Source organism: Phocaeicola plebeius, assembly GCF_003437535.1.
In the GTDB taxonomy this organism is placed as follows: Bacteria; Bacteroidota; Bacteroidia; order Bacteroidales; family Bacteroidaceae; genus Phocaeicola; species Phocaeicola plebeius_A.
Map to the genome: position 1 here is coordinate 57,672 of NZ_QSQT01000004.1, position 57,671 is coordinate 115,342.

The window sequence follows — 57,671 nt, forward strand, 5'->3', positions numbered from 1 at the left end:
GAAACAAATGAAGAAAAATATATTGTGTACGGTATTGTCTGGATTGGCTGTTTTTGCGTTTGTGGGGGAAGCAGTAGCACAACCTCAGATTAATCGTTCTGCCTACTTTTTGGGAGGTGCTACCTATCGTCATGAACTGAACCCTGCATTTATGGGAGAGAGAGGATATGTGAGCATGCCCGGGTTGGGTAATTTGTCGGTAGGAGCTCAAGGAACTGCAGGTGTAGGCGACTTTCTGTTTGTAAAGTCCAATGGTGACTTGATGACCTTCATGCATGAGGAAGTGAGTAGAAAAGACTTCCTGAATGGTTTGCCTAACCGGTTGAAAATGGGATTTAATGTCAATGAGAATATCTTGTCTACCGGATTTTATGCATGGGGAGGTTTTAATACGATAGGACTTTCTATTAAAAGTAACACCAATCTGTCGGCTCCTGACCAACTGTTTAAGTTTATGAAGAATGGAGTGGATGCCCCGGAAGGAACGCGTTACACAGTTAACGATTTGAGCATTCTTTCGACGAATTATGCAGAACTGGCATTGGGACATGCACGTCAGATAAACGATCAGTGGACAGTAGGTGCTAAAATGAAGTTCCTGGTGGGACTTGCTAAGGCTACTGTAAAGATTGACCGACTGGATATTGAAGCGACTCCGGATGCTTGGAAAATCACTCCGTCGGGTGCGCAAGCCTATCTGTCTGCCAAAGGCTTGATAGTGCCGACTCGTGGAGAAACAGGCAATTATGATGAAAGTGATTATGAACTGGATGCCAATGGCAATCGCACCGATAAACTGAAACCTGGTTCTGAGCAGTTAATTTCGTATGATGATGTGGATTTTGATGATAACAATATCGGTCCTACAGGATTTGGTATGGCGTTTGATTTCGGTGCGACTTATCGTCTGAATGATGAATGGACATTCTCTGCTGCATTGCTTGATTTGGGATTCATCTGTTGGAAGAATACGGTCAAAGCTACCATGAACAATAGCTTTGAATTTGATGGATTTAATGAAATTCCGGTGAAATCAGACTTGGGAGATAATGACCCTAATTCAATTGATAACCAGAGCGACCGTATTGTAGATGACCTGGAACAGATGTCTAAGTTTACAAAAGAGGGAGAGGGACTGAAACGTACTACAGCGTTGGCGGCTACGTTAAACCTCGGTGCGGAATATACATTGCCTGCTTATGACCGCTTGAAGTTTGGTTTCTTGTCTTCTTCTCGTTTCCAGGGACGTCACTCTTGGACGGAAGCACGTGTCTCTGCCAATGTGTCTCCTCTGACCTGGTTTGAGGCTTCAGTGAACTATGCCCTTTCTAACTTTGGTTCTACGGGAGGATTGATGTTGAATTTTCACCCGAGAGGTTTCAACTTCTTTGTGGCAGCAGATGTGCCGTTGTGTAAATATACAAAGCCGAGTCTTAGTTTGCCGCTTAATCGTTTCTCTGCCAATATTAATTTAGGAATCAACTTTACTTTCGGTCCGAAGTATAAGACAAAACACCGTTGTGTAGAAGTTCAGTCATTATAATTTTTAAACAAGTAAATATGAGAAAAATAGCATATATATTGTCGTTTGTCATGTTGCCGCTGGTTGCCATGGCAGGTGATATAAAGTATACACGTCCGGTATTGACGTTAAAAAACGACACGCTGATTGTTGAGTTTTCCATGAGTGTGGAAGATGTGCGTGTGAATAGTGAGCAGACGTATGCCTTTACTCCTGTATTGCGTGAAGGAAAAAACTATTACGCCATGCCTCCGGTAGTAGTAACCGGAAAGAACGGTGATTACAAAATGCGCCGTCAGGAGCGGAAAATGGCTCGTCGTTTCGGGTTTGATAATCCTTTTGTTGTGATTCACGGACGTCAGGAAAATCGGGAGGATGTGGTTCGCTATCAGGCTTCTGTTCCTTATCAGGCATGGATGGACCATGCTTCCATGATTCTGTTGCAGGAAGGAAAAGAATGCTGTGAGGTGGATTTGCTGGATATTACGGTGATTGAACCGGATGTGGCTGTGGAAACTCCGGCTCTGCCTGTAGAATTTGAGGTGTGTGATCCTTGCAAGGAAATGGTTTCTTTCCTGACTCCGAAAGAAGAACCGTTGAAGGTACGTTCTGAGCAAAGTACGTTATATATTGAATTTCCGGTAGGGAAAACGGCCTTTGATGCGAATTATAAAAATAATCGTAGCGAATTGCAGAAGATGAAAGAGATTTTGGATCCGTTGGAAGATGGAGATTTGGTGACGTTTAAGTCAATCAATGTGTGCGGATATTCTTCACCGGATGGTTCGGTTCGTACGAATGACCGGGTGGCCACGCAACGTGCGGAATCGTTTGCGCTGAACCTGAAAGGCGGATATAATTTCCCGAAGGAAGTGTTGCATGTGACTTCTGCGGGTGAGGATTGGGAGACTTTGGTAAAAATGCTGGAAGAAGATCAACCTGCTTATGCGGAAAAGGCTTTGGCTGTAATTCAGAAATATGACAATCTGGATGTACGTGAAGCTCGATTGAAATCTACACTGGGCATGGCTACTTATCGTACGATGATGAACCAGTATTATCCTCGTTTGCGTCGTTTGAGTGTATCGGTAGATTACGAAGTGAGAGAAGTCTTGAACTCAGAAGCTGCCCGCCTGATTTATACCAATCCGAAATTGTTGAGCTTGCAGGAAATGTATCGTGTGGCAGGTATGTATCAGCCTGGAACAAAGGAATATAAAGAAGTGTATGAGATTGCAGCCAACACTTATCCGGAAGATGTGACTGCTAACATTAATGCGGCTTCTGCCAATATTATCAGCGGTGACTTTAAAAAGGCAGCATCTTATATGGATAAGGTGAAAGATGATTCACGTGCCTTCAATAACTTGGGTGTATTGGCTTGGTTGTCTGGAAATACGGAAGCAGCTAAAGAATGGTTCCAGAAAGCTGCAAGCGTAGAACCTGAAAAGGCAAATGCAAACTTGAAAAAAATGGTTCCTTATGAAAATGCCGTTCAGAAATAACGGATATTGAGATAGGATACTGAATAAAAAACGCCTGTGCGCATGGAAAATACTTCAAAGCGCACAGGCGTTTTTTTATGGTGTGAAGAGGGTCATCCGAATAATTCCCGGAAAGCCTCTTCCACTTTCCTTACGGGGATGAGCTCGATTTTTATTTTCTTCCGGTCAATGCCGGACAGATTGTGTTTGGGAATCAGCATCCGTTGGAATCCAAGCTTTTCGGCCTCACTGATACGTTGTTCGATACGGTTGACCGGACGGATTTCTCCGCTCAGGCCTACTTCTCCTGCCATGCATACGCCTGCTTCAATTTCTGCATCCATGTTGCTGGATAAAATGGCACTGATAACTGCCAAATCTATGGCGGGGTCATTGACTTTCAGCCCTCCGGCAATGTTCAGGAACACATCTTTTTGAGCCAGCTTGAATCCGACACGTTTTTCAAGTACAGCCAGCAGCATGTTCATACGGCGCAGGTCGAATCCGGTGGCGGAACGCTGTGGCATTCCGTATGCGGCTGTGCTGACCAATGCCTGTACTTCTATCAGGAAGGGGCGTACACCTTCCACGGCACCGGCGATGGCGACACCGCTCATGCCTTCGTGGTCTTGGGTAAGCAACAGTTCGGAAGGGTTGCTCACCTGCCGTAGTCCGTCCTGGCGCATTTCGTAGATTCCCAGTTCAGCCGTACTACCGAATCGGTTCTTGATGCTGCGCAAGATGCGGTACATGTAGTGCTGGTCTCCTTCGAATTGCAATACGGTATCGACGATGTGTTCCAATACCTTCGGTCCGGCGATGCTTCCTTCCTTGTTGATATGTCCGATGAGGATAACCGGTGTGCCGGTTTCTTTGGCAAACTTTAAAAGAGAAGCGGTACATTCTCTTACCTGCACGATGCTGCCGGGAGAAGAATCAATATTCTCGGTAGAAATTGTCTGAATGGAGTCGATAATGACCAAATCGGGAGCCGCATTCTTTATATGGGTAAAAATCTGTTCCAACGAGGTTTCACAGGCTATCAGCAGATTGTCATTTCCCGGGTGCGGAATGCGTACGGCCCGAAGTTTGAGCTGGCGGGCACTTTCTTCACCAGATACGTAGAGGATTCTTTTGTGGGTAAGCCGCAATACCGTCTGGAGTATCAGAGTCGATTTTCCGATGCCCGGTTCTCCTCCAATCAGGGTGAGTGAACCTTGCACCAGTCCCCCTCCCAATACACGGTTTAGCTCTTCGTCGAGCATGTCCATGCGTTGCTCTTCATTTGATTCTATTTCGGTCAGACGTTGAGGTTTGGAGCGCACGGATTCGATTCCGTGTGCCACGTGCTTGGCTACAGGAGCTTCCTTGCGCACCACTTCTTCCACAAATGTATTCCATTGTCCGCAGGAGGGACATTTTCCTGCCCATTTAGGAGATTCTTGTCCGCAGTTTGTGCAGACATAGACCGTTTTTTCTTTTGCCATATTTGTTACACTAATTCTTTACAAAGGTACGAAATCTTATGCTTATTCTCTATACTGGCAAAAAAATATCATTTATTTATTTGTTTGTAGAAAAATGTTGCTATATTTGCCAACGGAAAAACAATAATCTATGACTGTACACTGTCTTCATATCATCTTGTTGAACGGGCATGGGTATATGCCTTTCATTACATCTACCACAGGGATGACCCCTAGGGGGTGAGGATAGTATGTTTGGTGTTTCTACGTGATACACGTCTGCGGATGCAGACATTTCAATTATTTTATTCAATCAAGATTTATTTTAATTCATTGTTTCTGTTTGTGCCGTAGTGTAAGGCCTTACGGAGATATACCGGGACCATTGGGTTTCGGACTAAAAATTAATGGTAACCTATGAAAGTATTGAAATTCGGCGGAACATCCGTAGGTTCTGTCAATAGCATGTTAAGTGTCAAGCGTATAGTAGAGGGTATAGATGACAAAGTAATTGTAGTCGTTTCCGCATTAGGGGGAATTACCGATAAACTGATTTGTACTTCTAAAATGGCCGCTTCGGGCGATGATGCTTATGAGAAGGAAATGAAGGAAATCGTGAACCGTCACATTGAAATGGTGTACACTGTGATTCCGGCAGGGCGGGGAAGAGAGTTGCTTCTGGATCTGGTAAACGAACTGCTGAGCGAATTGAAGGATATTTTTCAGGGTATTTATTTGATTCGTGACCTTTCTCCGAAAACTTCTGCTACGATTGTGAGCTATGGGGAACGTCTTTCTTCCATCATTGTGGCTACGCTTATTGAGGGGGCAGTGTGGTTCGATTCTCGTACTTTCATTAAGACTGAAAAGAAACATAATAAGCATATTCTTGATTCAGAGCTGACGAACCGGCTGGTGCGTGAGACTTTCAGTGAAATACCGAAGGTTTCTCTGGTGCCGGGATTTATTTCTACCGATAAGAATACGGGAGAAGTAACCAACTTGGGAAGAGGTGGATCTGATTATACAGCGTCTATTATTGCGGCAGCTTTGGATGCGGATATTCTGGAAATTTGGACGGATGTGGATGGCTTCATGACAGCTGACCCGCGTGTCATCAGCACGGCTTATCCTATTACGGAGTTGAGTTATGTGGAGGCTATGGAGCTGTGTAACTTTGGTGCGAAAGTGGTGTATCCGCCTACGATTTATCCGGTATGTCATAAGAATATTCCGATTCTGATAAAGAATACGTTCAATCCGGAGGCTCCGGGTACTATTGTGAAGCAGGAAGCTGACCATTCTTCGAAACCTATCAAGGGTATTTCGTCTATTAATGATACCTGCTTGATTACTATGACCGGTTTGGGCATGGTGGGTGTCATTGGCGTGAACCATCGTATCTTCAAGACGTTGGCCGAAAATGGCATCAGTGTCTTTTTGGTTTCGCAGGCTTCTTCTGAGAACTCAACCTCTATCGGTGTGAGAAATGAGGATGCGGAACTGGCATGTGAGGTGCTGAATGAGGAGTTTGCCAAAGAAATTGAAATGGGCGAAATCTCACCGATGAAAGCGGAAGGTGGGTTGGCTACTGTGGCGATTGTGGGTGAGAATATGAAGCATACTCCTGGTATTGCCGGAAAATTGTTTGGTACGCTCGGACGTAACGGTATCAATGTCATCGCTTGTGCGCAGGGTGCTTCTGAGACAAATATCTCTTTCGTCGTGGAAGGTGCTTCCTTGCGTAAGACACTGAATGTGATTCATGATTCATTCTTCTTGTCAGAATATCAGGTATTGAACCTGTTTATCTGTGGTACGGGAACAGTGGGTGCCAGCTTGATTGAACAGATTCATGGCCAGCAGGAAAAACTGAAGCAGGAACGCGGGTTGAAACTGCATGTGGTGGGTATTGCCAACGGCCATAAAGCCTTGTTTACGCGTGCCGGAATTGATTTGGAACATTTCAGAGAAGAATTGGATGAAAAAGGCATTCCTTCTTGTCCTCAGACTCTTCGTGATGAGATTGTGGGAATGAATATCTTCAATTCGGTGTTTGTGGATTGTACAGCCAGTCCCGATATTGCGGCACTGTATAAAGATTTGCTGAGTCACAATGTTTCGGTGGTCGCAGCAAACAAGATTGCCGCTTCTTCTGAATACGACATCTATGCGGAACTGAAAAGAATTGCTCGCCAGCGTGGAGTGAAGTATTTGTTTGAGACGAACGTAGGAGCTGGTCTTCCGGTAATCAATACCATCAATGACCTGATAAACAGTGGTGACAAGATTCTGAAGATTGAAGCAGTGGTGAGCGGCACGTTGAATTATATTTTCAACCGTATCAGTGCGACAACTCCTCTGAGTGAAACTATCCGTCAGGCGAAGGAAGAAGGTTATTCGGAACCGGACCCGAGAATTGACCTGAGCGGAAAGGATGTAATTCGGAAACTGGTGATTCTGGCTCGTGAGGCAGGTTACCGTTTGAATCAGGAAGATGTGGAAGCAGACTTGTTTATTCCTGACAGCTATTTTGAAGGTACATTGGATGATTTCTGGAGAAGGATTCCACAATTAGATAAAGAATTTGAAGAACGTCGCAAGAGACTGGAAAGCGAGGAAAAACGCTGGCGTTTTGTGGCAAGCCTGGAAGATGGACACGGCAAGGTGTCTTTGCAGGAAGTAGACCGCAATCATCCGTTCTATAACCTGGCTGGCAGCAACAATATTATCTTGCTGACCACAGAGCGCTACAATGAATATCCGATGCTGATTCAGGGATACGGTGCCGGTGCAAGTGTGACTGCTGCCGGTGTATTTGCGGATATAATGAGTATTGCCAATATTTAAACCAAACAAAAATGAAACATGTAATTATCTTAGGTGACGGTATGGCCGATTGGGCTGTACCTTCCTTAGGCGACAAAACTTTACTGCAGTATGCACATACGCCATATATGGATAAGCTGGCAAGTATGGGGCGTACGGGCGTATTGAAGACGGTGGCCGACGGCTTCCATCCAGGAAGTGAGGTGGCCAATATGTCTGTGATGGGCTATGATTTACCTAAGGTGTATGAAGGGCGTGGAGTACTGGAAGCTGCCAGTATTGGCGTAGACCTTCAGGATGGGGACATGGCTATGCGTTGTAACATTGTCTGTGTGGAAGGAGAAACGTTGAAAAACCATTCTGCCGGGCATATTTCTACGGAAGAGGCTGATGAACTGATTCGCTTTTTGGATGAAAAATTGGGTTCCGACCGCATTCATTTTTACACAGGAGTGCAATATCGTCATTTATTGGTGATTAAGGGAGGAGATAAGCGCTTGGCTTGTGTGCCTCCGCATGACATCCCTTTGCAGCCTTTCCGTCCTAATCTGGTGAAGGCACTCTGTCCTGAGGCACAAGAAACAGCCGATTTGTTGAATGCACTGATTCTGAAATCACAAGAGTTGCTGGCTACGCATCCTGTCAACTTGAAACGAGTGGCGGAAGGGAAAGACCCGGCCAATAGTATCTGGCCCTGGAGTCCGGGATACCGCCCGCAGATGGAACCTTTGTCAGAGAAATATCCGTCCATCCGAAAAGGAGCCGTGATTACGGCTGTCGATTTGATTCGGGGTATCGGCCGTTATGCAGGTTTGCGCTGTATTGATGTGGAAGGGGCTACCGGATTGTATAACACCAACTATGAAGGGAAGGCTCAGGCTGCCATTGAAGCACTGAAAACAGATGATTTTGTGTATCTGCATGTGGAAGCCAGCGATGAGGCGGGTCATGAAGGAGATGTTCCGTTGAAACTGAAAACCATTGAGGACTTGGATAGCCGTATTGTCGGTCCGGTCTATGAAGCAGTAAAACAATGGGACGAGCCGGTGGCCATTGCGGTATTGCCCGACCATCCTACTCCTTGTGAGTTGAGAACGCATACCAATGAACCGATTCCCTTCCTGATATATTATCCGGGTATTGAGCCGGATGCCGTGCAGACTTATGATGAAATCAGTTGCAAGGAAGGAGGATATGGCCTGATGGAGAAAGATGAGTTTATGAACCTATTTATGAATATTCAGTAACAGATAGCAATATGAAGTATTACAGTACAAACGGAAAAGCATTAGACGCGACATTGGAAGAAGCTGTGGTAAGAGGACTGGCTTCAGATAAGGGTTTATATATGCCCCGTCAGATTAAACCCTTGCCACAATCGTTCTATGACGAGATTGAGACATTTTCTTTTCCAGAAATAGCTTATAAAGTAGCAGATGCTTTTTTTGGAGAAGATGTACCGGCAGAAACATTGAAACAGATTGTGTATGACACATTGAACTTTGATGTACCGGCAGTAAAAGTAAAAGACAATATTTATTCTTTGGAGCTGTTCCACGGACCTACATTGGCTTTTAAAGATGTAGGTGGTCGTTTTATGGCCCGCCTGTTGGGATACTTTATCCGTAAGGAAGGAAAGAAGCAGGTCAATGTGCTGGTAGCTACATCCGGGGATACGGGAAGTGCGGTGGCAAATGGTTTCCTTGGAGTGGAAGGCATTCATGTGTATGTGCTTTATCCGAAAGGAAAGGTCAGTGAAATTCAGGAAAAACAATTCACGACCTTAGGACGTAATATCACAGCGGTCGAAGTGGACGGTACGTTCGATGACTGCCAGGCGTTGGTGAAAAATGCGTTCATGGATAAAGAATTGAACGAGCACATGCAGTTGACATCTGCCAACTCTATCAATGTGGCCCGTTTCCTGCCGCAGGCCTTTTATTATTTCTATGCCTATGCGCAGATGAAAAAAATCGGTAAGGCCGATAACCTGGTGGTTTGTGTGCCGAGCGGTAACTTCGGAAATATTACAGCCGGATTGTTTGGCAAGCGTATGGGACTTCCGGTGAAACGCTTTATTGCCGCTAATAATCGTAACGATATATTCTATCAATACCTAAAGACAGGAGAGTATTGTCCGCGTCCGTCGGTGGCTACTATTGCCAATGCTATGGATGTAGGCGACCCCAGTAATTTTGCCCGGGTACTGGATTTGTACGAAGGTAGTCACGATGCCATTGCTTCTGAAATCAGCGGCGAAACCTATACCGATGAGCAGATACGTGAAACGGTGCAGAAGGTTTATGAAGAAACAGGTTATCTGCTCGATCCTCACGGTGCATGCGGATACCGTGCGTTGGCAGAAGAACTGAAAGAAGGGGAAGTCGGTTTGTTCCTGGAAACAGCTCATCCGGCAAAATTCCTTCAAACAGTGGAAAGCATCATTGGAGTGGAAGTAAAAATACCGGAAAAGCTTCAGGCATTCATGAAAGGTACCAAACAGAGTGTACCGATGTCGAAAGACTTTGCGGCATTTAAAGCTTACTTGATGAAACAATAGTCCTTCTCAGATACACGAGTACAAAGTGTCTACTGTTCCAGTTTATAAAAAGAAAAAACGTCTAGTTGTATCAGGAAAAGTCAAAGTTCTCAGTACTTCTTAGGCAGTACTATAATACTTCTTAGAAAGTACTGCAGTACTTTCAGGGGAGTACTCCAGTACTGCCTAAGAAGTACTGGATTTTTATAAAAGTCAGATTCCGAATGGCTTGTTTCGTATAAAAATAGAGAGGCTGCTCAATCTCAGTTGAACAGCCTCTCTATTTTTTATGTCTTTATCTTTTCTTACAGATGAAGTTTCAGCTTGACAAAATTCTTGATGAATTCCACGGTACCATCAATACCTAATACAGAAGAATCGATACATAGATGATAGGTAGCAGCTGCTCCCCATGTCTTGTAGCTGTAGTAGTTGTAATAGGAAGAACGTTTCTTGTCCGCTTTTTCCATCAAGTCTTCTGCATCTTCCGCGCTGATGTGGTGCAGTTTCATCAGTCGCTCAATACGGGCTTCCGGTGAGGCTGACACAAAGACGTTGGCACATCTGGGATGGTCGCGCAAAATGTAGTCAGCACATCTTCCCACGAAAAGGCACGATTGCTTTTCTGCCAGATGACGGATGACATCACTCTGAATTTTGAACAGAGAATCGTTGCTGAGATAGGAGTTGTACGGATAGGCTCCTTCTGTAATAAACGGGAAACGGGTTCCGAATAATCCTCCTAAAATGGTTTGAGAAGCTTTCTCATCAGCTTTTTCGAAAAATTCCTTGCAAAGTCCGCTCTCTTCAGAAGCTAAGTTGATAAGCTCTTTATCGTAAAAGGCAATGCCTAAGTCATTCGCTAATTTTTCACCTATTTCTTTTCCGCCGCTGCCCAGCTGGCGTCCGAGATTGATAACATAGTGTCCGTCCATAGTGTAACTCTTTAGTTGATACACAACAAATATAATTCTTTCTGCGGAAAAATGTCACTTTTTTGTCTTTTATTTTATTTCGATTCCGGTTTCGGCAGCGTGTCGTTTGAATTTCTGGAACTGACTGTAGAGCATGCTTCCGGCAATGATGCTGGCGGTTATGTCAGAAATCGGCATACTGTACCACACTCCGTCTACTCCCCAGAAAAGTGGAAGGATAAGCAGACAGGGAATCAGAATCAGTACCTGACGGCTTAAAGAAAGTATGATGGCTTTCTTGGCCATTCCGATACTTTGGAAGAAGTTGGAAGTAACCATCTGAAAGCCGATGATAGGGAAGAACATGACCACTACCCTTAGGCCTTTGGCACTTAGCTGGATGAGCTGTGAATCGGTGGTGAAGGCGGCTACGGCCAGTTCCGGCATCAGTTCGCCCACTAAGAAGCCACTGGTGGTAACGATGGTGGCAGCGATGACGGTATATTTCATTACCTGATTCACACGGTGATAATTCTGTGCACCAAAGTTGTAGCCGGCAATGGGCTGCATTCCTTGGTTGAGCCCCATCACAATCATGACGAATAAGAATACAATGCGGTTGACGATTCCAAATGCACCGATGGCCAAATCTCCATCGTATAGTTTTAACCCTTTGTTTATCAGAATGACGATAAAACAGGAGGCCAGGTTCATGAAAAACGGAGCCAGTCCGATACCGATGATATTTTCTACTAGTATTCTTTTTAGGCGATAAATGCCTCTCCGGAAGTGAAGCAATTCATTTTTGTTGCAGAAAATCCAGATAAGCCAGCAGAGTGAAATCACCTGAGCCAGGACAGTTGCCACGGCGGCTCCCTTTATTCCCATGTGGAAGGTGTAGATGAACAAGGGATCCAGCAAAGTGTTGATAATAACAGTCAGTATGGTGGCGGCCATGGCCTTTTGAGGATGTCCGGCTGAGCGCAACACCGAGTTGAGTCCTAAATACATGTGGGTGATTACATTTCCTAATAAGATGGTCACCATGTAATCCTTGGCGTAGGGCAGTGTAGCCTCACTGGCGCCAAAGAAATACAGGATGGGGTCCAAAAACAAGAGGCAGACAATGGTAAACAGCACCCCGATAATCAGGTTTAATGATACGACGTTTCCTAAAATCTGCTGTGCGGTAGTATAATCCTTCTGACCTAATTTAACGGAGATGAGGGTAGAGGCACCGACTCCCACCAGTGAACCGAAGGCAGCAGCCAGGTTCATCAGCGGAAAGGTGATGGCCAGTCCCGATATGGCTAGAGGACCTACTCCGTGTCCGATAAAAATACTGTCTACCATGTTGTAAAGCGAAGAAGCAGTCATGGCAATAATGGCCGGAATGGCATATTGCATCAATAGTTTTCCAATTCGTTCAGTGCCAAGTTCTGTGGCTGTTCCTTTTTGCGACATAATTATTTACCTTATTAATTGTTATCCAGAAATCTTTAGATTTTCTAAAAAAATCGTGCAAAGGTAAACTTTTTTCCGCATTCAGGGAAAACTTTGTGTATCTTTGCGCTCCAAAATAAAAGCTATGTGGATGAAAGTGAACAGAATAGGATTAGCTCTTCTCTTTTTGCTCTGCGGAAGTAGTGTCTCGGCAGAGAGTTTATATAAATACAGAGTGCAGTTGACTGACAAGTCAAAGTCTGTACATTCTTTGGAACATCCTGAAACTTTTTTGTCCGAACGGGCACTTGCCCGTCGTGCCAGTCAGGGGGTAGCCGTTGATTCTACCGACCTGCCTGTTTGTCGTGCCTATATTGAGCGCCTGGAGTCGCAGGGAGGAAAATACATCTCATCCAGCAAATGGAACAATACCGTGCTGATGCAGGTTCCCGATGAGGCTATTGCCTTGCGCTTCCTGGATAATTCATTTGTCCGCTCCATCAAAAAAGTATGGGTATCTCCAGATTCCATTATGCCCCGTAACAAAGACAGAAAGGAGCAGGTGAAGAATCAGTGGAAAAAGCAGGATGATTATTATGGAATGGGAGCCGAACAAATCAAGATTCACCATGGAGACAGTCTGCATCTGGCCGGCTTTAAAGGCAAAGGGATACAGATTGCGGTCATCGATGCTGGCTTTTATAATGTGGATGCCATGAAAATCTTCAAGAATACGACGATTTTAGGCACACATGATTTTGTCAATCCTTCTTCAGATATTTATGGCGAACATAATCACGGCATGAAAGTCTTGTCGTGCATGGCTGTGAATACGCCTCATGTCATGGTGGGAACAGCTCCCGAAGCAAGCTACTGGCTGTTAAGAAGTGAAGACAATGATACGGAACAGCCGGTGGAAGAGGATAACTGGGCTGCGGCAGTGGAATTTGCCGACAGTGTAGGAGTGGATATTGTCAATACCTCCTTAGGATATTATTCATTTGACGATCCGATTGATAATTATACATATCGTCAGTTGGATGGGCATACTTCTTTGATGGCCGCTTCTGCTTCGTATGCAGCAAAGAAAGGGCTTTTGGTGGTATGCAGTGCCGGAAATTCCGGTATGGATGAATGGAAAAAAATCACTCCTCCGGCCGATGCGGAAGATATATTGACCATAGGTGCCATCGATAATATGGGAGTGAATGCCGCTTTTTCTTCCATCGGTAATACGGCAGACGGGCGTATCAAACCCGATGTCATGGCGATGGGCGTACATTCGGCAGTGGTAGGAGTAGACGGAGGTACCGCTTTTGCCAATGGTACTTCTTTTGCGTCGCCTATTTTCTGCGGACTGGTGGCTTGTTTGTGGCAGGCGTGTCCTTGGCTTACGGTACGGCAGCTCATTCAGGTAGTGCATGAAGCCAGCGACCGTAATGCTTATCCCGATAATATTTACGGATATGGAGTGACGGATATGTGGAAAGCCTACCAACTGGCCATGAAACTGAAAGCGGATACTGATGGAAAATAAACCTCTTTCCTTACTCGAACTGAATTCATTGGTCAGACGGAGCATCACCTCCTGTCTGCCGGATGAATATTGGGTGCAGGCTGAATTAAGCGATGTACGCGTAAATTATTCCGGACATTGCTATCTGGAGTTTGTGCAGAAAGATGCTACCGGCAATGCGCTTCTGGCCAAGGCACGAGGAATTATATGGGCAAATGTCTTTACCCGCTTGCGGAGTTATTTTGAGCGGGAAACGGGGCAGGCTTTCGTTTCAGGCTTGAAGGTACTGGTAAAAGTCACGGTCGATTTCCACGAGCTGTATGGCTACTCGCTGACGGTAGTCAATATTGACCCCACCTATACCTTGGGCGATATGATACGCCGTCGTAAGGAAATTCTCCGGCAGTTGGATGAGGAGGGAATCCTGACACTGAATAAGGAACTGGAACTTCCCGTACTGACGCAGCGTATTGCGGTCATTTCATCGGCTACGGCTGCCGGGTATGGCGATTTCTGCAATCAGTTGCTGCATAATTCTTTCGGCTTTGTATTTTATCCCCGGCTTTTTCAGGCCATTATGCAGGGAGAACAGGTAGAACAGTCCATCATTCAGGCACTCGACCGTATTAATGCGACGCGCGATAACTGGGATGTGGTGGTGATTATCCGGGGAGGAGGGGCCACTTCCGACCTTTCGGGTTTTGATACCTACGATTTGGCGGCAAACTGTGCACAGTTCCCGCTTCCTATTATTACCGGAATCGGTCATGAACGAGACGATACGGTGCTGGATATGATTTCACATACCCGTGTCAAGACTCCGACAGCTGCGGCTGAGTTTCTGATTAATCATGTAAGACAGACGGCACAGGAGCTGGAGGCATACGAGGAGGTTATCTATCAGGAAGTACCTCGTTTGCTGCAACAGGAAAAACAGCGGTTGGATTCATTTGTAACCCGGATTCCGGGACAGGTGCAGATGCGGTTGCAGCGGGAGAATTTCCGCCAGGAGAAATTTCAGAACCGGATGAAAACGGCCTGGCAGTCGCGCTTGTTGCAGGAAAACTACCGCTTGCAGTTGATGCCCCGATTACTTTCCGCTTTGCAGAACCGTGTACAGCGTGAAACACATCGGCTGGAACTGCTGGCACAGCGGGTAGATTCGGCTTCTCCGGAGAAGTTATTGAAAAAAGGATACAGCCTTACTCTGCTGGATGGAAAGGTGGTGACAGATGCTTCCTTGTTGAAACCAGGAGATGAAGTGGAAACCCGTCTGGCAAAAGGTAAATTTAGGAGTAAAGTAATAAATAAGTGATATGGCAGCAAAGAAGGAAACCTATTCAGAAGCGATGAAACGCCTGGAGGAAATAGTGTCTCGCATTGAAAGCAATGAACTGGATATTGACCAGTTGGGCGAATACTTGCAGGAAGCCCAGAAGCTGATAAAGTTCTGTAAGAACAAGCTGTATAAGGCCGATGCGGAGATAAAGAAAATCTTGGAAGAAGATAATGAGGCACAAGCCTGAAATAAAAAAGCCAGACCGGAAAGTCTGGCTTTTTCTGTTTATCGGATGATGGTCATTTCTTTGAGCAAATGAGAAGCACCGGCAAACTTGTCAATGATGAACAAGGTATAGCGGATGTCTACACAAGCCGCACGTTGCAGTTGCGGGTTGTAGGCAATGTCACCGGTCAGTCCCTCATAGTTGCGGTCGAATCCGGTACCGATTAGCTCTCCTTTCGCATTGAATACCGGAGAACCGGAGTTACCTCCTGTGTTGTCTGTCGCAGTGGCGAAGCAGACCGGCATTCGTCCGTCGGGCATGGCGTAGGGGCCGAAATCCTTCTTTTCATACAACTCTTTCAGTTTGGCTGGTACCACAAATTCCGGATTGTTCGGGTCCTCCTTTTCCATTACCCCTTTCAAGGTGGTATAGTAAAGGTATTCCTTTCCGTCAGCCGGTTCGTAAGAGCCAATCTTTCCATAAGTCAGTCGGAGAGTAGAGTTGGCATCCGGATAGATTGGCTGTCCGTTGGTTTTCTTCATTTGCAATACACCTTCTACCCAAGTCTTGTGAGCTGCGTTGTATGCATTGGTTTCCTCCTGCATGGCATCGCTGGTAGCCTGGTATCCGTTGCGTACGGAAGCGGCATATCTCACCATCAGGTCGTTTTCCAGTTGCTGTGCATCGGGCTGCTTCAGGAACTCATCCAGTGCTTCCGGACTTCTGAAGATGGACTGGTTGAAGCAGGCATCCACAAACGCATCGGTATTTCCCTGGAAATCCTTTTCGATGGTCTGGAAGATGTCAATTCGCTGGTCGGCCGGAATCAGTCGGGCGTACAAGGCAATCAGCTGTTTGGATACCTTGCGGTCGACTTCCGGATTGTAGTCCTTGTTGAAGAACTTCTGTCCGGCTTCCTTCAGGGCAGCAACAGCTTCGTCAATGTCTTTTTGCTTCTGGCTTTCCAGTGCCACTCTCAACGCATCCGTATCGGGTACCTTATAGAATTCGGTTCCCAGCATTAAGGCTTCGTAAATCGCCTGCTGGTGGTACACTGCATCGTGACGCTGTGCTACAATCTGCTTGATGCTTTCGTAGGCTTTCCGGTAATTGTCATTTCCGATGGAATCTCCGAAAGCTAACAATTGTTCCTGCTCCCGTTTTTTGCGGTCGAGTACTTTCAGGCGTACCAGTCCTTCGTTCATACCGATGGCATTTTTCCAGTAGTTGGCCGATGAAGCATACTTGGCTGCATACTGGATACGGGTACGTGCATCCTTAGCCATTTCTTCTCCCAGCACCCGCAGGCGTACACCGCGAATGGTGTCGCGCATGAAGTTGGTAGTCTGCATGCGTTCTTCCACCTCATCACTGATCATGTAACGCCAGTTGCGTCCGGGGAATCCCATCACGAAGGTAAAGTCACCTTCCTTCACCCCTTTCAGGTTGATGGCAATGTGTTTCTTTACTTTCAAAGGTACGTTTTCGGCACTGTAATTGGCCGGCTTTCCGTCCTTAGTAGCGTAGATACGGAAGATAGAGAAGTCACCGCAGTGGCGGGGCCACATCCAGTTGTCGGTATCTGCTCCGAACTTACCGATGGAAGAGGGAGGAGCACCTACCATACGCACATCCTTGTAAGATGTCTTGACAAACAGGTAGTATTTGTTGGCTCCATAGAACGGTTTCAGTTCCAAAGTTGTAAATTCGTTGGTGCGGATACGTTCCTTTTTGGCAAACTTTTCAGCTACTTTGGCCAAGAAAGAAGGAGAGAGGTAGTTAGTTCCGTCCGGGTCTTTGGACTTCTTCAACTGCTTTTGCACGTATTCCGTTACGTCAAGTATCCGGTCGATAAAGGTCACGTTTAGTCCTTCACACGGAAGTTCCTGTTCACGCGTCATCGCCCAGAAGCCGTCGGTCAGGTAATCATGTTCCACTGAACTATGCTGCTGGATGTAGCCGTATCCGCAGTGATGGTTGGTCAGCACCAGTCCTTCCGAGGAGATGACTTCCCCCGTACATCCGCCTCCGAAATGCACCACGGCATCTTTCAGGCTGATGTTGTCCGGACAGTACACCTGGTCAATGCTGATGTCCAATCCCAAATCCTGCATCACGGCAGCATTCTGCTGTTTCAGGTCAGTCAGCATCCACATCCCCTCATCCGCATGAGCGGTGAGGGAAAGGGTAGCAAATAAGGATAATAATAACTTATGCTTCATTATTCTACAATTGTCATTTCGTCAATCAGGTTCTTGCAGCCTCCCAATTTTTCTACGATGAACAGCACGTAGCGAATATCTACGGCAATACAACGCTGGAGGTTGTTGTCGAAGTTGATGTCACCGGACAGAGATTCCCAGTTACCGTCGAATGCAGCTCCAATCAGTTCACCGTTTCCGTTCATGACCGGAGAACCTGAGTTACCGCCGGTAATGTCGTTGGTAGTCAGGAAGCAAGTCGGCATTTCTCCGTTAGGCAGGGCGTAGCGTCCGTAGTTCTTTGTAGCATACAACTCTTTAAGTTTGGCTGGTACCACGAATTCCGGATTGTTCGGGTCTTCTTTTTCCATTACCCCTTTCAGTGTAGTGTAATATTTGTAGTGTACACCGTCTTTCGGATCGTAAGCCTTTACGTTACCGTAAGTCAGACGAATCGTAAAGTTGGCATCCGGAGCTTTCGGAGTCGGTGCATACATTTCGCAAAGACCGCGTACGTAAGTCTTGTGCAGCAGGTTAATGTCACCGTTGGCTTGATCCAGCTTGTCTGCCAGTTCCTTGTATTTCTTGCTCACTGCAGCAGCATATTCAGCCGACAAGTCCTTGTTGATTGCTTCTACAGTCGGATTCTCGATGAAAGCGTTGAAGTTCTTTTCATTGGCGAAGATACTGTTGTTGTAGAGGGCATCTACGTAAGCATTGTAATCGCCCTTGAATGTATTCTTGACGGTCTGATAGAAATCAGGCAATGCTTCAGCCGGTACTTTTTCTGCATAAAGCGGCAGCAGTACTTTAGCCACTTTGCGGTCTACTTCGTGGTCATAGTCCTTGTTGTGGATGTCAGCGTAGGCTTCTTTCAGGGTAGCGATGGCTTTTTCTACATCTTTTTTCTTGTTCTTCTGCAGGGCAGTAGCCAAGTCCTGAAGTGCTTCCATCTTCGAAGTCAGAGTGAATTCGATACCGCTTCTGAAAGTTTCTGTGAAATAAGTCAGCTGTGTGCGCAGCGGAGTGACACGCTTCACGTATTCGTCAATCTTTCCTACTACGGCTGCATAGTCAGCATTCTGTTTTTCTTTGGCAAAAGCAGCAAATTTAGCTTCCTGTTCTGCCTTTGTTTCCAGAACCTTGTTGTCTACAATGGCCTTGTTCATACCGATGGAGTTTTTCCAGTAGTTGCTTGAACCGGCAAACTTGCTGGCATACTGGATACGTACCTTGTCGCTGGCAGCCATTTCCTTACGGAGAATATTCTGGCGTTCTTCGCGTACGGTGATACGCGGCACGTTGATACCTTCCATGCGCAGGCGTACTTCACTTTCTGTCAGGTAGCGGCTGGTACTTCCGGGGAATCCCATAATCATGGCATAGTCGCCTTCCTGCAATCCCTTCAGTGAAATAGTCAGGTGTTTCTTTACTTTCAAAGGTACATTCTCTGCGCTGTATTCTGCCGGATTACCATCCTTGTCGGCATAGATACGGAACATAGAGAAGTCGCCTGTGTGACGCGGCCACATCCAGTTGTCGGTTTCACCTCCAAACTTACCGATTGATGAAGGAGGAGCGGCTACCATACGCACGTCGCTGTAAGTCTTGATAAAGAACAAGTAGAATTTGTTACCTTCATAGAACGGAAGAGCCTGTGTAGAGATGCCCGGTTTGCCTTTCAGGTCACTTTTCTTCAGTTCGTCGGCAGCCAGTTTCTTCAGGTATTTGCTTCCGAATGATTCTGCTTCGGTCACTTTTCCTTTACGGATGTCTTCGTTTACTTTTTCCGTTACATCTACAATACGGTCTACGAATTTGAAGGTCAATCCCGGTGTAGGAAGTTCTTCCTGGTAACTTTTTGCCCAGAATCCGTCGGTCAGGTAGTCATGTTCTACCGAGCTATGTTGTTGGATGGCATCGTATCCACAGTGGTGATTGGTCAGAATCAATCCGTTGGGTGAGATAATTTCACCTGTACATCCGCGTCCGAAAATTCCGACAGCATCCTTTAATGTAATTTGGTCAGGGTTGTAGATATCCATGATATCCATTTTCAGTCCTTGCGCTTTCATTCGGTCCGCAAGGTTCTGCTCCTGCATGAGCTGGAGCAACCACATTCCTTCATCGGCCTTGGCCGGAGAGAATACAGCACAAACAAGTGCGAGTGCGAGTACTTTCAGTTTTTTCATTGTTATGTATAGTGTTAAAATATAGATTGCACAAAAATAGTAAAAAAACGCACACCATTCTCACACGGCTCACTTAAAAGGTAATAAACCACTATCTTAGTATAAATTTTGATAATATATTTCGGCGCTTCCTTGAAAGATTATACCTTTGCCCACAAATTTAAAAGGTTTCAGCATGTATAAACTTTATTTTTTCCTGTTGTGTGCCATGCTTTGCACCTCTTGCAGTAAGAAATATAAGATAGAAGGTACTTCGTCTGTTTCTATGTTGGACGGTAAAATGCTTTTTATAAAAATCCCGGTGGGTGATAAATTGGTCAACATTGATTCGGCAGAAGTAATTCATGGCTTATTCGAAATGCAGGGAAAGGTTGATTCCACGGTTTTAGCTTCATTGTATATGGATGATGAGTGCATCATGCCTTTAGTGATAGAACCGGGTCACATTGATATTCAGATAGACAATGCGGGAATTACCATCAAGGGGACTCCATTGAACGATTGTTTCAATGATTTTGTGGTACAGAAAAACTCGCTCGACGACCGTGCTTACGAGGTAGAGCGCGAGGAAAGTCGCATGATTATGGATGGAAAGGATTTGCAGACGGTGCATCAGGAAATCCAGAAAAAACGTGACGAGATAGCTACGGAGATGAACCAGCTGGCGAAGACTTTTATTCAGGACAATTACGAGAACGTATTGGGACCGGGGTTGTTCATTATGTTGGGTAACAGCATGCCTTATCCCTTCCTGACTCCGCTGATGCAGGAAATCATTGACGCGGCTCCTGAAGCGTTCAAGAACAATTACATGGTGAAGGAATATGTGTCTGTGGCACGTGAAAATATGTCGCATGCTCCCCTTCATTAAAAAGAAAATCGGGTAAGAAATTCTTCCTACCCGATATTTATTTTTTTATTCTCCACTTTTCTTTTCTCCTTTGTATTTTTCCGGCAATCCTTTTTCAATGGCCTGATAGGATTCTTCCATCAGCATGGTCTGGTTGTCTTGTCCTTTTCCTTGTGGATAGATGGGCTGATGGATGGTCAGCTTCAACGGATGCCAGGATAGCAGTTTGCCCGTGCGCGGCAGAATATCGAAAGAGCCGCTGATGCTCATCGGTACGACCGGAAGTTGCAACTGGTCAGCCAACAGGAAAGCTCCTTTCTTGAACTCGTTCATGCGACCGGTAAAGGTTCTTCTGCCTTCCGGGAATACTACGAGTGAAGTACCTCCCTGCAAGATTTTTTCTGCCCGTTTGATAGTTTCATACACTTTGCGCGGACTGGATTTGTCTACAAAAATGAAACCGGCCGATTCGCAGGCTTTTCCAACGAAAGGAATGCTACGCAGGCTTTTCTTCATCATCCATTTGAAGTTTCTTCCCAAGAATCCGTAGATAAGGAATATATCGAAAGCTCCCTGATGGTTGGCTACGAATACATACGATGTTTTGTGGTCAATGTTTTTGTGTCCTTCCACTTTCACCGGAAGCAGAAACAGGAAACAAGTGAGCTGTGACCAGATTTTTCCCGGGTAATACCCCCAGAAGTGTCCATTACCCAGCCAGCATCCCAACATGGTGGTCAGGGCAGTCAGGATGGTCAACACAAGAAAAATGGGAAGCCCGATACAGATTTGGTAAATGATGTATAAGAATCTCATAAGTGTGATAGATTTTATTGGATTGATTTGTTATTTCCTTTTTTTAATGTGAGAACGGTAATTTCCGGCCAGGCACCTAAGCGCATGGGGAAGAGCACATAGCCTAACCCGATGTTGACATACAGTCCCCGGTTGCCCTCCAGATACAGTCCTCTGTGTTCCGGATAGATAAACTTGGACACTGAGAAGCCGAACAGACTGATTTGCATGTCGTGGGTATGACCTGACAAGGTAAGCTGTACCGAGGTGTCTGGAAGCACTTTCCGGCGCCAGTGTGTAGGGTCGTGACTTAGCAGGACCTTGAACATGCCGTCTGTGCCTTGCAAAGCCTTGGGCAAGTCGCCTCTATCGGGGAAAGGCGGTTTCCCGCTGTTTTCCACGCCAACTACGGCAATGGAATCCGTACCTTTATATATAATACGATGGTCATTTTGCAGCATGCACCATCCCATACGGTTTTCGCGTGCAATCAGGCTGTCTACGTTAGCCAGACGGGCCTGCTCATTTTCCCATTTTACGTAGGAGCCATAGTCGTGATTCCCCAAGACGGAATACACCCCGTCGCGGGCTTTCAGTTGTGCGAACACGGGCATAAATTCCAGCAGTTCGTCAGCGCGGCTGTTCACGAGGTCGCCGGTGAATACAGCCAAATCGGCATTTTGCCGGTTACAGAGGTCGATGGCTTCCTGAAGTGCCTTTCCGTTCCCTTTCCAGCTTCCGGAATGAATGTCCGACAATTGCAGGATGCGGTATCCGTCGAATGCGTCCGGAAGGTCAGGCGAATAGAAGGTGACTTCTTTCACCTGAAAGTTTTCCTTTCCCTTGATTGCTCCGAACAATACATACCCAAAGGTGAGCAGTGCAGGTGCTAAGGCTATCCATCCGTGAGGAACAGGACGTTTCACCAGTCTTCTGAAGAGTTTCAGCAAGATACTGGTCAGCATGAATACCGTTTTAGGTATGGTTACGCACAGGGCTACAATCAGGTAAGTACCGAAATATTCATGTAAGGTGTCGTGACCAATCAGGAAGATGACCAGAATAAGCAACAGCAAAACAGTAGGCAGCCAGTAAGCCCGTTTCCATCTCCTGTGGTGCAGGCTGGTCAGATACGTCTTGTATATGTACCAGTCGGGTAGCAGAAACAAGACTAGGAATATCAGTGACACGCGTAGTAGAATCATATTTGTGTACTTATTTTAGGGTTGCAGATTGGCTGCGAGGTATTTTCGCAGTACGTCGGCATCTATCTTTCGGCGGGAAGCATAATCCATGAGTTGCTCCTCATCGATTTTTCCTACCGAGAAGTAGCGTGAAGCCGGATGAGCAAACATCAGTCCGCATACCGAGGCATGAGGCTGCATCATTCCGTTCTCTGTCAGATGTATCCCGATGCGTTTCATGTCAATAAGCTTGTCGAGCAGAAAGCTGACCGATATGTCGGGCAGAGAAGGATACCCCACGGCAGGACGTATGCCCTGATAGTCTTCGTTGAGCAACTGTTTCATGGTCAGCTTTTCGTCCTTGGCGTATCCCCATACCTCTTTGCGCAGGGTTTCGTGTATTTTTTCAGCTGCGGCTTCTGCCAGACGTTCACCCAATGTCTTGATGAGCAAGGACTGGTAGTCGTCATGGCTGAATTCTTCTTCCATGGCCGGATCGATGGTAGTGGCGAATCCTCCTACCGTATCCTTGATGCCGGAAGAAAGGGGACGCACAAAGTCACTCAGGCAGAGAAACGGGTCGTCGGGGCGGACGCGGGTCTGCTGACGGAGCAGAGGAAATAAAGTGCCCTCTAACCACAGGTTGTCGCCCTCTGCATTGGCTTCCATCAGGCGATAAATGGCATAGACCTTGTATTTCCCGTCAATCTTGTTCAGCATGCGTACCGCTTCTTTGTGCAGTTGCATGGCTTCGGCAGCCTTGGCACGTTCAGCTTCAGGAAATGAGGCCAGCCACCCGGCGCGGCAGGCATCACACCCATGAATGTCGGCAATGGCTGCGTAACGAGGCTGAAACCCCCATGCGTGGAAAAAATAAATCCAGTTGATGTATTCAGCCAGGTCGTGTATGTCGTAACGGACGGTCGTGATGTCTGTTTTCATTTGATTTCTTTTAGCGTTCAAACCGAAGGGCTTGTCCACGGTGTGCTTTGTTTACTTTTCCATTCTCGTAAACTGCCGTACCGTTGACAAATGTCTTTTCTACCTGTGCATGGAAGGTACGGCCTTCCATCGGACTCCATCCGCACTTGCTTTCAATGCAGTCGGTGGTTACGGTCCATTCCTTATGCGGATTCAGCAGAACCAGGTCGGCCTGATAGCCCGGTCGGATAAATCCTCTTTGGCTAATCTGGTAAAGCTGGGCCGGTGCATGACACATTTTCTGTACCAGCTGCTCGATAGACAGGATGCCTTCGTGTACCAGTTCGTAGATGCTGACCAGTGAGAACTGCAGGGTCGGCATGCCCGATACGGCTTTCAGTGCTCCTCCTTCTTTTTCACTCAGCAGGTGGGGGGCATGGTCGGTAGCAATGACGTCAATCAGGTTGGTAGTCAGAGCCTTTCTCAGCGCATCACGGTCGGTCTTTGTCTTGATGCTGGGGTTACACTTGATGCGTGCCCCGAATTGCGCATAGTCTTCATCACAGAACATGAGGTGCGATACGCAGGCTTCTGCCGTAATTTTCTTTTCGTGGAGCGGGCGGTCTTCTAACAGACCTAACTCGCGTGCCGTACTGATATGCAGGATGTGCAGACGGGCACCCGTTTCCTTCGCCAATTGTACGGCCAGTGCCGAAGAATGGTAACAAGCTTCTTCACTACGTATCAGCGGATGGAAAGAAATGTCCAGGTCTTCGCCATATTGCTGCTTGAAGCGTTCGGTATTTTCGCGGATAATCTGCTGGTCTTCACAATGGGTGGCAATCAGCATGCCCGCTTCGGAGAATATTTTTTTCAAGGCTTCCATGCGGTCTACCAGCATGTTTCCGGTGCTGGCCCCCATGAACAGTTTCACGCCGCATACGTGTGTCTTGTCCAGTGCCTTCAGCTGGTCGGCATTATTGTTTGTGGCTCCGAAATAGAAAGAATAATTGACAATACATTTGGTAGCCGCATCCTTAAACTTGTTTTCCAGTGCCTCTAAGGTTGTGGTCTGCGGGGTACAGTTGGGCATGTCCATGAACGAGGTCACTCCTCCTGCTGCAGCTGCAGCCGTTTCGGTAGCCATGTCTGCCTTATGTGTAAGGCCCGGATCGCGGAAATGCACATGGTCGTCTATCACTCCCGGCAGCAGGAAGCATCCTTGCGCATCAATCTGTTCGTCACATACGGCAGCGGGAGCACCGTCGCCTTCAATGACTTCCTGTATTTTTTCTCCTTCAATCACTACGGAGCCGACAAAACGGCGTCCTTCATTCACGATGATTGCATGATGTATCCATGTACGTTTCATAACCCTTTTCAATTAGTGTGTTTAGGATATTTTTTGAACCAGCTGTCCCATTTCAGTTGGATGACGCCGAATACGGCTTCTCCAAAGATGCTGCTGTTCATCTTGGAAGTACCTAATTCGCGGTTGATAAAGATGACCGGTACTTCTGTGATATGGAATCCGCATTTAAAGGCGGTGAATTTCATTTCAATCTGGAAAGCATATCCTTTGAAACGGATGTGGTCCAGATGGATGGTTTCAAGCACTTTCCGGCGGTAACATACAAAGCCGGCGGTAGTATCATGAATGGGTAGTCCGGTAATGAACCGCACATATTTGGAGGCAAAGTAGGACATCAGTACTCTTCCCATAGGCCAGTTCACCACATTGACTCCGCTTACATAGCGTGAACCGATGGATACATCGGCCCCTTCGTCATGGCAAGCCTTGTAAAGTCTTGGCAGGTCATTGGGATTGTGGCTGAAGTCGGCATCCATTTCAAAGATGTAGTCGTATCCCTTTTCGATAGACCATTTGAAGCCGGTGATGTAAGCCGTTCCCAGTCCGAGTTTGCCTTTTCGTTCAATCATGAACAAACGTTCGGGGAATTCCTTTTGCAGACGGCGTACGATGTCGGCCGTTCCGTCGGGAGAGTTGTCTTCGATAACCAGAATATGGAATGTCTTTTCCAGTCCGAATACCGCCCGGATTATATTCTCGATGTTTTCCTTCTCATTGTAAGTAGGAATAATCACGATACTGTCACTTGTTTGCATGGCGTTTCAATTAGAATTGTGCAAAGATAGAAATAAAAATGTGATTCTTTTTAGTGGCAGGTTTATTTCTTTGTAATGCGTGTGAGATGAAATAAAAACGCTTATACAAAAATACCTCGACACGTAGCTGTCAAGGTCTCGACACGAACGTGACGAGATATCAGCACGAACGTGTCAAGACCTCGTCACGTACGTGTCGAGGTAAATTTAACTATGATTTTAGAGAAGTGTAAAAAAACGTTTTGAAAAAACGGGCTTTATATTGAGCTCCTATCGTTTTACTTGTGAAGTATTTGTTGCGATGCTTTTCTGAATTTTAGTCTCATCGTTTGGTCATGGAAGATAAAATGCCTATCTTGTGACAGAATCAGTTAAATGAAAAGGATTATGGAAGTAAAACATGATGTATCCCGACAGGAGTTCTATGTGGAACTGGAGGGACATAGAGCCCACGTGGCTTATCAGATTCATGACGAAGGGTTGGATATTCGGCATACGATTGTACCGGAAGCCATCGGAGGAAAAGGTATTGCTTCTGCTTTGGTGAAGGCAGCCTACGATTACGGGCGCTGCAAAGGACTGAAGGCGATAGCTACCTGCTCTTATGCCGTGGTCTGGCTGCAGCGGCATCCTGAATACCAGGGAGAAGTAAGCAGTGATTATATAGGAAAAGGAAGCTGTGCCCTGTGAGGGCGCAACTTCCTTTTTTCTTATTTAGTTGCGATAGACTTTCTTTTTCTTGATGAAGAACAGCCAGCGCAGGAAAGAAGCGGTGAAGGTGTGGCTGAAGGAATTGATTTCGTCGGTACGTTCGTCAATGTCGTCCAGCAGCCTTTCTGCATCTTTCTCGGAAAGCATACCGTTGTTGATTAGCTGTTTCACGGTGCGGCGTTCATTGCTCAGCAGCATGCGGATGGACTTGATGGTCAGTGCATGACCGTATGCTTTGGGGAAATTGTCAGCCAGATTATTGATAAAGGCACTCATGCGATTGATGTTATCATTTATCTCTTCCCGTAATGTGTCTAACACGGAGTCCTGTTCGCCGGTCACCCATTCTGAGGCACGCAGGTCGTCCAGCAGTTTCAGGCTTCCTTTCTGAAGAATAATGAAGCCACGGCCTAAGTCGTACACTACCGTGATGCGTTCGCGGAAATAGAAGGTCATCCAATTCTGCAGGTAAGGAATGTTCCGCAGTGTGTTCAGCAGGTCTGTACGCTGGCAGAACTTGAAAATGGAGGTGCGGACGTTCAGCGGGTAGTTCCCGTCGTGGTCATACAATTCATCCAGCGAGTTCATGAGCCGGAGGAATACGGGCTTGGAGATGACTCCTTCTTCATAGATTTCCCGGCAGATGGCTTTTTCCTTATCCAATACACGCAGACGGATTTCCGGCAGCATGGCTTTGTTTTGTGGATTCTTGGCCGGCTCTTGCGGTTGTGCGGTCATGTAACTTTCCACTTTGTGCCAGTTGGCTCCTTCTAAGGCGTCTCTTTTTTTCAATCCTTCCAGGTATTTTTCGGAATTGTCGCGTATTGATTTCTCTATACGATAGGCCAACATGGTGCGTGCAGAAGGTACGTGAGTCAGTCCCAAGCGGTTCAGCAGTGCGCGCATGGTAGTGGCATTGATGCAGAGTGTCAGGGTAACGATGCCGGCAGTGAAGAACAATACCTGGCTGCGGATGTCCTCCGGAATAGCCGGGGTATAAGATACCATCAGGGCCAAGGTCATGGCCAATGCACCGCGCAACCCTCCCCAGGTAAGGATGGCTGATTCGCGTTTGGTCAGTCCGTATCCCAAGCGTTTCATCACAGGGTAGAGCAGCATAATCATGGCAAAGCGGATAAGGTTAAGGGCGATGTAGATAAGTATAAGCACGCCTAATGCTCCCCAGGAGAAATCCACTTTTTCGGCAATGACTACTCCCACCAGGATAAAAATCAGGGTATTGGCTATGTAGGTCAGCAATTCCCAGAAATGCTCCATGAACGTATTCACCTGCGGTTTCAACCGGGGTTTTCCTACGTAAGTGACGGTCAGTCCGAAAGCTACGAGGGCAATCACTCCCGATACGCCGAGATAATATTGGGAGAGAATGAAGGTAAGGTAGGCCGCTAAGATGATGACACTGTTCTGTACCATCTCTTCCGAGTTGATGCGCGTGATGAACCAGATGACAATCCGTGCCAACAGAAATCCTAAAAGGGTACTGAGGCCCACTTCACGGATAAACGTAATGACAGGAGAGGCATGAGTAGCTTCTCCGGCGGCGTATGCTCCGAAGAAAAGCATGAAGCAGACGATGCCCGTACCATCGTTCAGCAGGGATTCCGCATCGACAAGGGTGGAGAAGCGTTTGCTGGTTTTCAACTCGTGCAGCAGGGCTACTACGGCTACCGGGTCGGTGGCACTGATTAAGGCTCCGAACATCAGTGCAAATGCCCATGTCCACGATTCAAAACCGGGGATGAAGGTTGCTACTCCCATCATGAGGGCGCCCGTGAGTAACATACAGATGATGAGTCCCGGTGCCGCCAACAGGGTGGCGTTGGCCAATGTCTTCTTGAAAATGTGCAGGTTGAGTTCGTAGGCTGCATCGAATATCAGGATGGGCAGGAAAAGATAAAGAATCAAGTCGGGATTGATGTTGGCGACGGAACTGACCGCATCATGCAGTTCCGGCAGCGATTGAAAAACGCCGGTACGGTTCATGACTCCTAAAATGATTCCAATGGCAAATAGCCCCACCGTGTAGGGCAGGCGGCTGTGTTTGAGCAAGGATTTCAGTATTGCTCCGATAATGAGTCCCCCGATAGTGAGCAGCAAGGGGGCGAGGAAAGTGTATTCTTCCATAGTTTTGATGTCAGTTAAAAAAATGAGCATTTGAATTTTAAACAAAGTTAAAGAATCAAATGCTCATATACAAGGGGATTTTTACTTATTTCTTTTTCGCGCTTGCGATTTCTTGGGCCACTTTCCGTGCGGTGGCGCGGTCGGGTTTCCCGGTTTCGGTTTGTGGAAGATGCCGGACGAAGAAGGTCTGTTTCGGCCGCCAGTAAGTCGGAAGCTGGTCGTAAGCCTGTGCTAACAGAGGGGATACATCGGTATTTTCTTCGCTTTCCAGCAGCAGAACGATGCATTCTCCAAATTTTGGGTCGGGCACGGCAGTCACCATGAAAGGAACTGGCAGCGCAGTTTTCAGTGCATTTTCCACCTGCTCAATCTGTACCTTTACCCCTCCGGTGTTGACGGTATTGTCTTTTCGTCCTAAGATATGGAACTGCCCCTGGGCATTGAACTCACAGATGTCGTTTGTGGTCAGTTCCTCTGCACAAACGGCTGGTGCTTCAATGGTCAGGGTGTTTTCCGGAGAGAGTGAAACCTTGACTCCCTGGAAGGGGGTGTACCAGTTGGAGGCATCCGGGCCGTTCAGTCGTCGCAGGGCGATGTGAGAAAGGGTTTCGGTCATTCCGTAGGTGCTCCATACGGCATGAGGGAATGACGCTAATTCTGTGGCTAATGTGCTGTCAATTGCTCCGCCGCCGATAATGAGATGACGTACTTGTTTCAGGCATTCCTTTTCGGCTGGTACTTGTAGTGAGTTGTACACCTGCATGGGTATCATGGCGGCAAACTCAGGAGCAGTATTTATCTCTGCCAACGGATGTCCGCAAGGAGTAACAGGTAACAGGTTCAGGCCGGCTACCAACGCACGGACGACCACCATTTTTCCGGCAATGTATTTCAGGGGCATGCAAAGCAAGGCGGTGTCTCCTTGTTTCAGACCTAAGAAACTGACAGTCAGCATGGCACTTTGCATCATGCGCTGTTTCTCTACCCGGAGCGGTTTGGGCGTTCCGGTAGAGCCGGAGGTATGCACCAGTACGGTGGTGTTGTCGTCAAACCATTCTGCTAAGAAATCGGCAAGTGAGGCCTGAAAGCTGTCTGCTCCATATTCCGCATGGAATCGTTTTTGCAGCAGGCTTTGTGATTCGCCTTCAGGTATTTGGGTTTCCTGAGCGGTGTAGCATTTCCCGTCAATCAAAATGGACTGACGGGCTATTTCTGTAATAAATGGAGTGGCGTTCATGTCAGATGGTTTGCAGATAAGTCGGGAAATCGGGTATCTTTTCTTCAGGATGGAACCACAGACAATCGCCTTCAATGTGCAGCGGGTAGTCAATGTTGTCGGTGAAAAGCATACCGGTGCCCAGCCCCTGAGGCATTTTAGGTTGGAGAGTGGCACACCACTGTGCGATAGCATTGAGTCCGATATTGGATTCTAAGGCGGAGGTTACCCAATAGCCTATGCCTCTTTCCTGAGCCAATGTAATCCATTCCTTGCTTCCCTGGATACCTCCGTGCAAGGACGGCTTTAAGATGATGTATTGTGGGCGGATGGTATCCAGCAGCTGGATTTTCCGTTCCGTTTCATTTACTCCAATCAGTTCTTCATCCAGTGCGATGGGGAAGGGCGAAGTGGCACACAGTTCTTTCATGACCTCCCATTGTCCGGCGCGTACGGGCTGTTCGATGGAGTGGAGCTGAAATTCGTTCAGCTGTGTCAGTTTCCGTAAGGCATCTTCAGGACTGAAGGCTCCGTTGGCATCTACCCGGAGTTCGATGTCGGCAGCTGAGAAATGGCGACGGATGTGAGCTAACAGTTCCAGTTCACGTTCAAATTCAATCGCTCCGATTTTTACCTTGATGCACCGGAATCCGGCTTTCATCTTTTCTTCTATGCGGCGGTACATTTCATCGAAATTACCCATCCAGATGAGTCCGTTGATAGGAATACCTTGTTCACCGCGACTGAAAGGGGTATCCCAAAACTGCAGACTGTTGGCCTGCAGATGGGCAAATGCGGTTTCCAGTCCGAATAGTATAGAGGGGTAAGGGCGAAGTCCTTCATAATCAATGTAGCCATTGGCGGCTGTTTTCTCACAGATTTCAGCTAGCAGGCGAGGATAATCGGGCAGGTCGTCGCAGCTTAACGCGGGCAGCGGAGCACATTCACCTACGCCATATTGTCCGGTTTCGGTGTCAGTAAGTAGCAGATACCATACCTGCCGGGTGTGATATACTCCGCGTGAAGTACCGGCCGGTTGTTTGAAATGAAGTGTGCGCGGAATGATTTTCAGTGTGTACATATTGGTCTGTTGTGAAGGGAATAAAAGCGGACAGAAAGCGGAAATGGTTTCTGCTTTCTGTCCGATAAAAAATGAGATGAGAGAATAATCAGGGGAATTTAGGGTATTTGCTCCAGTCGGGTTTCCGCTTTTCGAGGAAAGCTTTCCCACCTTCCTGTGCTTCTTCCGTCATGTAGTAAAGCATGGTTGCGTCACCGGCGAGTTCCTGAATACCAGCCTGTCCGTCAAGTTCTGCATTAAGTCCGGCTTTAATCATTCGCAGAGCGAGCGGACTGTGCTGCATCATGGTTTCAGCCCATTCTACCACTTCATCTTCCAGCTGGTCGAACGGTACGACTTTGTTGACCAGTCCCATATCCAGTGCTTCCTGGGCAGAATACTGGCGGCAGAGGAACCAGAGTTCACGGGCTTTCTTCTGGCCTACGATACGAGCCAGATAAGAAGAACCAAATCCGGCATCGAAGCTGCCCACGCGAGGCCCTGTCTGACCGAAGATGGCGTTTTCAGACGCAATGGTCAGGTCGCAGACTACGTGAAGCACATGTCCGCCACCGATGGCATATCCGTTGACCATGGCAATCACCGGTTTCGGGATGGAACGAATCTGTTTCTGTACGTCGAGCACATTCAGACGGGGAACGCCGTCAGTACCTACGTATCCGCCGTGGCCTTTCACGTGCATGTCGCCTCCGGAGCAGAAAGCCTTGTCGCCAGCTCCTGTCAGTACGATGACATTGATGTCCTGACACTCACGGCAGTAATACAATGCGTCACTGATTTCAGTAGTGGTGGTTGGAGTGAACGCATTGCGGTATCTCGGGCGGTTGATGGTAATCTTGGCGATTCCATTATAAAACTCAAAAAGAATATCCTGGTATTCCTTGATGGTTTTCCATTCTCTGGGTTGTGACATATTGCTATTTTTTTAGGTTGTGATAATACGTTTTTAGGTGTTCGATGTCCTTGTCCTTTTCTGTAAAGACCTCCATCAGCATGGGCTGTGAGGTAATGGATGGCTGGGTGAATACCTCTACCGCCTGGTCAAGTTCTTCTTCATTGTGGGCAGAAAGATACTGGAATCCCCGGTCTTCGGCCCATGCTTTGGCGGAAGTGCGGTGAGTGGCCGTAATGAAGCGTCGGCTGCTGTCTGCCATTTCCAGTCCCGGAAGCGCATGGAATATTTCTCCCCCTTCGTTATTGAGGAGCAGGATGCGTACATTGCTTCCGTAGTTGGCATTCCAGAGGGCGTTCATGTCGTAGAAGAAACTCAGGTCGCCGATGAAGATGAAATTGAGTTTGTCGGACGCCGTAGCGTAGCCGATGGCAGTAGACAAAGAACCTTCTATACCGTTAGTTCCTCGGTTGGATAAAACCTCCACGTCGTTCGGGAGAGGGAAAAGTTGGGCGTAGCGCACAGTGGAGCTGTTGGCCAGGTGAAGGGAACAAGAAGTCGGCAGGTGATTGATGACTTTCCCGATGGCGCTCATTTCGGAGTAGGGGAATACGGCTTGCGGAATATTCTTCGACAGAGCTTCCCATGTGCGGGGGTATTCCGGTGTGCGGCTGTCCATCATCGGGGCAATCTTTTCTAAGAACTCAAACGGGTCCATCTCAATCACGGTGGTCAGTGAGCCGAAAAGGTCGGCCACCTGTCCGTCACTAGCCACGTGCCAGTGTTCTACCGGCGGATGACGGCGAAGGAATTTCTTCAATCGTTTGGAGATGATATGACCTCCGTAAGTAATCAGTAACTCCGGACGCATCTTCTGCTGGGCTTCGAAGTCCATGGAGCAGAGCAGTGGCTCGATGTTGCGGATAGGCATGCCCGGAATCGTCTGGTTGCTGATGTTTTCGGTAAACCAGGCAAAATGCTTGTAGAGCATCTTGGTGTATTTCTTGTCGAACAAATAAATCAGGTTCATTTGTCCCACTACGACCATCCGTCGCTGGTAGCGGTTCAAGCGGTCGATGAGTGGCTGGTAATCCTTGTTGTACACGTTCAGTCCCTGATAGCGGGTAATGACGCGTGCTTCGGGAAGCTCCGTGACCGGTAGCTTGAAAAACGGTTCGCTGATAGGTACATTGATGTGTACAGGTCCTTTCCCGTGATGGTCAAGTTCCATGAGTGCCTCATTGATGAGGCGGTTGCAGTACCATTCGTCTTCTTCACTCTGCACTTCCGGCAGGTTGACAGATTTTTTCACCAGGCTTCCGAATACACCAGGCTGAGGGAGTGTCTGCCCGTCCATCTGTCCGATCCATGCGGCAGGGCGGTCGGCCGAAATGACGACAAGCGGCACCTGCTGGTAGAATGCTTCGGCTACGGCTGGGTGGATATTGAGCAAGGCTGTACCTGATGTGCAGCAGATGGCAGCCGGGCTACCTCCGTTCAGTGCCAGTCCCAAGGCAAAAAATCCTGCACTTCGTTCGTCTGTCACGGGATAGCAGGTAAATTCCGGAATATTGACCAGCGTTTGTACGATAGGAATGTTTCGGCTTCCGGGGCAGAGCACAATTTTTTGTATCCGGTGCGCTTTTAGTAAAGCTACAAGCTGAAGTATATTTTTTTTGTCAGTATACATGATTTCTAAATATGTTAGATTTACAGGATATTTCGCATGGTATTCATTTTTTGCTGCGTTTCTTCCCATTCAGTATCAGCTGTGGATTCTGGAAGGATACCTCCTCCGGCATACAACGTAGCGGTTTTCCCCTCAATATGCATGCACCGCAGGTTGACATAGAGGGTAGTGTCTCCTTCCGGAACTATCCATCCGATGACGCCGGAATAGAAAAGGCGGTTGTGAGGTTCCGTCTGTAGGATGAACTGGTAGGCTTCCTCTTTGGGTAAGCCGCACACTGCCGGGGTGGGATGTAATTCTTGCAGTACATCGCCTAAATGAGCTGTATCTTTCAGGCAGAAATGGAAATCGGTTTTCAGATGAACCAACTGGCCGGCACGGGCTGTATATGGTCCCTTTTCCGTGATTTTGCTGCCGAATTTCTTGATGGCTTTACGGATGTAGTCTCCTACAAAAGCTTGTTCTTCTTTGTTCTTTTTGCTCCATTCGGTGGGCATAACTTCTCCTTGCATGGGCATAGTTCCTGCCAGTGCTACTGTGTGCCAGTCTTTTTCGTGACCGCTGAGGATAATTTCAGGTGTACTGCCTATCCACGTACCGGTGGAAGGGGTGTGACATAGCGAAATCATCATGCGAGGATAGCTGTTGCAGGCCTGTATGAAAGCCGATAGCGGAGAAAACTGATCATTCAGCGTGTGAGTTGTACTGCGGGACAGTACAAGTTTACGGAACTGCTTCTCCTTGAGTGGCAGGATGAAGCGGCTGAATGTTTCAGTGTACAAGTCTTTTTCTTCTTTTTCGGAACTAATATGCGAATCTGTGGATGCGTCTATAGAATGAGACGGAGCGGCTTGCTGCGGGTGGCGTGTCATCCATCTTTGCAAGGCAGATTTAATATCTTCCCAGTCGTGTGCCTGTATGTCCGGGCGGATGAGTACGGCCGGATGCGCTGGAGTAAACTGAAACGGAGAAAGAAGAAATCCTTTTTTTTGGTTCAGCTCATTCAGACTGTGGATATATTCAGGCTCTCCTTCTTCCTGCATGACGAGAATGGGTTCGTCTGTCCAGGGAAGACGGTATAATGCAAAGCAGACATGGCTGCTGGTAAATGAATCAAGGAGCTGATGATATATGGTTTCCGGTGTATTCATGGCCGTTTTTTGACTATTTGATTGACAATGCGTGCGGTGGAAATTAACTTTCCTTCCTGATTGGTGATATCTACATTCCACAGGTGAGATGTGCGTCCGCGGTGGATGAGGCGTCCGGTGGCAATTACAAATTCTCCTTTCGGAACCATCTGGAGGTGGTTGGCACTTACCTGGATGCCGCAAGGCATTTCATTTGCACTGCACAATGGAATGGAGCCATGTCCGGCTACGATTTCTGCAAGAGCCAGAGACGCTCCTCCGTTAAGTATGCCAAATGGCTGGCAAGTTCTTTCATCTACCGGCATTTGTGCTTTCACATATCCCTCTTCCATTTCGAGGAACTGAATGCCTAAATGTGCTCCCATGGAGCAGGATAAGTCTGGCAATTCGTAAGAGGATTTACCGTTCATTTGCGTATAATAGTTCTTGATTCTACTGCAAATGTACATATTTCTCTGCAAACGTGGGGGAATTCAGGTAAGAATTAAGTAATTTATCGGACATTTCTCATAGATTAATTGGAATAAAAAACGTATATTTATGTCGATATTTTGTCTATCCGTAAAACTCTTTTTGAGGCTTCAATGAAAAAAAATGAGTTTTTTGCTCTCATAAATTGTTTTACGTATTTTTGTTTTTATGAAATAAGGGTTGGAGGTATGAGTTTAAAAATGAGATATTACTATATAGTGGGTATATGGAGTTTTTGCTTTGTGTTACCCATTATGATGGGTTGTATGCGCGAGGAGAAAAAGAGCTCGAAAGACTCTTTTGAAATGCTTTATCAGCAAATGGAACAAGCTTCCGTTGAATCTCCGGAACAAGTTTCCCAGATGGTAGATAGTGCGCTTCCATCGTTAAAAGACAGTATGATGTATTATCGCTTGCTTTTTTTGAAAGTAAGAGGGTACTTTTTGTCTTTTAAGCTTGATTCTGCATCTTATTTGCTTGACAAGGTTACTGCTTTTTGTGACAGAACAGAGAAAAATAAAGATGTTTATCAGCTGTATGCATTGATTTATAATGCCCGGGGAAATTTGTTTGTCCGTACTTCGCAGATAGATTCTGCCAGTTTCTGTTTTCAGAGAGCTTTTGAATACGCCAGTCGGGGAGGAAAAAGAGAATCTCTTCCGGACATTTGTCTGAATCTGGCAGATGTGTTTGTGAAGCAAGGACGTTATGATTTGGGCTCTTTCTGGTATAACCGTTCCTTGTCAATTTCGGATTCTCTGAATATGCCCGATGAGCAACGATTCCCTGCTTATTACGGCTTGGCTCAAGTGAATATGGAATTAAGAGATTTTGCGCTGTGCGATTATTATTATGATTTGGCATCGCACTATTATGATAAAATGCATCCTTTTGAGAAACATATTTATTTGAACAACAGGGGAAATTCTTATTATTACCGGCAGGACTATGAAACAGCGTTAGGGTATTTCCGCCGCTCGCTTGAAGTGGTAAACCAGTATCCGGATATGACTTTTGAGAGAAATCTGACCATGATAAATCTGGGAGAAATTTTCCTGATGCTGGATTGCACGGATTCTGCTTCTTACTATTTGCAGGAATGTCGGGGATTCTTTGATTCTATTCATCATGCTACAGCTTTGTATTGCATAGATACGCAGCTTATGGAGCTGGCATTGAAGCAGGGAAATGTGGCATTGGCCAGAGAGCGATTGAAACATGCTGTAAAATATGATAATGTAGAACCTAATATGATTCACGTGCGTAATCGTTATTTGCAACGTTATTTTGAGAAGGTGGGAGATTATGAACGTGCATATCACTATTTGGAAGAAAATCATCATATAGATGACTCCATTCGTAATGAAAGAGTGAAGATGCGGGCAGCAGAACTTAAATTGAAGTATACACAGGATAGCACCTTGATGAAGAAGGAGATTTCTATTCGGGAAAAGGAGAATCAGGTACTTCAGCTCTATCAATGGCTGTATATGATTGTGGGCGGAGGTTTCCTGTTGGTAGCTGTCGTTTCTGTCATCGTGTTGTATAGGAAGCGGTTGCGTGACAGGGAACAGTGGCGTATGCAAAATGCCATAACTTCCTTGCGACTGGAGAATGTACGAAACCGGATTTCTCCCCATTTCATTTTTAATGTGCTGAATCGTGAAATGAATCTTCATAAAGGAGAGGAGGAAAGCCAAAATCTGATTGGATTGACCAAACTGATACGCCGGAATCTGGAACTGACCGATTGCCTGGCTGTATCGTTGGCAGATGAATTGGAGTTTGTGGATACGTATGTGGGACTGGAAAAGGAATCCTTGGGAAAAGATTTTGACTACCAGTTGGATTTGGACTGCAAGATAGATTTGAAGGTGGTGAAAGTTCCATCCATGTTGCTGCAGATTCCTGTAGAGAATGCTATAAAGCATGGACTGAGATTAAAAGAAGGAAAACGATTGTTGCGCATACAGATACGTCTGCTGCTTGATAATCAGGTTGAAATTGTGGTGTCTGATAATGGTGGAGGTTATCGTAAGGTAAGTGTAAACCATGGAACTGGCACTGGAATGAAAGTTATTACACAGACCATTCAATTGCTAAACACATATAATTCACGCCCTATTCAAATGAAAATTAATAATGTATTAGTCGGGGAAGAAAAAGAAATGGGGTGTGAGGTACGCTTTGTGATTCCTTTGAATTATTCATATCAACTAAAGAAAAACTAGAAAAACATGAATGATAAAATAAGAGCTGTCATTATAGATGACGAGGAAACTGCCATTGATAATCTTTGCTTTGAGCTGAAGAAATATCCATGGATCTCTGTAGAGGGAATAGCCTATAATGGAAAGGCCGGAATCCGTTTGCTTGAAAAAGAACGTCCGGATTTGTTATTTCTGGATGTAGAACTTCCGGATATGTTAGGAATGGATTTGGCCATAAAAGTGCATGAACAGCAAAATTGGGATATGCATATTGTTTTTTATACCGCATACAACAAGTATCTGATAGATGCCTTGCGTAGTTATGCCTTTGATTTCCTGTTGAAGCCTGTTGCTTCAGAAGAGCTTTCTGTTGTGTTGGGACGTTTACGTGGTGAAGGCAATATGAAAAATTCAACCACTTTTCTGGCAGATACAGGTCATGGAGCTGAGAAATCATTTATGGTAGTCACTCCGGTCGGAGATTTACGTGTATTGCGTGTATCTGATATAGGATATTTCCGTTATATTTCCGAACGTAAAATCTGGGAGGTAGCTTTGGCAAATGGTACTTTTATTCCTTTAAAGCGAAATACCAGAGCTGAGAATTTGTGTGCGTATGATACTGCTTTTGTGCAAATTCATCAGTCGTATATTATCAATATGAATTATTTACTGATGGTGCAGGGTTGCCAGTGTGTGATGTATCCTCCGTTTAATAATGTGGATGAACTTCAGGTCTCCAAAAAGTATCGTAAGGAAATGATGGAGCGTTTTTGCCAATTGTAATAAAATGTTTTTTGACCACTTAGTAGCAAAAAACGTTTGTTTAGTGTGGAAGATGTGATATTTGGTCGGCAAGTCCTGTTTCCTTGTTTCTTCTTTGATATAGATATTTTTATTTTTGCATTAAAATTTACTAAATAAAATTCATTATGGGAAAATTGGGATATAAAGGTTTGCTTCTTTTGGGGGGCATGATGATGTTGGGGGGAGCGGCACAAGCTCAGTATTTACGTTCTTCTTATTTTATGGAGGGAACAAGTGCCCGTTTACAATTGAATCCGGGTTTGCAGCCTACCAAAGGATATTTTAATATGCCGATTATTGGCTCATTTAACATGTCTGCTTCTTCTAATGTGTTGGGAACAAGTGACATTATTGACCTTATGGATTCTGGAAGTGACTTATATTCAAATGACAAGTTGTTTGACCGTTTAAAGGCTGATAACCGTTTGAATGTAAACTTGAACACAGACATTCTTTCTTTTGGCTGGTATAGAGGTAAAGGATTCTGGAGTGTAAATGTAGGCTTGCGTGCAGATTTCGGTGCGGCATTGGCAAAGGACATGTTCTCTATGATGCGCACGATGAATGGTTTTGCATTGGAGGATGTGGCAGGAACCAATCAAAGCTATAGCTTATCAAATCAGACACTGAACATGAAGGCATACGCTGAAGTTGGTTTGGGATACTCACGCCGTATTACAGAAAAATTGACTGTAGGTGGACGTGTAAAAGTGTTGTTAGGTCTGGCTCGTGCAGAAATGAACATCAATCAGTTTGATTTGAATTTGGATGTTCCGAATCCTCAATATACAAATTATGCAGATTATGAGTCTCGTGGCGAACTTTCTCCTTCTGATTGGTATGGAGCACATTACGATTATTCTGCGAATGGTAACGTAATTACTACCTTGAAAGGTGGAGGTATGACTTTTGATAACAATGGAATGATTGATAACTTTGACTTGGATGCAGGCGACTTAGGTATTGCAGGTTCAGGTTTTGGTATTGATTTAGGAGCAAGTTATAAAGTATGGGATAACCTGACCGTATCAGCTTCTATTCTCGATTTAGGTTTCCTGAAATGGAAGGAAAGCGAAACAACTGTAGCTACGGTGAGTGGAGGAGATGAAGTGACCATTAATTCAGAGAATTATGATCGTTATATTGGCGGTGATTTCTTGTCGTTCGAACGTTTTGATTTTGAAGAAGGTTCACCTGAAAAGGTAAAAACAAAAACCCGTTTGTATTCTACACTGTTATTGGCTGGAGAATATGGATTGTTGAATAATAAGTTGAGTGTAGGTGCTATGTACACCGCTCGTTTTGCAGAGCCCAAAACATTGAATGAATTGACTTTCTTGGCCACATTCCGTCCAAAGAACTGGCTGAATGCAGCTATTAGTTACTCTCCGATTCAAGCAAGTGGTAAGTCAATTGGTCTAGCGGTGAAGTTGGGTCCGTTGTTTGTAGGAACCGACTATATGTTCTTTGGAGGTAATTCTAAATCAGTGAATGGTTTCTTGGGAATTTCTTTCCCTTTGGGTGGAAAACCAAAGCCATTTTCTGAACTGTAATATATCTTGTCTATTGCTATAATTCAATAAGATGGGGAGTGGCTGCCTTCCGAATCGTAATGTATGTATTGTCTGTTATGGGTTACGATAGGTTGGCAGCCTTTTTTATGCCCTTTTGGTTGTTATAGTGGAAGTTCTTTCAGTATTTCGCCATTTAGATGGTATATAGTGATTTTCCCATTTTCATAGCTAGCAAAAGTGGGAGGGTTGCCTCCTTTGGGGAAAGTAATGGAGCCCGTGTTACAGATGATGCCGTTTGCCGTTCTTTCCAGTTTCCATAAATGGGTATGTCCGTAGAAAAAGGCATCATATCCATTTTGCGGGCGTTTTTCTTCATTGTAGATGTGCCCGTGGGTGAGGAATAACTTCTTGCCATTATCTACGATTAATGTGTAATCTGATAAAATAGGGAAGTTCAGCAACATCTGGTCTACTTCAGAATCACAATTTCCTCGTATTGCTACGATTTCTCCTGCCATTTCATTTAGTTTCTCTGCAATACCTTTTGGATTGAGTCCCTCAGGAAGTCCGTTACGTGGCCCGTAATTCAATATATCTCCCAAAATAATGAGCATATCAAAGTGATGTGCCTGGTAAAACTGCAGGACTTTTTCTAATGCAGGAAGGCATCCGTGTATGTCGGAAACAATTAAGTATTTCATAAAGCTTTTCGTTATTGATAATTCAATGCAAACATAAGAAAAAGCTTGTAATCAAAAAAACGGCCACCTTTGCAGGCAGCCGTTTTTCGTTGATTATATGCTAAAATAAATTATTCAGCTTTTTCGTCGCTCCAGTCCATTGCAGCCATACGCTTGTAAGAAGCATAGCGTTTCTTAGCCATGTCTTCGCAAGCAGCGAACAAGTCAGCAGCTTCTGTCGGGTATTGTTTCATTACAGATGCGAAACGAACTTCACCCTTCAGATAATCCTGGAAGCCTTCCCAGTTCGGTTCTTTAGAGTCGAGTGAGAACGGATTCTTACCTTCTTCTTCCAGAGCCGGGTTGAAGCGCCACAAGTGCCAGTAACCACATTCTACAGCCTTAGCTTCTTCAGCCTGAGATTTACCCATACCAGCTTTCAAACCGTGGTTGATACATGGAGCGTATGCGATAACCAATGATGGTCCAGGATATGCTTCAGCTTCGCGGATAGCTTTCAAAGTCTGAGCCTGGTCAGCACCCATTGCAATCTGAGCTACGTAAACGTAACCGTAAGTAGTAGCAATCATACCCAGGTCTTTCTTGCGAACACGTTTACCAGAAGCAGCAAACTTAGCGATAGCACCCAGCGGAGTAGCCTTAGAAGACTGACCACCAGTGTTAGAGTAAACTTCAGTATCCAATACCAGGATGTTTACATCTTCGCCAGAAGCGATTACATGGTCAAGACCTCCGTAACCTATATCGTAAGAAGCACCGTCACCACCGATGATCCACTGTGAGCGTTTTACCAGATAGTCTTTGAATTCAGCGATAGTAGCGCAAGCAGCACACTTGTCTTTTGCAGCTTCTACCAACGGAATAATCTTTTCAGCAGCAGCTTTGCTCTTATCAGCATCGTTGCGGCCGTCAATCCATTCCTGGAATGCTTCTTTGTATTCTGCCGGAGTAGCTTCGTTTGCGATAGCAGACTTCATAGCTTCTTCCAGACGGTTGCGCAGTTTCTTGTTAGCCAATTCCATACCTAAACCGAATTCGCAGAAGTCTTCGAACAATGAGTTAGCCCAAGCAGGACCCTGACCTTTTTCGTTAGTTGTATAAGGAGTTGAAGGAACTGAACCAGAGTAGATAGAAGAACATCCTGTAGCGTTAGCAACCATTTCACGGTCACCGAACAACTGAGAAATCAGTTTCACATACGGAGTTTCACCACAACCAGAGCAAGCTCCAGAGAACTCGAACAACGGCTGAGCGAACTGAGAGTTCTTCACGTTAGCCTTGATGTCTACCAAGTGCTGTTTAGACTTCACGTTGTCAGCGCAGTAAGTCCAGTTAGCAGCTTCAGCCAACTGAGTTTCAAGCGGCTTCATAGTCAAAGCCTTGCCACCCTTCTTCGGGTTGCCCGGACAAACGTCAGCACAGTTACCGCAACCCAAGCAGTCCATAACGTCTACCTGTACACGGAATGTCATACCGTCGAACTGTTTTCCTACAGCTTTCAGAGTCGGGAAGTTAGCACCAGCTTGTTCTTCAGCATCCAGTACGAACGGACGGATAGCAGCGTGAGGACAAACGTATGCACACTTGTTACACTGGATACAAGTTTCAGGATTCCATTCCGGAACGAATGCAGCTACACCACGTTTTTCGTATTTAGCTGTACCCTGATGCCATGTACCGTCTTCGATACCCTTGAATGCAGATACTGGCAGCAAGTCACCATCCTGAGCGTTGATAGGACGAACAACTTCGTTGATGAATGCCGGATCGTTGTTTGCAGCAGCAGCTTCAACTTCCAGGTTAGCCCATGCCGGGTCAACAGTCAATTGTTTGTATTCACCACCACGGTCAACGGCAGCGTAGTTCTTGTTAACCACGTCTTCACCCTTCTTGCCGTAAGACTTCACGATGAATTTCTTCATCTGTTCTACAGCCAGGTCAACTGGAATTACGCCAGTGATACGGAAGAATGCAGACTGCAGGATAGTGTTAGTACGGTTACCCAAACCAATTTCCTGAGCAATCTTAGTTGCATTGATATAGTAAACAGTGATGTTGTTTTCTGCGAAGTATTTCTTCACTTTGTTCGGCAGGTTCTTAGCCAATTCTTCGCCTTCCCAGATAGTGTTCAGCAAGAATGTACCGTTCTTACGCAGACCGCGAGTTACATCATACATGTGCAGGTAAGCCTGTACGTGGCAAGCTACGAAGTTAGGAGTAGTTACCAAGTAAGTAGAGCGGATAGGATGATCACCGAAACGCAAGTGAGAGCAAGTGAAACCACCAGATTTCTTAGAGTCGTATGAGAAGTAAGCCTGGCAGTATTTGTTGGTGTTGTCACCGATGATTTTTACAGAGTTCTTGTTAGCACCTACAGTACCGTCAGCACCCAAACCGTAGAATTTAGCTTCGAACATACCTTCGCCACCCAAAGCGATTTCTTCTTTCTGAGGAAGAGAAGTGAAGGTGACGTCATCTACGATACCGATAGTGAAGTGGTTCTTAGGAGTCGGCAATGCCAAGTTTTCGTATACAGAAAGAATCTGAGCAGGAGTAGTATCCTTAGAACCCAGACCATAACGTCCGCCTACGATAAGAGGAGCATTTTCCTGTCCGTAGAAGCAGTCTTTTACGTCAAGATACAAAGGTTCGCCGTTTGCACCCGGTTCTTTTGTACGGTCAAGAACTGCGATGCGTTTTGCGGTCTTAGGTACAGCTGCCAAGAAATGTTTAGCAGAGAACGGACGATACAAGTGTACAGAAACCAAACCAACTTTTTCGCCGTTTGCTACCAAGTGGTCGATAGCTTCACGAGCAGCTTCAGTTACAGAACCCATAGCGATGATTACGCGTTCAGCATCTTCTGCACCATAGTAGTTGAACAAGCCGTAGTGACGTCCTGTAATCTTATTGATTTCGTTCATATATTCTTCTACGATAGCAGGAACTGCTTCATAGAACGGATTGCAAGATTCTCTGTGCTGGAAGAAGTGATCCGGGTTTTCAGCCATACCGCGAGCAACCGGTTTGTTAGGACTGAGTGCACGTTCACGGAATTCAGCCAAAGCTTTCTGGTCTACCAGCGGAGCGAGGTCTTCGTTTTCCAGCATTTCAATCTTCTGGATTTCGTGTGATGTACGGAAACCGTCGAAGAAGTTCAAGAACGGAACCCGAGACTTGATTGTTGACAAGTGAGCTACACCGGCCAAATCCATAACTTCCTGTACAGAACCTTCACAAAGCATAGCGAAACCAGTCTGACGGCAAGACATTACGTCCTGGTGGTCACCGAAGATACACAATGCGTGAGAAGCCAGTGTACGTGCAGAAACGTGGAATACGCATGGCAAGAACTCACCTGCAATTTTGTACATGTTAGGAATCATCAACAGAAGACCCTGAGAAGCAGTATAAGTAGTTGTCAATGCACCAGCCTGAAGAGATCCGTGTACTGCACCGGCAGCACCACCTTCAGATTGCATTTCCTGAACCAAAACAGTTTCGCCGAAGATGTTTTTACGACCTGCGGCAGCCCATTCGTCTACATATTCAGCCATTGTAGATGACGGGGTGATAGGATAGATAGCTGCAACTTCTGAGAACATATATGAAATATGTGCTGCAGCCTGGTTACCATCACAAGTGATGAATTTTTTTTGTTTAGTCATACAATTACTAATTAAATATGAAGTAATAAAATCGTTATTGTCAATACAAAAATCCAAATAACCATAAAGGTATCTGGTCGCCGTGTCCTATTTCCATTTTATGCATGGCATAGTATATGTTCGGATTGCTTTTATATTTGCTTCCTTCTGCACAAATCCGGAAATGCAGTGTATTGTCTACAAGGAAAGAGGTTCCTTTATCTCCTTTGTTGATTTTGTGGTCTTTCCACAAGGTATTGACAAAGAAGGTTTCCAGCACATCTTGTTCCTCCACCTTTACCGGATAGATGCTATACATCAGGTTTGTGTTGTGCATCATGATTTTAGCCGGTTTTTTAGGAAAGCTTTCCCCTTTCGGGTAAACCATGTTGATGAGTCGTGCATCTGCCAGGTATTTTATGTAGTTCATGACCGTAGCACGCGATGTCTGAATTTCAGTAGCCAATTGGCTGACATTGGGTGCGACCGGACCGTCTACTGCTAGCAAATATAATAATTTTTTGATTTTGGACAGATATTTCAGCTCGATTTGTTTAATCAGGAGAATGTCCACTTCAATCATCATGTTCATGGTCTTCAGCAGATTTTCCGAGAAATTTCTTTTTTCAAGGAAAAAAGGATAGAAACCATGATGGATGTAATCCTGGAAATAATTGAGCGGGTTGATGTGTGGTAAGATTGTTTTCACGATATGCTCGTGATTGTGCAGAATCTCATCCAGTGTGTAGGCTGAAAAATGGTTCCCAGTTTGTAAATTCAGAAATTCACGGAAAGAAAATCCTCTCAGGTTATACGATTTGACAATCCCGTTCAATTCGGGATTCTCATCTTTCAGACGCATTACAGAAGAACCGGTAAATACAATTTTCAGTTGCGGATAACGTTCATAGCATGTGCGCAAATCGTGACTCCAATCTGGAAGCTTGAAAACTTGGTCAATAAGCAGGACTTTTCCCCCTCTTTTAACAAATTCCCCGGCAAAGTCTACTAAACTGTATTGTGAAAAGTAGAAATTATTCATGTTTACGAACAAGCATGAACGGTCCGTTCCGAACTTTTCTTTTGCATATTGTAAAAGAAATGTGGTTTTGCCTACCCCTCTTGTACCTTTTATACCAATCAAGCGATCATTCCAGTCTATTTCATCCATGAGATCACGGCGAACAGGAGCGTTGGTATGTTCCACTAAATAATTATGTGTTCTGTAAAATGCTTCCATGAATTCTGTTTCTAGGCTGCAAATATACGAATACTTCATAATATTGCAAACTGGAGATGACAAAAGTTTATTCTTTGATTAAGTTTTTTTGAATCTCTTCTGGTGCATCAAAGGTGGGAATTTATTGGTTTGCTTTTCGGGTATAGATTCTCGATTTTATATTTGTAAAGAGGAGGATTCGTAGCTGTTTTTGTGTAATCTCAGTACTTTCAAAGAAGTACTACAGTACTCCCGTGAAAGTACTGAAGTACTTCATAGGCAGTACTACAGTACTTCCTCGGGAGTACTGGAAACTTTGACTTCTGTTTGTTTTTGGGGAGGGAGAATTAGAATTGATAATTCTTTTCCACCCAGTCGATGAATGCCTGGTTCACTTGGCGTGTTCCTCCCGGGGTAGGATAGTCTCCACTAAAATACCAGTCTCCCGGATGGGCCGGACATGCCTCATGCAGTCCTTCCAACGTTTGGTAAACAATCTGTACTTTTGCCCGCGTAGTGGCAGGAGTCAGTAATGCAGCAATTTTTTCTGATATTTCTTCATCGCTGAAAGGAGCATAAATTTCCTTTACGTAGTTGCGCATTTTTTCTTTAGGCAGGTTCAGCTGTTCTTTTGATTTTCTATAAGCATATTCAATGACGTGCTGCATGTCGCGTTCTTCCAGCAGAGCGATGGCAGCCTTGAAGGCGATGAATTGCTCCATGCTGGCCATGTCGATGCCATAGTAATCCGGATAGCGGACTTGTGGGGAAGAGGATACGATGACAATCTTTTTGGGCTGCAGACGGTCGAGAATGCTGATGATACTTTGCTTCAAAGTCGTTCCTCGTACGATACTGTCGTCGATGATTACCAGGTTGTCTTCCTGTGGCACGAGGCTTCCGTAGGTAATATCGTATACGTGGGCTGCCAGGTCGTTGCGGGTATTTCCTTCCGCAATAAAGGTACGCAACTTAATATCCTTGATGGCTACCTTCTCGCTTCGGATGCGTTGAGAAAGAATCTGTTTCAGTTCTTCATGGCTGGGCATGTGACCCAAGGCCTCGATTTGCTTGATTTTAAGTTGGTTCAGATAATTGTCCAGTCCTTCCAGCATTCCATAGAAAGCCACTTCGGCTGTATTGGGAATAAATGAGAATACAGAATGGGCTATGTCATGATTGACTGCAGAGAGAATTGGTTCAATCAGTTTTTCTCCTAATTTTTTACGTTCACGGTAGATATCCACGTCACTTCCCCGGCTGAAGTAGATGCGTTCGAAAGAGCAGGGTTTTAATTTCCTGGGTTTGTTGATTTGTGCCAGTCTGAGCTGACCTTTCTTATTGACCAATACAGCTTGTCCAGGCATCAGTTCATGGATGCTTTCAGCAGGGATATTCAATACCGTCTGAATGACAGGGCGTTCCGACGCTAATACCATGATTTCATCGTCCTGATACCAGAATGCCGGGCGAATACCCCATGGGTCGCGTACGGCAAAGGTTTCACCGCTTCCTGTCATTCCGCAGATGACGTAACCTCCATCCCAGGATGGGGAAGATGTTTTCAGTACGTTTGTCAAGTCAATCCGCTCTTCAATGGCATGCGTGATGTCCATTCCCTTCAAGCCTTCTTCTTTGCACTGGTTGTAAAGGCGCTCCACTTCTCTGTCCAGCCGGTGGCCTACCTGCTCCAGCATGATATAGGTATCTGCGTATTTACGGGGATGTTGTCCGGCTTCAGTAATATTGGCAAAAATTTCGTCTACATTGGTCAGATTGAAGTTACCGCACAATGCTAGGTTCTTGGCACGCCAGTTGTTGCGGCGGAGAAATGGATGAACATACGAGATACCGCTTTTTCCTGTGGTCGAATAACGCAGGTGTCCCATGTAAAGTTCTCCGGCAAAGGGCAGGCACTTCTTTGCAAATTCTGCATCGTGCAACTGTTCTTCCGTTAAATCCTTGTATTGTTGATGAACGTTGTTGAAGATTTCTGTAATGGCTCCCGCTCCGAGTCCTCTTTCACGGAACATGTATTCCTCACCAGGGTTGGCTTGCAGTTTTACGCAGGCTAATCCTGCAGCTTCTTGTCCTCTGTTGTGCTGCTTTTCCATCAGCAGATAAAGCTTGTTCAAGCCATACATCCATGTACCATATTTTTCCTGATAATATTCCAGTGGTTTCAGGAGTCGGATAAGAGCGACTCCGCATTCATGTTTTAATGTTTCCATCTGTATTTTGTTTTCAAGCCATATTATGATTTTCGTTTACAAAATAACAGACAATTATTAAAAGAGGTATGTGCTGTGCCTGAAAAAATACATTGTTTCTGTCTTTTTGTGATAAATGTAATCAAAATGTATTTATTCTGTTTTATTCTGAAACTTTTCCGCTTTCTATATAAAGAAAATGAAAGCTTCGGTTTGTGTAAATGAAAATATTGTAATGAAAAATCCTACAAAAGTGTCATATTGGAAGTGATATTATTATTTTTGTGGACAAATAGAATGTAAACTCTGTTTTGGGTATTAATAATGAAAGATAAAATGAGGTTAGCAGGAAAATTTATGAGAAAAGAAGAGCAGGAAGTAACAGAATGTCATCAGACATCTTCCGGGCTTTATCAACCGGAGTACGAGCACGATGCTTGTGGAGTAGGTATGATTGTAGATATTCATGGTAATAAATCACATGAATTGGTGGATGCAGCCTTGAAGGTCTTGGAAAATATGAAACATCGTGGCGCAGAAGGCGCTGACAACAAGACGGGTGACGGTGCAGGTATTATGCTGCAGATTCCACATGAGTTTATATTGTTACAAGGAATTCCGGTGCCTGAAAAGGGGAAATATGGTACGGGATTGGTTTTTCTTCCGAAAGACGCGAAGGAACAGGAGTCCATTCTGAGCATCCTGATTGAGGAGGTAGAGCGTGAAGGCTTGTCATTGATGCACTTGCGTTCCGTGCCCGTGAATTCTTCTATTTTAGGAAAAAGTGCGTTGGAGACTGAACCAGACATTAAGCAGGTGTTCATTACCGGGGCAACCGACCTGGAAAACTTTGAACGTACCTTATATATTGTGCGTAAAAAGATTGAACGCCGTGTACATCATAAGGACTTTTACATTGTTTCCTTGTCCAGTAAAAATATTATATATAAAGGTATGCTGTCTTCGGTACAGGTGCGTGAATATTTTCAGGACCTTACCCAGCCTTACTTTACCAGCGGACTGGCCATCGTACATTCTCGTTTTAGTACGAATACATTTCCGACCTGGAGTTTGGCACAGCCTTTCCGCTTGTTAGCCCATAATGGAGAAATCAATACCATTCGTGGAAACAGAGGATGGATGGAGGCGCGTGAAAGTGTACTTTCCACTCCTTTATTAGGTGACGTGAAGAAAATAGGTCCGATCATACAGCCGGGAATGAGCGACAGTGCCTCACTCGATAATGTGTTGGAGTTTTTCGTGATGTCAGGATTGAGCCTGCCGCATGCCATGGCTATGCTTGTGCCAGAGTCATTCAATGACAAGAATCCGATTAGTGAGGAGCTGAAGGCGTTTTATGAGTACCATTCCATTTTGATGGAACCTTGGGACGGACCGGCTGCCTTGTTGTTCAGCGACGGACGTTATGCAGGTGGTATGCTCGACCGTAACGGTTTGCGTCCGGCACGTTACCTGATTACCAAAAATGATATGATGGTGGTAGCCAGCGAAGCTGGAGTCATTAATTTTGAACCTGAAGCCATTAAGGAAAAAGGCCGTCTTCAGCCAGGCAAGATATTGTTGGTAGATACCCAGGAAGGACGTATTTACTACGATGGCGAACTGAAGAGCCAGTTGGCGGCTTCCAAGCCTTATCGTCAGTGGCTTTCTACCAACCGTATTGAACTGGATACATTACGCAGTGGCCGTAAGATTTCCAATTCTGTACCTGATTATGAACGTCGCCTGCGTGCATTCGGATTTACTCGCGAAGACATAGAACGTACACTTACTCCAATGTGTATGAATGGGGCCGAACCCACAGCTTCTATGGGTAACGATACTCCTCTGGCTGTGTTGTCCGACAAGCCGCAGATATTGTTCAATTATTTCCGTCAACAGTTTGCTCAGGTGACCAATCCGCCAATCGACCCGATACGTGAGGAACTGGTGATGTCGCTGACGGAATATATCGGAGCTGTAGGAACCAACATCTTGTTGCCGAGTGAATCGCATTGTAAGATGGTGCGTCTGCCACATCCGATTCTGAACAATACGCAGCTTGATATATTGTGCAACATTCGTTATAAAGGGTTCAATACCGTGAAGTTGCCGATGCTGTTCGATGCAGCAAGAGGAGCGGAAGGTCTGCGTGAGGCATTGAATGAGTTGTGCAAGAAAGCCGAGGCGGCAGTGGACGAAGGTGTGAACTACATCATTCTTTCCGATCGTGAGATTGATGCAGCACATGCAGCCATTCCTTCTTTGCTGGCTGTAAGTGCCGTACACCATCACCTGATTTCTGTACAAAAGAGAGTACAGACCGCATTGGTGGTAGAAAGTGGAGAAATTCGGGAAGTGATGCACGCTGCCTTGTTGCTGGGATATGGAGCGAGCGCCATCAATCCGTATATGGTATTTGCCATTCTGGATGACATGGTGAAGAAAGGCGATGTGCAGTTGAATTATGAAACCGCCGAAAAGAACTACATAAAAGCCGTTTGCAAGGGACTCTATAAAGTAATGAGTAAGATGGGTATCAGTACGATACGTTCTTACCGTGGAGCAAAGATTTTTGAAGCCGTTGGTTTGGGCAGTGAAGTGCTTTCTACTTACTTCGGTACTCCTTCTTCATCCATTGGAGGTGTCGGATTGGAAAGCATTGCCAAAGATTACCAGGCGTTCCATGATGCAGGTTTTGCAAAAGAGGTCGACGATTTGTTGCCTTACATCGGTCAGTTCTCCTACCGTAAGGATGGCGAGAAGCATGCCTGGAATCCGGAAACTATCAGTGCTTTGCAGTTGGCCACTCGTTTGGGAAGTTATGCTAAGTTCAAGGAATATACGCGTCGGGTAGATGAAAAGGAAAGTCCGATATTCTTGCGTGACTTCTTCTCTTTCCACCGTAATCCGATTCCATTGGAAGATGTAGAGCCGGTAGAGGAAATTGTAAAGCATTTTGTAACGGGCGCCATGTCTTTTGGTTCTATCAGTAAAGAGGCGCATGAAGCCATGGCACTGGCCATGAACAAGCTGAACGCCCGTAGTAATACGGGTGAAGGAGGAGAGGATTCCGACCGTTTCCATGAAACCTACGATGGCATTTCCTTGTGCAGTAAGACCAAACAGGTCGCTTCCGGACGTTTCGGTGTAACCACTGAATACTTGGTGAATGCCGAAGAAATTCAGATTAAGGTAGCACAGGGTGCTAAACCGGGTGAAGGTGGACAGCTTCCGGGATTCAAGGTAAATGAAGTGATTGCCAAGACGCGTCATTCTATTCCGGGCATTTCGTTGATTTCGCCTCCCCCTCATCACGATATTTATTCAATTGAAGACTTGGCTCAGCTGATATTCGATTTGAAGAACGTGAATCCGAAAGCCAAAATCAGTGTGAAACTGGTAGCTGAAAGTGGTATTGGTACCATCGCAGCCGGTGTGGCAAAAGCAAAGGCTGATTTGATTGTCATTTCAGGAGCAGAAGGTGGAACAGGAGCTTCTCCGGCCTCTTCCATGCGCTATGCCGGTATTTCTCCGGAAATCGGTCTGAGCGAGACACAGCAGACACTGGTACTCAACGGACTCCGTGGTCAGGTACGTTTGCAGACTGACGGACAGTTGAAGACTGGACGTGACATCATCAGCATGGCTTTGCTGGGAACAGAAGAGTTTGGATTCGGAACTTCTGTATTGATTGTTTTGGGATGTGTCATGATGCGTAAATGTCATGCCAATACGTGTCCGGTAGGTGTGGCTACACAGGATCCGCAGTTGCGGGCACATTTCCGCGGACATTATCGTTATGTGGTCAACTTCTTCCGTTTCCTGGCACAGGAGGTACGTGAATACCTGGCAGAGATGGGATTCTCCCGTCTGGAAGACATTGTAGGACGTACGGATTTGATTGAAATACGTCCGACAACTCATGAAAAGGCTTCATTGCTCGATTTCAGTAAATTGTTGCATAAAGTCGATAACGGTGCAGCCTTACATAATGTAACGGAACAGCGTCATGAGATAGAGCACGTGAAGGATGTCAGCATGCTGGCTGCTGCACGCGAAGCACTGGAAAACCGTAAGGAGGTATCGTTGGAATATGCCATATCCAATACCGACCGTTCGGTAGGAGCCATGCTTTCTGGAGCCGTAGCTGCCAAGTATGGACAGGCTGGATTGCCCGCACAGACCATCCAGGTGAAGTTTAAAGGTTCAGCCGGACAGAGTTTCGGTGCTTTCCTTCCACATGGGGTCAGCTTCAAGCTGGAAGGTGAAGCGAATGATTACCTGGGCAAGGGCTTGAGCGGAGGACATATTTCGGTACAGCCTCCGGTAAGAAGCAATTTCCTGGCCGAAAACAACGTAATCGCTGGTAATACATTGTTGTATGGTGCCACGAGTGGAGAGGTGTATATCAATGGATGTGTAGGTGAGCGTTTTGCCGTACGTAACTCCGGTGCCATTACGGTAGTAGAAGGAGTAGGCGACCATTGCTGTGAGTACATGACAGGCGGACGAGTAGTCGTACTGGGTAAGACCGGACGTAACTTTGCTGCAGGTATGAGTGGGGGAGTTGCTTACGTATGGGATAAAGACCGTAACTTCGATTACTTCTGTAACATGGAAATGGTAGAGCTTTCTCTGTTGGAAGATGCTACAGCCCGCAAGGAACTGCATGAACTGGTTCGTCAGCATTATCTGTACACCGGTTCTCAACTGGCACGTACGATGTTGGATAACTGGAGCCGTTATGTAGAAGAATTTATTCAGGTAACTCCGATTGAATACAAGAAAGTGCTGGCTGAAGAGCAGATGCGCAAACTGCAGCAGAAGATAGCCGAAGTACAGCGTGATTATTGATTAATTGTTGAACAGTAAAAAACTAGATATATGGGAAATCCAAAAGCATTTCTGACCGTTCCCAGACAAGAGGCTGGATACCGTCCGGTACACGACCGTATCATGGACTTCAGTGAAGTGGAACAGACGTTGAACACAAGCGAGCGAAAGCTCCAGGCATCGCGGTGTATGGACTGTGGGGTACCTTTCTGCCATTGGGCATGCCCGTTGGGCAATCGTCCTCCGGAGTTCCAGGATGCCATGTACAAGGGAAAATGGAAAGAAGCTTATGAGATACTTACCGGAACCAATGATTTTCCGGAGTTCACTGGCCGTATATGTCCGGCATTGTGTGAAAAGAGTTGTGTGTTGAAGTTGAGTATGGATGCACCGGTAACCATTCGTGAAGATGAAGCTGCTATCATTGAAGCTGCTTTTCGTGAAGGGTATGTACAGCCTCGTCAATATGAACGAAACGGGAAGTCTGTGGCTGTCATCGGTTCCGGACCTGCAGGACTGGCGGCTGCCAATCAGTTGAACCGCAGAGGATATGCGGTGACGGTGTTCGAAAAACTGGAATACGTGGGAGGCTTGTTGCGATTTGGTATTCCGAATTTTAAGCTCAGCAAATCGGTAATCGATCGCCGTGTGGCAGTGATGGAAGCAGAAGGAATCACTTTCAAGGTCAATGCCGATATTGACGTGACAAATCTTCCCGAAGGATTTGATGCATACTGCATTTGTACGGGTACGCCGCAGGCACGCGATTTGAATATCCCCGGACGTGAACTGAAAGGTATCCATTTTGCTGTGGAGATGTTGGCGCAGCAGAACCGCGTGCTGGCAGGGCAGCACATTCCAGAGGAGGAACGCATCACGGCAAAAGGTAAGCATGTGCTGGTAATTGGAGGTGGAGATACGGGTAGTGACTGTATCGGAACAAGTAACCGTCAGGGAGCACTCAGTGTAACGCAGATTGAAATTATGCCGAAGCCTCCTGTAGGTCATAATCCGAATACTCCGTGGCCGCAGTGGCCGGTGGTTCTCAAAACCAGCAGCAGTCATGAAGAAGGATGCATACGTCGGTGGAGTTTGACCTCCAACCGCTTCTTGGAAGAAGACGGGAAAGTGTGCGGTGTAGAAGTGGAAGAAGTGGAATGGACTCCGGGAGCCGAAGGAGAACGTCCGGTGATGAAGCCGACTGGGAAGAAAGAAATCCTGAAAGCCGATTTGGTATTGCTGGCGATGGGATTCCTTCGTCCGGTACAACCTGAATTCCCGGCAAATGTTTTTGTGGCCGGTGATGCAGCTACCGGAGCCAGTCTGGTTGTGAAGTGCATTGCAGGCGGTCGGAAGGCCGCAGCCGACATTGATGCATATTTAAGCCGAAAATAATTGATTACATACAAAATATAAATACAACTTTACGATTATGTGTGGCATTGCAGCTATTTTAAATATCAGAAAACAGACTCCAGAGTTGCGTGAAAAAGCATTGGCCATGGCTCGAAAGATTCGTCATCGTGGTCCCGACTGGAGTGGAATTTATTGTGGAGGATTGGCTATCTTAGCGCATGAACGTTTGTCGATAGTAGACCCGCAGAGTGGCGGACAGCCATTGTACTCACCCGATAAGAAAGTGGTACTGGCCGTGAACGGCGAAATCTACAATCACCGTGAGATTCGTAAGGAGTATGCCGGAAAATATGATTTCCAGACAGGAAGTGACTGTGAAGTAATCTTGGCACTTTATCAAGAATACGGAATACATTTTCTGGAAAAGCTGAATGGTATTTTTGCATTCGCGCTGTACGATTCAGAAAAAGATGAGTTTCTCATCGCTCGCGACCCTATCGGGGTGATTCCACTTTATATTGGTTATGACAGCGATGGCAAAGTCTATTGTGCCAGCGAACTGAAAGCGTTGGAAGGTTTTTGTGAACGCTATGAACCCTTTTTACCCGGACATTGTTATTATAGCAAGGACGGGAAGATGACCCGCTGGTACGTTCGCGACTGGACTCAGTATGAGGCAGTAGCTGATGCACCGGCATCGGTTAGCGCTTTGCGGGAAGGCTTGGAAAAAGCTGTACGTGAGCAACTGATGAGTGATGTACCCTACGGTGTATTGCTTTCAGGAGGTTTGGACAGCTCAGTCATTTCTGCCATTGCCAAGCGTTATGCAGCCCGTCGTGTGGAAACGGATGGAAAGATGGCGGCATGGTGGCCTCAGCTTCATTCCTTTGCTATTGGTCTGGAGGGAGCCCCCGATTTGGCCAAGGCACGTGAAGTGGCTGATTTCATCGGTACCGTGCACCATGAAATTCACTACACCATTCAGGAAGGTCTCGACGCACTTCGCGATGTGATTTATTACATTGAGACTTACGATGTAACGACAGTTCGAGCTTCTACACCTATGTACTTGCTGGCTCGTGTCATCAAGAGTATGGGTATCAAGATGGTGCTTAGCGGAGAAGGAGCAGATGAAATTTTTGGTGGTTATCTGTACTTCCACAAGGCCCCCGATGCACGGGCTTTCCATGAAGAAACTGTGCGTAAATTGTCCAAACTTTATTTGTACGATTGTTTGCGGGCCAATAAATCATTGGCTGCCTGGGGAGTAGAAGGACGTGTGCCGTTCCTTGACAAGGAATTCTTGGATGTGGCCATGCGGTTGAACCCGGAAGCCAAGATGTGTCCCGGAAAAACCATCGAAAAGAAAATCGTACGCGAAGCTTTTGCCGACTTGTTGCCTGAAAGCGTGGCATGGCGTCAGAAGGAACAGTTCAGTGACGGTGTGGGATACAGCTGGATTGATACGCTGAAGGAATTCACGGCAAAAGAGGTATCCGACGAACAGATGGTGCATGCGGCTGAACGTTTCCCGGTGAATCCTCCCCGTAACAAGGAAGAGTACTACTACCGCTCTATCTTTGAGGAGCATTTCCCGAGTGAAAGTGCGGCTAAGAGTGTTCCCAGTGTACCGAGTGTGGCTTGTTCTACAGCTGAGGCACTGGCTTGGGATAAAGCTTTCCAGCATATCAATGAGCCGAGCGGACGTGCGGTAACCGATGTACATGAGGAGGGATACAAAAACTAAACTGATTATCAGATATGAAAATAGAATTTACAAAAATGCATGGTCTGGGTAATGATTACATCTATGTGAATACGATGAAATACCCGCTGACTAATCTGGAAGAAAAGTCCATAGCCTGGAGTCGTCCTCATACGGGGATAGGCAGTGACGGACTGGTGCTGATTGGCGATTCGGACAAGGCTGATTTCAGCATGCGTATTTTTAACGCGGACGGTTCTGAGGCCAAGATGTGCGGAAATGCCAGTCGCTGTATCGGGAAGTATTTGTATGAATATGGACTGACTACGAAGACGGATATTTTGCTGGATACGCTTTCCGGTATCAAGGAACTGCATTTGCAGGTGAAGGAGGGAAAGGTAGAGTCTGTTCGGGTGGATATGGGAATTCCTGCCGATATTCACTGGGTGGATTTGGGCGATGCTTATCCCTTCCAGAAAGGAGTGGCCGTGTCAATGGGGAACCCTCATCTGGTTATTTTTGTAGATAAAATGGAGGAGGTAGCTCTTGCTGAAGTAGGACCAGTGCTTGAACGTCATCCACTTTTCCCGGATCGGGTAAACGTAGAGTTCGCTCAAGTATTGGACAAAGAAAACATACGCATGCGGGTATGGGAAAGAGGATCCGGTATCACACAAGCTTGTGGTACGGGAGCATGTGCTACCGCTGTGGCAGCAGCCTTTTCCGGACAATGCGGCTCCCATGCAACAATCTGTATGGATGGAGGTGACCTGACCATCGACTGGGCAGGAGAGGGGCAGCATTTGTATATGATAGGGCCCGCAGTGAAAGTATTTGACGGAACAATCGAATTAAAAGAGTAAGACAAGATATATGATACAAGTAAACGATAATTTCATCAAGTTGCCCGGAAACTATCTGTTTTCGAGCATTGCTAAAAAAGTGAATGCCTTTAAATCGGCTCATCCGGAAGCTGCACTTATCCGATTAGGAATTGGCGACGTGACTCGTCCGCTTCCGCCGGCTTCTATCAAGGCTATGCACCGTGCGGTAGACGAACTGGCCGATGCCGGAACTTTCCATGGATACGGTCCTGAACAAGGATATGATTTCTTGATTCAGGCTATTCTGGAACATGATTACCGCTCGCGTGGAGTAGAATTGCGTCCGACAGAAATTTTTGTGAGTGACGGAGCTAAAAGTGACACCGGTAATTTTGGAGATATTTTAGGCACAGGCAATAAAGTTGCGGTAACAGACCCCGTGTATCCGGTGTATATTGACAGTAACGTCATGGCCGGGAGAGCTGGAGAATTGCAGGCGAACGGACAATGGAATCGTCTGACTTATCTGCCTTGTACGGCAGAAAACCATTTTATCCCGTCTCTTCCCCAAGAATCGGTAGACATGATTTACTTGTGCTACCCTAATAATCCTACGGGAACGACGCTGACCAAAGCCGAATTGCAGAAGTGGGTGGACTATGCACTGGCACATAAGGCACTGATATTATATGATGCGGCTTATGAGGCTTACATTTGTGAGAGTGATGTGCCACATTCTATTTATGAAATAGAGGGAGCTCGTTCGTGTGCCGTAGAATTCCGTAGCTTCTCCAAGACAGCCGGTTTTACTGGAGTGCGTTGCGGTTATACCGTAGTGCCGGAAGAAGTGAAAGCCATGACGGCTTCGGGCGAGCAAGTAGCTTTGAATCATTTGTGGAACCGCCGGCAGTGTACGAAGTTCAATGGTACCAGCTATATCACCCAGCGAGGGGCAGAGGCCATCTATACCGCCGAAGGGCAAGCTGAGATTAAGGAAACCATATCCTATTATATGGAGAATGCCCGTCTGATGCGTGAAGGACTGCTGTCTGCTGGATTTACACTTTATGGAGGAGTGAATGCGCCTTATATCTGGGTAAAGGCACCCGAAGGACTGGATTCATGGAGTTTCTTTGAAATGTTGCTTCACGAAGTCAATGTGGTAGGAACTCCGGGAGTTGGATTTGGACCAAGCGGAGAAGGATTCCTGCGACTGACAGCCTTTGGCAAACGTGAGGATTGCCAGGAAGCTATGAATAGAATAAAAAACTGGGCCGGACGTTAATCCGACCCAGTTTTTAAAACCGCCAGCCTATCCCGATCGAGAGTGAATGAAAAAATGGGCGCTTCTTTCCGAGATTCAGCATGTTTCCGTCGAAAACGGTTTCCCGGACGCCCGAGTAAGGGTCAAGGTTAGAGAGGGTGTATCCCAGAGAGATTATCAGGCTTTCTTCTATTTCCAACGAAACGGAAGTTTTCAGCTGAAAGGATAAAGGCTCCGCACGGGAAGTTGTGATTTCTTCATAGTGGTGGGGAGTCCATACACCTGTAGAGTTAGGGAAATAGGCTAGGGTTATATGTTATTTCACCATTACTTCCTTTTTGTCGTAGAAAACCAGTCTGATTTCTCCTTTGGCGGGAGCGTCATTGTCTTTGGTTTCCAGTTTCAGGATGCGTTTCAGCGTAAGCATATATTTTCCTTTCGGCACATTCTTAAACGAAATTCCGTCACGGCTTTCGTTCAATGTACCATAATAAGCGGTATATTCTTCCAAATGTGAGGGGCTGTCCAGCGTG

The 57,671-nt window shown here is 46.1% G+C and carries 40 protein-coding genes (1 of these 40 only partly in view); 18 read left to right on the forward strand and 22 right to left on the reverse strand.

Annotated features, from left to right (window positions below; all coding sequences use genetic code 11):
- Positions 1-7 precede the first annotated feature (7 nt).
- Positions 8-1,543, forward strand: a complete 1,536-nt coding sequence (locus DXD04_RS03235; RefSeq protein ID WP_181977103.1) for a DUF5723 family protein — start codon at positions 8-10, stop codon at positions 1,541-1,543.
- Positions 1,544-1,560: 17 nt separating this feature from the next.
- Positions 1,561-3,027: a DUF3868 domain-containing protein gene (locus DXD04_RS03240; RefSeq protein ID WP_117670826.1), complete on the forward strand. Its 1,467-nt coding sequence runs from the start codon at positions 1,561-1,563 to the stop codon at positions 3,025-3,027.
- 92 nt (positions 3,028-3,119) lie between these two features.
- Here the strand turns inward: DXD04_RS03240 and radA are convergent, their stop codons facing one another.
- Positions 3,120-4,493 carry a DNA repair protein RadA gene (gene radA / locus DXD04_RS03245; protein WP_117670828.1) on the reverse strand — a complete coding sequence of 458 codons (1,374 nt, stop codon included), beginning with the start codon at positions 4,491-4,493 and terminating at the stop codon, positions 3,120-3,122.
- 396 nt (positions 4,494-4,889) lie between these two features.
- Between radA and thrA the strand changes: the two genes are divergently transcribed.
- The 3 genes from thrA to thrC are packed head-to-tail and all read left to right on the forward strand — an operon-like array spanning position 4,890 to position 9,861.
- A complete protein-coding gene (thrA, locus tag DXD04_RS03250) occupies positions 4,890-7,322 on the forward strand; it encodes a bifunctional aspartate kinase/homoserine dehydrogenase I (protein ID WP_117670830.1) in 2,433 nt (810 codons plus the stop codon).
- 11 nt (positions 7,323-7,333) lie between these two features.
- Positions 7,334-8,548 (forward strand): cofactor-independent phosphoglycerate mutase, encoded by a 1,215-nt coding sequence (locus tag DXD04_RS03255; RefSeq protein ID WP_022054765.1) that lies wholly within the window; start codon positions 7,334-7,336, stop codon positions 8,546-8,548.
- An 11-nt stretch (positions 8,549-8,559) separates the two neighbouring features.
- Entirely contained in the window at positions 8,560-9,861 is a 1,302-nt protein-coding gene (gene thrC, locus DXD04_RS03260; protein WP_117670832.1) for a threonine synthase, read from the forward strand.
- A 284-nt stretch (positions 9,862-10,145) separates the two neighbouring features.
- On the opposite strand, the gene DXD04_RS03265 is transcribed toward thrC, so the two are convergent.
- Positions 10,146-10,775: a cytidylate kinase-like family protein gene (locus DXD04_RS03265; protein WP_117670845.1), complete on the reverse strand. Its 630-nt coding sequence runs from the start codon at positions 10,773-10,775 to the stop codon at positions 10,146-10,148.
- Positions 10,776-10,844: 69 nt separating this feature from the next.
- Complete coding sequence (locus DXD04_RS03270; RefSeq protein ID WP_117670847.1) at positions 10,845-12,218, reverse strand: MATE family efflux transporter; 1,374 nt, start codon at positions 12,216-12,218, stop codon at positions 10,845-10,847.
- Positions 12,219-12,342: 124 nt separating this feature from the next.
- Here DXD04_RS03270 and DXD04_RS03275 point away from each other — a divergent pair, with 124 nt between their 5' ends.
- Genes DXD04_RS03275 through xseB form a run of 3 tightly spaced genes read left to right on the forward strand, consistent with a single transcriptional unit; the run spans position 12,343 to position 15,239 of the window.
- Complete coding sequence (locus DXD04_RS03275; protein ID WP_117670849.1) at positions 12,343-13,734, forward strand: S8 family peptidase; 1,392 nt, start codon at positions 12,343-12,345, stop codon at positions 13,732-13,734.
- Positions 13,724-15,028: an exodeoxyribonuclease VII large subunit gene (xseA, locus tag DXD04_RS03280; protein ID WP_117670851.1), complete on the forward strand. Its 1,305-nt coding sequence runs from the start codon at positions 13,724-13,726 to the stop codon at positions 15,026-15,028. Before DXD04_RS03275 ends, xseA begins: the two co-directional genes overlap by 11 nt.
- A 1-nt stretch (position 15,029) precedes the next feature.
- Positions 15,030-15,239 carry an exodeoxyribonuclease VII small subunit gene (gene xseB / locus DXD04_RS03285; RefSeq protein ID WP_007561272.1) on the forward strand — a complete coding sequence of 70 codons (210 nt, stop codon included), beginning with the start codon at positions 15,030-15,032 and terminating at the stop codon, positions 15,237-15,239.
- Positions 15,240-15,277: 38 nt separating this feature from the next.
- Here xseB and DXD04_RS03290 read toward each other — a convergent pair whose 3' ends face one another.
- A complete protein-coding gene (locus DXD04_RS03290; RefSeq protein ID WP_117670853.1) occupies positions 15,278-17,440 on the reverse strand; it encodes a S46 family peptidase in 2,163 nt (720 codons plus the stop codon).
- On the reverse strand, positions 17,440-19,611 hold the full coding sequence (locus tag DXD04_RS03295) for a S46 family peptidase (RefSeq protein WP_117670855.1): 2,172 nt from the start codon (positions 19,609-19,611) through the stop codon (positions 17,440-17,442). The genes DXD04_RS03290 and DXD04_RS03295 overlap by 1 nt, the downstream gene beginning before the upstream one ends.
- 175 nt (positions 19,612-19,786) lie before the next feature.
- Between DXD04_RS03295 and DXD04_RS03300 the strand changes: the two genes are divergently transcribed.
- On the forward strand, positions 19,787-20,482 hold the full coding sequence (locus DXD04_RS03300; RefSeq protein WP_117670857.1) for a DUF4369 domain-containing protein: 696 nt from the start codon (positions 19,787-19,789) through the stop codon (positions 20,480-20,482).
- A 45-nt stretch (positions 20,483-20,527) separates the two neighbouring features.
- Here the strand turns inward: DXD04_RS03300 and DXD04_RS03305 are convergent, their stop codons facing one another.
- From DXD04_RS03305 to DXD04_RS03325, 5 genes are read right to left on the reverse strand one after another with little or no spacing between them, the layout of a single operon-like run.
- Positions 20,528-21,277 carry a lysophospholipid acyltransferase family protein gene (locus tag DXD04_RS03305; RefSeq protein ID WP_117670859.1) on the reverse strand — a complete coding sequence of 250 codons (750 nt, stop codon included), beginning with the start codon at positions 21,275-21,277 and terminating at the stop codon, positions 20,528-20,530.
- Positions 21,278-21,291: 14 nt separating this feature from the next.
- Positions 21,292-22,461 (reverse strand): metallophosphoesterase, encoded by a 1,170-nt coding sequence (locus DXD04_RS03310; RefSeq protein WP_117670861.1) that lies wholly within the window; start codon positions 22,459-22,461, stop codon positions 21,292-21,294.
- Positions 22,462-22,476: 15 nt separating this feature from the next.
- Entirely contained in the window at positions 22,477-23,382 is a 906-nt protein-coding gene (locus DXD04_RS03315; protein ID WP_117670863.1) for a vitamin B12 dependent-methionine synthase activation domain-containing protein, read from the reverse strand.
- 10 nt (positions 23,383-23,392) lie between these two features.
- Positions 23,393-24,733: a dihydroorotase gene (locus DXD04_RS03320; RefSeq protein ID WP_117670865.1), complete on the reverse strand. Its 1,341-nt coding sequence runs from the start codon at positions 24,731-24,733 to the stop codon at positions 23,393-23,395.
- Between the two features lie 8 nt (positions 24,734-24,741).
- A complete protein-coding gene (locus DXD04_RS03325) occupies positions 24,742-25,488 on the reverse strand; it encodes a polyprenol monophosphomannose synthase (protein ID WP_117670867.1) in 747 nt (248 codons plus the stop codon).
- 387 nt (positions 25,489-25,875) lie between these two features.
- Between DXD04_RS03325 and DXD04_RS03330 the strand changes: the two genes are divergently transcribed.
- Complete coding sequence (locus DXD04_RS03330; protein ID WP_117670869.1) at positions 25,876-26,178, forward strand: GNAT family N-acetyltransferase; 303 nt, start codon at positions 25,876-25,878, stop codon at positions 26,176-26,178.
- Positions 26,179-26,202: 24 nt separating this feature from the next.
- Here DXD04_RS03330 and DXD04_RS03335 read toward each other — a convergent pair whose 3' ends face one another.
- From DXD04_RS03335 to DXD04_RS03365, 7 genes are all read right to left on the reverse strand, one after another.
- Positions 26,203-28,344 carry a cation:proton antiporter gene (locus DXD04_RS03335; RefSeq protein WP_117670973.1) on the reverse strand — a complete coding sequence of 714 codons (2,142 nt, stop codon included), beginning with the start codon at positions 28,342-28,344 and terminating at the stop codon, positions 26,203-26,205.
- 85 nt (positions 28,345-28,429) lie between these two features.
- Positions 28,430-29,581 carry an AMP-binding protein gene (locus tag DXD04_RS03340; protein ID WP_117670871.1) on the reverse strand — a complete coding sequence of 384 codons (1,152 nt, stop codon included), beginning with the start codon at positions 29,579-29,581 and terminating at the stop codon, positions 28,430-28,432.
- 1 nt (position 29,582) lies between these two features.
- Positions 29,583-30,641 carry an o-succinylbenzoate synthase gene (locus DXD04_RS03345; RefSeq protein ID WP_117670873.1) on the reverse strand — a complete coding sequence of 353 codons (1,059 nt, stop codon included), beginning with the start codon at positions 30,639-30,641 and terminating at the stop codon, positions 29,583-29,585.
- Between the two features lie 88 nt (positions 30,642-30,729).
- Positions 30,730-31,554, reverse strand: a complete 825-nt coding sequence (gene menB / locus DXD04_RS03350; RefSeq protein WP_117670875.1) for a 1,4-dihydroxy-2-naphthoyl-CoA synthase — start codon at positions 31,552-31,554, stop codon at positions 30,730-30,732.
- Between the two features lie 4 nt (positions 31,555-31,558).
- Positions 31,559-33,223, reverse strand: a complete 1,665-nt coding sequence (gene menD, locus DXD04_RS03355) for a 2-succinyl-5-enolpyruvyl-6-hydroxy-3-cyclohexene-1-carboxylic-acid synthase (protein WP_117670877.1) — start codon at positions 33,221-33,223, stop codon at positions 31,559-31,561.
- A gap of 20 nt (positions 33,224-33,243) precedes the next feature.
- Positions 33,244-34,374 (reverse strand): isochorismate synthase, encoded by a 1,131-nt coding sequence (locus tag DXD04_RS03360; RefSeq protein WP_117670879.1) that lies wholly within the window; start codon positions 34,372-34,374, stop codon positions 33,244-33,246.
- Positions 34,371-34,784: a PaaI family thioesterase gene (locus DXD04_RS03365; protein WP_022054786.1), complete on the reverse strand. Its 414-nt coding sequence runs from the start codon at positions 34,782-34,784 to the stop codon at positions 34,371-34,373. The genes DXD04_RS03360 and DXD04_RS03365 overlap by 4 nt, the downstream gene beginning before the upstream one ends.
- Positions 34,785-35,045: 261 nt before the next feature.
- Between DXD04_RS03365 and DXD04_RS03370 the strand changes: the two genes are divergently transcribed.
- The 3 genes from DXD04_RS03370 to DXD04_RS03380 all read left to right on the forward strand — a co-directional run bounded on the left by DXD04_RS03370 (position 35,046) and on the right by DXD04_RS03380 (position 39,415).
- Positions 35,046-37,076 carry a tetratricopeptide repeat-containing sensor histidine kinase gene (locus tag DXD04_RS03370; RefSeq protein ID WP_259299505.1) on the forward strand — a complete coding sequence of 677 codons (2,031 nt, stop codon included), beginning with the start codon at positions 35,046-35,048 and terminating at the stop codon, positions 37,074-37,076.
- 6 nt (positions 37,077-37,082) lie between these two features.
- Entirely contained in the window at positions 37,083-37,841 is a 759-nt protein-coding gene (locus DXD04_RS03375) for a LytR/AlgR family response regulator transcription factor (protein WP_117670883.1), read from the forward strand.
- Positions 37,842-37,987: 146 nt separating this feature from the next.
- Positions 37,988-39,415: a DUF5723 family protein gene (locus DXD04_RS03380; RefSeq protein WP_117670885.1), complete on the forward strand. Its 1,428-nt coding sequence runs from the start codon at positions 37,988-37,990 to the stop codon at positions 39,413-39,415.
- A 122-nt stretch (positions 39,416-39,537) separates the two neighbouring features.
- Here DXD04_RS03380 and yfcE read toward each other — a convergent pair whose 3' ends face one another.
- From yfcE to DXD04_RS03400, 4 genes are all read right to left on the reverse strand, one after another.
- The gene (yfcE, locus tag DXD04_RS03385; RefSeq protein WP_117670887.1) at positions 39,538-40,077 is read right to left on the reverse strand and encodes a phosphodiesterase; all 540 of its coding nucleotides are present in this window, start codon (positions 40,075-40,077) and stop codon (positions 39,538-39,540) included.
- A 110-nt stretch (positions 40,078-40,187) separates the two neighbouring features.
- Complete coding sequence (gene nifJ, locus DXD04_RS03390) at positions 40,188-43,745, reverse strand: pyruvate:ferredoxin (flavodoxin) oxidoreductase (RefSeq protein ID WP_007561508.1); 3,558 nt, start codon at positions 43,743-43,745, stop codon at positions 40,188-40,190.
- A gap of 40 nt (positions 43,746-43,785) precedes the next feature.
- Entirely contained in the window at positions 43,786-44,964 is a 1,179-nt protein-coding gene (locus DXD04_RS03395; RefSeq protein WP_022054484.1) for an ATP-binding protein, read from the reverse strand.
- Between the two features lie 326 nt (positions 44,965-45,290).
- On the reverse strand, positions 45,291-47,174 hold the full coding sequence (locus tag DXD04_RS03400) for an amidophosphoribosyltransferase (RefSeq protein ID WP_117670889.1): 1,884 nt from the start codon (positions 47,172-47,174) through the stop codon (positions 45,291-45,293).
- 336 nt (positions 47,175-47,510) lie between these two features.
- On the opposite strand from DXD04_RS03400, the gene gltB reads away from it, so the two are divergent.
- From gltB to DXD04_RS03425, 5 genes are read left to right on the forward strand one after another with little or no spacing between them, the layout of a single operon-like run.
- Complete coding sequence (gltB, locus tag DXD04_RS03405; protein WP_259299506.1) at positions 47,511-52,010, forward strand: glutamate synthase large subunit; 4,500 nt, start codon at positions 47,511-47,513, stop codon at positions 52,008-52,010.
- Between the two features lie 30 nt (positions 52,011-52,040).
- On the forward strand, positions 52,041-53,384 hold the full coding sequence (locus tag DXD04_RS03410) for a glutamate synthase subunit beta (RefSeq protein ID WP_117670893.1): 1,344 nt from the start codon (positions 52,041-52,043) through the stop codon (positions 53,382-53,384).
- Positions 53,385-53,421: 37 nt separating this feature from the next.
- Positions 53,422-55,092 carry an asparagine synthase B gene (gene asnB, locus DXD04_RS03415; protein ID WP_117670895.1) on the forward strand — a complete coding sequence of 557 codons (1,671 nt, stop codon included), beginning with the start codon at positions 53,422-53,424 and terminating at the stop codon, positions 55,090-55,092.
- A 14-nt stretch (positions 55,093-55,106) separates the two neighbouring features.
- Complete coding sequence (dapF, locus tag DXD04_RS03420) at positions 55,107-55,913, forward strand: diaminopimelate epimerase (RefSeq protein WP_117670897.1); 807 nt, start codon at positions 55,107-55,109, stop codon at positions 55,911-55,913.
- Between the two features lie 10 nt (positions 55,914-55,923).
- Positions 55,924-57,159 carry an LL-diaminopimelate aminotransferase gene (locus tag DXD04_RS03425; protein WP_117670898.1) on the forward strand — a complete coding sequence of 412 codons (1,236 nt, stop codon included), beginning with the start codon at positions 55,924-55,926 and terminating at the stop codon, positions 57,157-57,159.
- 295 nt (positions 57,160-57,454) lie between these two features.
- On the opposite strand, the gene DXD04_RS03430 is transcribed toward DXD04_RS03425, so the two are convergent.
- A protein-coding gene (locus DXD04_RS03430) for a hypothetical protein (RefSeq protein WP_117670900.1) crosses the window boundary here: on the reverse strand, positions 57,455-57,671 show its end. Its footprint extends 491 nt past the window's final position; the window shows 217 of its 708 coding nt (coding positions 492-708); its start codon lies beyond the right edge, outside the window; the stop codon is at positions 57,455-57,457.

Coding starts and splice junctions, on each gene's coding strand:
- DXD04_RS03235 (WP_181977103.1), top strand. CDS start 8: ATGAAGAAAAATATATTGTGTACGGTATTGTCTGGATTGGCTGTTTTT.
- DXD04_RS03240 (WP_117670826.1), top strand. CDS start 1,561: ATGAGAAAAATAGCATATATATTGTCGTTTGTCATGTTGCCGCTGGTT.
- radA (WP_117670828.1), bottom strand. CDS start 4,493: ATGGCAAAAGAAAAAACGGTCTATGTCTGCACAAACTGCGGACAAGAA.
- thrA (WP_117670830.1), top strand. CDS start 4,890: ATGAAAGTATTGAAATTCGGCGGAACATCCGTAGGTTCTGTCAATAGC.
- DXD04_RS03255 (WP_022054765.1), top strand. CDS start 7,334: ATGAAACATGTAATTATCTTAGGTGACGGTATGGCCGATTGGGCTGTA.
- thrC (WP_117670832.1), top strand. CDS start 8,560: ATGAAGTATTACAGTACAAACGGAAAAGCATTAGACGCGACATTGGAA.
- DXD04_RS03265 (WP_117670845.1), bottom strand. CDS start 10,775: ATGGACGGACACTATGTTATCAATCTCGGACGCCAGCTGGGCAGCGGC.
- DXD04_RS03270 (WP_117670847.1), bottom strand. CDS start 12,218: ATGTCGCAAAAAGGAACAGCCACAGAACTTGGCACTGAACGAATTGGA.
- DXD04_RS03275 (WP_117670849.1), top strand. CDS start 12,343: ATGTGGATGAAAGTGAACAGAATAGGATTAGCTCTTCTCTTTTTGCTC.
- xseA (WP_117670851.1), top strand. CDS start 13,724: ATGGAAAATAAACCTCTTTCCTTACTCGAACTGAATTCATTGGTCAGA.
- xseB (WP_007561272.1), top strand. CDS start 15,030: ATGGCAGCAAAGAAGGAAACCTATTCAGAAGCGATGAAACGCCTGGAG.
- DXD04_RS03290 (WP_117670853.1), bottom strand. CDS start 17,440: ATGAAGCATAAGTTATTATTATCCTTATTTGCTACCCTTTCCCTCACC.
- DXD04_RS03295 (WP_117670855.1), bottom strand. CDS start 19,611: ATGAAAAAACTGAAAGTACTCGCACTCGCACTTGTTTGTGCTGTATTC.
- DXD04_RS03300 (WP_117670857.1), top strand. CDS start 19,787: ATGTATAAACTTTATTTTTTCCTGTTGTGTGCCATGCTTTGCACCTCT.
- DXD04_RS03305 (WP_117670859.1), bottom strand. CDS start 21,277: ATGAGATTCTTATACATCATTTACCAAATCTGTATCGGGCTTCCCATT.
- DXD04_RS03310 (WP_117670861.1), bottom strand. CDS start 22,461: ATGATTCTACTACGCGTGTCACTGATATTCCTAGTCTTGTTTCTGCTA.
- DXD04_RS03315 (WP_117670863.1), bottom strand. CDS start 23,382: ATGAAAACAGACATCACGACCGTCCGTTACGACATACACGACCTGGCT.
- DXD04_RS03320 (WP_117670865.1), bottom strand. CDS start 24,733: ATGAAACGTACATGGATACATCATGCAATCATCGTGAATGAAGGACGC.
- DXD04_RS03325 (WP_117670867.1), bottom strand. CDS start 25,488: ATGCAAACAAGTGACAGTATCGTGATTATTCCTACTTACAATGAGAAG.
- DXD04_RS03330 (WP_117670869.1), top strand. CDS start 25,876: ATGGAAGTAAAACATGATGTATCCCGACAGGAGTTCTATGTGGAACTG.
- DXD04_RS03335 (WP_117670973.1), bottom strand. CDS start 28,344: ATGGAAGAATACACTTTCCTCGCCCCCTTGCTGCTCACTATCGGGGGA.
- DXD04_RS03340 (WP_117670871.1), bottom strand. CDS start 29,581: ATGAACGCCACTCCATTTATTACAGAAATAGCCCGTCAGTCCATTTTG.
- DXD04_RS03345 (WP_117670873.1), bottom strand. CDS start 30,641: ATGTACACACTGAAAATCATTCCGCGCACACTTCATTTCAAACAACCG.
- menB (WP_117670875.1), bottom strand. CDS start 31,554: ATGTCACAACCCAGAGAATGGAAAACCATCAAGGAATACCAGGATATT.
- menD (WP_117670877.1), bottom strand. CDS start 33,223: ATGTATACTGACAAAAAAAATATACTTCAGCTTGTAGCTTTACTAAAA.
- DXD04_RS03360 (WP_117670879.1), bottom strand. CDS start 34,374: ATGAATACACCGGAAACCATATATCATCAGCTCCTTGATTCATTTACC.
- DXD04_RS03365 (WP_022054786.1), bottom strand. CDS start 34,784: ATGAACGGTAAATCCTCTTACGAATTGCCAGACTTATCCTGCTCCATG.
- DXD04_RS03370 (WP_259299505.1), top strand. CDS start 35,046: ATGAGATATTACTATATAGTGGGTATATGGAGTTTTTGCTTTGTGTTA.
- DXD04_RS03375 (WP_117670883.1), top strand. CDS start 37,083: ATGAATGATAAAATAAGAGCTGTCATTATAGATGACGAGGAAACTGCC.
- DXD04_RS03380 (WP_117670885.1), top strand. CDS start 37,988: ATGGGAAAATTGGGATATAAAGGTTTGCTTCTTTTGGGGGGCATGATG.
- yfcE (WP_117670887.1), bottom strand. CDS start 40,077: ATGAAATACTTAATTGTTTCCGACATACACGGATGCCTTCCTGCATTA.
- nifJ (WP_007561508.1), bottom strand. CDS start 43,745: ATGACTAAACAAAAAAAATTCATCACTTGTGATGGTAACCAGGCTGCA.
- DXD04_RS03395 (WP_022054484.1), bottom strand. CDS start 44,964: ATGGAAGCATTTTACAGAACACATAATTATTTAGTGGAACATACCAAC.
- DXD04_RS03400 (WP_117670889.1), bottom strand. CDS start 47,174: ATGGAAACATTAAAACATGAATGCGGAGTCGCTCTTATCCGACTCCTG.
- gltB (WP_259299506.1), top strand. CDS start 47,511: ATGAGAAAAGAAGAGCAGGAAGTAACAGAATGTCATCAGACATCTTCC.
- DXD04_RS03410 (WP_117670893.1), top strand. CDS start 52,041: ATGGGAAATCCAAAAGCATTTCTGACCGTTCCCAGACAAGAGGCTGGA.
- asnB (WP_117670895.1), top strand. CDS start 53,422: ATGTGTGGCATTGCAGCTATTTTAAATATCAGAAAACAGACTCCAGAG.
- dapF (WP_117670897.1), top strand. CDS start 55,107: ATGAAAATAGAATTTACAAAAATGCATGGTCTGGGTAATGATTACATC.
- DXD04_RS03425 (WP_117670898.1), top strand. CDS start 55,924: ATGATACAAGTAAACGATAATTTCATCAAGTTGCCCGGAAACTATCTG.